The organism is Bifidobacterium sp. N4G05, assembly GCF_002742445.1.
Lineage (GTDB): Bacteria > Actinomycetota > Actinomycetes > Actinomycetales > Bifidobacteriaceae > Bifidobacterium > Bifidobacterium hominis.
In genome coordinates this window covers 1-57,671 of the sequence record NZ_NJNQ01000001.1, presented here as the reverse complement: position 1 = coordinate 57,671, position 57,671 = coordinate 1, and the positions used below count along the sequence as shown (strand labels likewise).

The window sequence follows — 57,671 nt, the reverse complement described above, 5'->3', positions numbered from 1 at the left end:
GAATCATCGCCTCCTGAGTCATGCAGGCAACAAGCTCGCCATCCTGCGTGTATACCTTCGCCTGCCCCAAGCCACGGCCGTGAGCCGCGGTAGGCGTATCCTGCACATACAAATGCCACTGATTGATGTCGATATCGCGATACCACCACATCGAATGATCGATCGAAGCGAACGAAATGCCAGGCGTGGCAATACTTAACCCGGCACGACGCAACACCGGCTCCAGCATCACCTGATCGCAACCCATAGCCAACATCGCACGATGCATGACCTGCGGAACGTCAACCGTGCCGTCGGCCTTCATCCACACCATCTGCTTGCCGGAATCGTTACTGGCGCTCTTCTTATCGGCACCCAGCATGATCGTGCGCGTCACATGACGAATGTCGAACGGCGACTTTTCCGCATAGTATTTGGCATACGAAGACTTTTCGGCAAACGGCTCCATCAGCTGCTTCGCACTGGTCAACGTTTCCGGCTCCGGCACGCCTTCCGGCATGGGGTCGGCGAACTCAATGCCATCCTGACCCTGCTCCTGGAAGCTGGCGATGGCCGTCAGAATCGAACCCTGAGCCTGCGTGACATTCACGCGACGAGCGGAGAACGAGCGGCCATCACGCAGATTCTCCACATCAAACAGCAAATCCTGACGAATATCACCGGCAGAAATGAAATAGCCATGAATCGAATTCGGCAGGCGAGACGGCGACACCGTTTTGGATGCGGCCATCATAGCCTGCGCAATCACCTGACCGCCATACACGCGGCCAGTGGGAAAATACAGGCTTTCACCATTCACATACATATGATTGCGGTACATGGACGGCGTGCCCAGTTGAAGCACCTTTGCTAACCGTTGCAATGGTGTGATTGCCGTTTCTGTCATGACACTCCTCGATTCTTCTGAGTCGCATAGGTAACGCTTCGTTCCGGATTCGAGTCTACGCAAGGGCGGTAAATTCCGCCGGATTGTTTTGTAACGAATGCGTGAGCAGCGTGAACGGCAGGTAATCGTCAAACGATTCACATACGGCAAAGCGCCGCACTTCGTAACGAAGCACGGCGCTTTACTGAAATATGGGGTTAACCGGCCCTGCAATTATGGACTTGCTTCGCAAAGCTCATTGTTACCCTCGTTCGGCTGTCGCCTCACTCAGGCTAAGCCTACAGACAGTCCACAGGACTGTCTGCTTAACGGCTAGCCTGTGGCCCTGCAATTATGGTCTTGCTTCGCAAGGCTCATTGTTGCCTTCCTTCGGCTGTCGCCTCACTCAGACTAAGCCTACAGACAGTCCACAGGACTGTCTGCTTAACGGCTTAGCGCGTCAGTTTGCGATGGAGACGGTGGGGGCGAGCCGCGTCTTCGCCGAGACGAGCGACACGGTTCTCCTGATAGGCCTGGAAGTTGCCTTCGAACCAGTACCACTTGGCTGGATTCTCGTCATCGCCTTCCCATGCGAGAATATGCGTGGCCACGCGGTCGAGGAACCAACGGTCGTGGGAAATCACCACAGCGCAGCCCGGGAAGCCAAGCAGCGCGTTTTCAAGCGATTCAAGAGTTTCGACATCAAGATCGTTGGTCGGTTCGTCGAGCAGCAGCAGGTTGCCGCCCTGCTTCAGAGTCAAAGCAAGATTCAGACGATTGCGTTCACCACCGGACAGCACGCCGGTGAGCTTCTGCTGGTCGGAACCCTTGAAACCGAAGGACGCCACATATGCGCGGGTCGGCACTTCCACGCCGGCCACTTCGATGAAGTCAAGACCGTCGGACACGGCCTCCCATAGGTTCTTGTTCGGGTCAAGGCCAGCACGATTCTGATCCACATAGCTGATCTGCACGGTCTCGCCGATCTTCAACGAACCGGACGTCAACGGTTCAAGGCCAACGATGGTCTTGAACAGGGTGGACTTACCCACACCATTCGGGCCGATCACACCAACAATGCCGTTACGCGGCAGCGTGAAGCTCAGATCGTCGATCAACACACGGTCGCCGAACGCCTTGTGAATATGCTCGGCTTCCAGCACGGTAGAGCCCAAGCGCGGGCCGGCCGGAATCTGAATCTCGGAGAAGTCAAGCTTCTTGTTGTTGCGTGCCTCCTGCTCCATCTGGTCGTAACGCTCCAGACGAGCCTTGTTCTTGGCCTGACGGGCCTTCGGCGAAGAGCGCACCCAATCAAGTTCGCTCTTCAGACGCTTGGCGAGCTTGGCATCCTTGGCGCCCTGGATCTCCATACGCTTGGCCTTGGTCTCCAAATACGTGGTGTAGTTGCCCTTATACGGGTACAGCTGACCACGGTCGACCTCGCAGATCCACTCGGCCACGTTATCCATGAAATAACGATCGTGGGTAACGGCGATGACGGCACCCTTGTACTGGTGCAGGAACTGCTCCAACCACAGAATCGACTCGGCGTCAAGATGGTTGGTAGGCTCGTCGAGCAGCAGCAGATCAGGAGCCTCAAGCAGCAGCTTGCACAATGCCACACGACGGCGTTCACCACCGGAGCATACCGTTACCGGAGTATCCGGATCCGGGCACTGCAAAGCATCCATAGCCTGCTCAAGCTGAGAATCAAGATCCCAACCATTCGCAGCGTCGATATCGTTCTGCAGCTTGCCCATCTCATCCATCAAAGCGTCGAAATCGGCATCCGGATTGGCCATTTCCTCGCCAATCTGGTTGAAACGAGCCACCTTTTCAGCGATCTCACCGAACGCCATCTTGATGTTCTCGCCAACAGTCTTGGTGTCATCCAGCGGCGGTTCCTGCTGCAGAATGCCGACGGTATAACCCGGAGTCAAAGAAGCCTCGCCATTAGACACGGTGTCGAGTCCGGCCATGATCTTCAGCAGCGTGGACTTACCCATGCCGTTCGGGCCAACAACGCCAATCTTCGCGCCCGGCAGGAAGCTCAAAGTCACGTCATCGAGAATCACACGGTCGCCGTAAGCCTTGCGGGCCTTGATCATCTGGTAAATAAACTCAGCCATATAAATCTACAATCCTGTCTTATCGTTGCAATTCCAACGTTTTGCTGGACCTGATTCCGTAATGACGCAAATGAAGAATGGCACAATCGTCCACGAGGTGTTCCGAACGGCCCGTTTTGTGTCATCCGCCGTTTGTTTTCCCGTGTCATCCCGGTGTCTGTCCACGCAAAAGCACCTTGTAGATTATCCCATATCCCATCGTCATGCCGCAACAGTGGAGTGGGGTCTGATTCAACGGCATGCGTATAAAACATGAGCCATGGTAGCCATGGTTTTAGCATCGTCTGTCCGCCAGACTGGGCCAATGCTAACTGGGTGGGTCAGTAGTCGAAGTGTTCGAGCTCGGAAGTCGGATATGCTTGTGTCCAGTGATGTGGTTGCAGGTCGTCCAGCCGAAGGAACAGGATGCGTCCGTCGTTTGTGTGATCGGTAATGGCGCATCGGACGTCGTTTCCCCAATATCTCAGTCGCTCTTGACAGATGCCGCATGGAGAAAGCACTATGAACGGGCTATTTTCGTTGTCTCTCACCAAGCAGATGGTGTGGGTGATCCGTTGATTGCGTTTCATCGCTTCGCACATCGCGCCCGTCTCGATGCACAGTGATGCCGAGGCGTTTGGCGTCTCGATCGCCACGCTGGTTACGATTTGTGCGGGAGTATCGTCTCTGCATTCCAGTCGCATTGCCGCTGCTCCGCCCCATCCGGAGGGAAAGCGTTGTTTGATAAGTTCCGCAGCGCTTCGATAGAGTTCGTCTTCGATGAGCCGTTCCGTTTCGTCCATGCGGGGATTCGTCCTTCTTTTCGTTATGTTCGGGGAGGTGCGTTCGAATTCGCCATACGAGTTTGGCGAACAAGTGGGCGGCGCTTTTCAGCCGGAAATCCGGCTGTGTGTTTGATCAGGTGAACAATTCGGGGTGCGGTCGCGTCAGTTCACGTGTGACCCTGATCGCGTCGCGCCTGCTCAGCATGCCGAATGGCTTGTCCTTAAGGAAACCGGCGCGTGGAATTCTGGCAATTTGCGAGCATCGCACGATGGACTCGCGGATCAGTCCCGCAGAGCTCCAGTCAAGTAGGGGGATGTCGCCGTCGTCGTCCCAGCCGTGGGAGTACAGTCCGACTCCGTCCCCGCGGTATGCGGCGGGCTTCACGATGCATGCGGTGTCGCGATTGACTTTGAACTCGGGATAGCCGTCCGCGTCGACCTTGATTCCGTCGTCCACTTTGGACAGCGGCACGGTGGCGGCATAATCGACCAGCGTCGCGTTGAGCAGGTCGTAGACGCTGCGTCCTTCGCGTGCCGCCGCCACTTCCGCGCGCTCAAAGGTCGCGTTGTCGAAAGTCAATGTAGCCATGTTAATCACCTCGCTTGCCTAGGAACTATGATACAAGCGCGATATATGGCAAATTAACGAGGGTGTTTGACGTCTTGCTGGGAGCGAATAGATTACTCGTTGAGAGTTTGGAAGGTCATTCATGTAAAATATCATGAACTTCCGAAATTGTCTTTTACTAAGTCTGTCTGTGAGGACACTGGGCGTTGCGGCAGTGGAGCACGGCAAAGTGAGCCGCATGACCAAGGAACGTCAAAGTCAGAGGATATATTATTGTGCCATGCATTTGATCGAGGTGTGGTCGGGGGAACCGGAACGGACTTATGCGCTGTTCGATAAGTTCCCCGCGGATGAAAACGGATTCGAGAATCCTGCGTCCGGCATGGACAAGGCCGCTTTCGGGAAATATGTGCGCGATCTTGAAAACGAGTCCGCGGGCATCGGACTCAAGCCCGGTTGGGTGCCGGCCACCAAATACATCCTTGTGAACGATCAAGGCGAATATGTCGGCATCTTCAACCTGCGTCATGAGCTCAACGATGCGTTGAAGGAAGGCGCGGGCCATATCGGATACGGAATCGCTCCCGAATGGCGTGGACGCGGATATGCCACCGAGGGATTAAGGCTATTGCTTATCAGGGCGCGTGACGAGTTCGGCATCACGGAGGCGTACCTTTCCGTACATAAGAACAATCCCGCTTCGTTGGCGGTGCAGCGTCATCTCGGCGCCTGTATCGATCACGAGTCGGACACTGAGTATTTCACGCGCATCGATACTTCGGCTACCGCCTAAGTTACAGGAAAAGATCTTTGCCACAGTGCATCTTGCCGAGGCGCTGCACGTTGTGCCTCAGATGACCACGCCGTCGCAATGATCGATCTCATGCTGGATGATCTGCGCGGTGAAACCAGTGAACGTGGCATGGCGCTCGCGGAACTTGCGATTCGCATACGTCACCTCAATGCGTTGGTATCGCAACGTATGACGCTCGCCATTGAGGGACAGGCAGCCTTCGGAAGCGTCGTAGGCGCCGTCCTGCGCGGTGATGTGAGGATTGAACATGACGGTGATACGGCCACCCAAATCCTCGTCCACAAACGCGATGATGCGTTTGGACACGCCGATCATATTGGCCGCCATGCCCACGCAGCCATTGCGATGCGCGTCAAGCGTGTCCTTCAAGTCCTGTGCCGCGACTAAATCCGCTTCGGTGTTTTCGGCCTCGACGGACGGTTGGCTCAGAAATGGGATAGACGTCATGATTTCACGCTGCATGTGATGTTTCCTCTCGCTGGTTCCTTTGCTGGTCTGCCAACATTGTATGGCGTTATTGTGCGACGCCGTACGGCGATGGAACGGATGACCGGTTCGCGCCTATCCATTTACGGAATGTCTCGTGGCGATTTTGAAATGTGGAACTGCAATCGACGCAATATGCTTGGAACCATGGATGACATGCCTCAATATCGGAAATACATGACGCAGGCGCTGGAACTGGCCCATAAGGGAGCCGGTTGGGTGAATCCGAATCCGTTGGTCGGCACGGTGGTGGTTCGCGACGGCGAGATTCTCGCAGCCGGATACCACGACCGCTACCGCGGACCGCATGCGGAACGCATGGCCTTCGACTACGCCGACAAGCATGGTATCGACATGCATGGAGCCACGGTCATCGACACTCTCGAACCTTGCTGCCATGTCGGATCGCAGCCGGCATGCACCGATCTAATTCTTTCGCACGGCATAACGCGCGTCGTGGTCGGTTCGATCGATCCGAATCCCATCGTGGCCGGCAAAGGACTTCGCATTCTTGAGGAAACCGGTGTGGAAGTGGTATATGACGTGATGCGGGCGGAATGCGACGCCATCAATCGCCATTTCTTCCACTACATCACCACAGGAATGCCGTACATTGTGGACGGCAGAAAACATGCGGAGGAATCTGATGCCGAATACGCTGTACGTCGACGCGGGCTATATGACACGTATGCGGCGGTGTTGGGCATATGTCCGACTGGTGGCCGTACGGGTGCTCCGGGTAATTCGAACGGTACGGAAGGATCGGTGGGAAGTGCCGCACGCCTTCCGGGTCGGAAGGATCGGCTGGATGTTTCGGATGGTGCCTTTGCCCATTTCGACGGGCCGGTCCAAGCTGTAGATGCTAACGAGGTGGTGGTCGGAAGGCACAAGCCGTTGCATCTCGACATCCGTGCGCTCGCCGATACGGAACCCGACGAATGGCTGCGCGAACTCGGCCGCCGCAAAATCGATAGCCTCGTCGTCGATGATGATGACGTTTTCGAAATGCTGTCTTCGATCTGACGAAAAAGGTGATATGTCTATGCCGTGTTTTCAGTTTGAAATGTCCTATATGTGGCAGTTTTTGGCATTTCAGAAAAATGATTTCCGTTATATGTGGCAGTCTCCCAAGGAAAATCTCGTCTAGGGGGTACTGATTGGGGTCTTTTGAAGCTTGAAACCAGTCTGGTCTGCCACATATAGCGGTTTTGGTTTGTCCGGGGATGGCAAATCTGCCACATATAGTGGCTTTCAGATGAGAATCTTTCTGCTTCCATTGGCGAGAGACGTTATGCGGATGTGTATCCTTCCCGAGGGCATTCTTTGACAGAGCATGATGGGCGTGCTTAATCGTTGGCTCATCCGGTCGGCCACGCGTTGCGCGAGTGCCCGTTCCTCGAAGTCGTTCATAAGGTTTTCGGCGGTCACTTGAATGTATGCCCAACCGTCATCTTCTAAGGCTTCACGTCTCTTGCTGTCGGCGAGCCATTGGCCGGCATGATGTCTTCCGTCGTATTCGATGGCCACTTTTATATCTGGATAGGCCATATCCAAAAGCGCGATTTTCCCATTGTTCAGTCGAACCTTCCAGTTGACTTTCGGGCATGGTAGCCCATTGCGAATCAGAGCAATCCTGCAACGGCTTTCCTGCGAGGAATCCGTGCCTTCGCGCATGAGCTGTAACGCATGTTGCATTTTTCTGATTCCTCGGATGGGACGTTGTCTATTCGCATTCGCGTAGTTGCTGAAATCTTTGAGCCGTTCCAGATATTCATGGAAGTCGTCAATGCAGACTTGGGAAAAACGTTGGTTCCTTCTTAGCATTGAATCGCCAAGCGTTATCAGTTCTTCTTGGGGAAGCCGATTCGCGTGCATTGCCCATGTGGTTACTGGATCCGTATGGCGAATCTTGCCATAATGCGTAGCGGTTTCGATGATTGGTCCTGTCCACAGTTCAAATTGGACGTTTCGAAGATGCGTGCGTGCGTTGTTATCTGTGGCAAGGGCATGCAGAGAAGACAGCATTTGCTGATCGGGATATCTTGGCATCTCGGTTCTTTGCAGGCATAATGCCGTGCTGTGTGTAAACACTAGCTGCTTACCGGTTCGTTGCTGCGCCGCAAGGCATTGTTCGATGGTACGCGCCCGCAGCTGCGCGAGACTCTCAGAATATTGTGCTCCATTGTCCATGGAGCAAGAATAAAGGGATTGGTCGGTCTCTGCCATCCGTATTCGAAAAACAGTGGATAAGTGGATAACCGAGGTTATGCGCAAAAAATGTGGATAAACAGTCGGCCGCCGGCATGCCTGATTGAGACGAACGTGCGTTACTGCGCTGCTGCGGGATACCATGGCACGGGTAGAACATCACGTTGAAATGAGGATGTATGGGCGAGCCGTGTGTGATTGAAAACGTGTGTTTCGTAGGTTCGGATAAGCCGGTCGACATTGCTGTCGGTCACGGGCGAATAGCTTCGGTGCGACCTTCGGAAGGGCCAACGGATGCTGCTTCGAAGATATGGGTGATTCCCGGATTGTGGGACTGCCACACACATTTCACGCAGTGGTCGTACACATTGGGACGGCTCGATCTGATTGATGCACGCAGTGCCGGCGAAGCGCTCGACATGTTGCGTCGGCACTTGGAGGAGCGTCGTGAAAGCGGCGCACTCGACCCGAACCAATATGTGGTCGGCATGCGCTTCCGGCATTCCCTGTGGTCCGATGACGCCCAGCCGACCCTGGCCGCGATCGATGCGGTGGCGGGAGACCAGCCGGTGGCGCTGTCAAGTGCCGATATGCATTGCGGTTGGGTGAACTCTGCCGCCGCGCGCAAGCTTGGCGTAGATGTGGACGAATCCGGACTCGTCGGCGAGCTTGAGTGGTTCGACGCCTACTGCAAGCTGGACAAAGGACCTGGTGCGGCCAATGAGCTGATGCATCTGTTGCGCAACGCCGAACACGACGCTGCGAGTAAAGGCGTGGTCGGCGTGCGCGACTATGAGATGGCGGAGAACATCGACACGTGGATTAACCGATTCTCGCAAGGGCTTGATGGTCTGCGTGTCGAGGTTGGCATATATCCCGAGAGACTCCGGCAAGCCATCGACGACGGCTGGCACACCGGAGACGAATTGCCCGGAAGTCATGGTTTGGGTCACGTCGGCGCGATGAAGATGATCTCCGATGGCTCGCTCAACACCCGTTCCGCCTACTGTTCCATGCCATATTCGGGCATCAGACCGGAAACCTACGGTACATTGAGCTATGTCCCTGAGCAAATCGAGTCGTACATGCGACTCGCCGTCGAACATGACTTCGACATCGCCTGTCATGCCATCGGCGATGAAGCGAACACCATTGTGCTTGATTGTGTCGAACGCACCCATGCGCATGGTTCCATTGAGCATGCCCAAATGCTCAAGGAGTGCGACATTCCGCGACTCGCGCAGCTGGGACTTGCCGCAAGCATCCAACCGCAGCACGCCATGGACGATCGTGACGTCATCGCGCGATTCTGGGGCACCCCCGCCGGAATCCCTTACGCATTCAATAGCCTGCATAAGGCGGGGACCAAACTGCTCATGGGTTCGGATGCGCCGGTCGCGCCGCTGGACCCATGGCTGGCCATCTCCGCGGCGGTATTCGGTACGGAAAGTTCCGACCGCGAGCCTTTCCAACCTGAGCAGTGCCTTGATTTTGAAACGGCGCTCGCTTCGTCCACCGCGGTCGGACGCGTGGCTTTGCGGGACGCAGATGCGGCCGATTTGGTACTTCTGGACTGTGATCCGAGCATAATCGATTCTCCGGAGGCCATGCGTGCCATGCCCGAGCATGTGCTTGGCACTATGCTTGCCGGTCGCTGGACGTACCAACAGGCTGAATGAAAACCGTTATGTGTGGCAGATTCCACGGTGCTGGAAAAGTCAAAATCGCTATATGTGGCAGACCTGAGATTTCTTAACGGGATTTTTCTATGGATTTATACCCTCGAATGTAGTGTGAATCTGCCACATATAGCGCAAATCGGATTTTGAAGATGCCTTAATCTGCCACATATAAGGGATTTCAGATGATTGGTGCGCCCGTGCAAGATGAGTATGGCGTGCGAGTCTACTCGGATAGGAGGAAGACCGCACCTCTGAGTGGGGGGGTACGGCCTTCCTGATGTGATTTTGAGTGAGAATCACTGCACAGCGGCGAGTGCCTGATCGAGATCAACGATGACGTCGTTGGTTGGGTTCTGCAGTCGGGTGTAGAAGTATCCGGATTCGGATAGGTCGAACAGTCGGCTCATCTGTTCGCTTGACTTGTATTTGAAGGTTGTCGCCTGAATGATCGGGGGCGTGCGGGATTCACCGTTTGCAGGTTGGTAGCCTCCATGCACGCAGATGGTGTCGACGTTTTCGCTCATGGATTTCTTCTTTCGATTGGGCGCTTCATTGCGTAGCGCTGCGGTGCAACAAACATGCTCACCTTATCACTGAGTTGATAATTGGCTATTCTTCAATAGAAACGCCGAATAGTTCACTGAATTGACAAATTTAGGAAATTGATTTTATTATGTACATCAAGACAGGCGGAAATCCGCTTGACGGGAAAAACAAGGTCTTACGAAAGTAAAAACCAATAGCAAAGGAGCAATCCATGGGTCTGTGGGATATCGAAAAGATTCCGTATGTCGGTCGTGAAAAGGGACCGCAGGAGGGTCTGGCTTTCCATTACTACGATGCCGACAAGGTTGTTGCCGGCAAGAAGATGAAGGACTGGCTGCGTTTCGGCGTCGCTTGGTGGCACACTTTCGATCAGGAGCTGGTCGATCCGTTCGGCACCGGCACCGCCCAGCGTCCGTGGTACGGCAAGTACTCCAATGCTGAGGATGAGGCCCTGGCCAAGGTCGACTACGCCTTCGAGTTCTTCCAGAAGCTTGGTGTCGAGTACTTCTGCTTCCACGATCGCGATATCGCTCCGGAAGGCGATACCCTGCGCGAGACCGACAAGAACCTGGACAAGGTCGTCGACAAGATCGAAGAGAACATGAAGTCCACCGGTATCAAGCTGCTGTGGAACACCTCCTCCCTGTTCACCAACCCACGCTTCGTTTCCGGCGCTTCCACCTCCCCGTTCGCCGACATCTACGCTTATGCCGGTGGCCAGCTGAAGCACTCCTTGGAGATCGCCAAGCGCCTGGGTGCTGAGAACTACGTGTTCTGGGGTGGACGTGAAGGCTACGAGAACCTGTGGAATACGCAGATGAAGCGCGAACAGGCGCACATGGCCAAGTTCTTCCACATGTGCCACGAGTATGCTCAGGAGATCGGCCTGGACGCTCAGTTCCTGATTGAGCCGAAGGCCAAGGAGCCGACGATGCACCAGTATGACTTCGATGCATCCACCGCCATCGCCTTCCTTAAGACCTACGACATCGACTTCATGAAGCTGAACCTTGAAGGCAACCATGCCAATCTGGCAGGCCACACCTACCAGCACGAGATTCGTACCGCTCGCGAGGCCGGTGTGCTCGGCTCCCTCGATGCCAACCAGGGCGACAAGCTCATCGGCTGGGATATGGATGAGTTCCCGACCGACCTGTACGAGACTTCCACCGTCATGTGGGAGGTCCTCGCCGAGGGTCAGATCGGCCCTCACGGCGGCCTGAACTTCGATGCCAAGCCGCGCCGCACCTCCTTCGCCGCCGAGGATCTGTTCCGCTCCCACATCGCAGGTATGGATGCATTCGCTGCAGGTCTCTTGGTCGCTGCCAAGATGCACGAGGACAAGGTCATCGAGAATCTGCAGGCCGAGCGCTACAGCTCCTTCGATTCCGGCATCGGCGCAACCATCGAGAACGGCACCGCAAGCCTGGCTTCCCTCGAAGAGTACGCTCTGGACATCCCGCAGTCCAAGCTCATCGAGGCCACTAAGTCCGATCACCTTGAGTCCGTCAAGGCCACGATCAACAACTACATTGTCGAAGCTCTGGCCGAGGCCTGATCTCGCGATGACAGCCTGACCCAGCTGCAAATCGGGTCATATTACGAGCCGGGGCGCACTCTGCTCCGGCTCGCCTTTCATCAGCTCTCTTTTCCTCCTTATCTTCCTTCCGATTCCTTGCGTGAGCCGTCCGTTGACTGCGGGTGGCTTTCGTATGCTCAAAAATATGGGATGGATAAGGAGGATTTTGCGTAGGACAAGATGTGAGCGTTCATGAAGAGACAATACTGAGTATAGGGGTCACGCCTGTTGATACCCTCCAACCGATATCTTCATCTCGCGGTTCGTAAATTAATAAGAAAGAAGGAATCGTGAGGTCAAATAAAGAGGATCGTGCGACAAAATGACTGAATTGTGAGGCTGGGTAACGTGGCTGTAGGGCTAACACAACAGAAATGTGCGATTATTGCTGAATGAGTGGCACATGATCATATGCAGAATACCCCCCCGAGTCTCTTGGTTTTTATCCATGATAGGATACAAAGGACAAATATGAAGGGGTATTGAATCATATGGGAGTTTTCGCTTCAAATATATTGAAATACGTATCGTGCGCAGTGTCGGTTGGGATGGTGGCGGTCTGCGCGGTGTTGTCGTTCGAGGCTCACGCGGATACCTATTCGGATTTGGTTGCAGCGCAGAATTCCCATGTGAATAGTGTGCAGCGGGAGCAGGCGCTTCGTGAGCAGTTGAAAGGTGTCCAGTCCGATCTGCTCGAACAGGTCGTCGAGCTCGACAAACTGACGAATACTCAGATTCCGGTAGCTCAAGAGAAAGCTGATGCAGCTAATGATGCTGCGGCTCAGGCTCAAAGCGAAGCCGATGCCGCTGCGGACAGACTTGATGCCGCGCGTAAGGATGAGCAGGATCTCAAAGAGAAAATAGCTCAAACTGGCGCGGATTATGACGATTCACATGCTGCCGTGGCATCAATGGCGCGTGAATCGTTGCATGGCTCGAATGCCGCGGACGCGATAGCTGTTGTTACGGGTGCGAAAAGCACGAAGGAATTTGTGTCCGCCATGCAGACGCGAGACGCTTTGGCGCGAACCGAGGCGAATGCCGCCGCTGCGGATGCTGATGATCTGAATGTGTCCATGAATCGTGGCGAGCGTCTGAAGGCCATCGAACAACGCATCGCCAAACTCAAGTCTGATGCCGATACTAAAGCTGCAGCTGCGCTGTCTGCCGCGTCGGAAGCGCAGGATGTTAGAGATTCCTTGGACGCATTGCGTGTGCAAGGCGAGAATCGTCGTGCGGAATTGGAAAGCAAGCAGGATCAGCTGCAATCCGATGCGGCGAAACAGGCCGTGCAAACGGTGCTTCTTCAATCAAAAATCGATGATGCCAACAGACAGTACGCACAGCAACAGGCGGATGCGGCTGGCAGTGCCAATCCCGGTCAGTCCGCTCCGCAGCCTGCAAAACCGGGTAATTCCGCTTCTTCGGGAAATATGACTCCGCAGCGGCCTTCGAATCCAGTTCAGCCGTCTCAGCCGTCCCAGCCAAGTGTGCCGTCCACTACTGGTCAGGGCACGCATAACGGAGATTACGGGAACATGTATCCGGCCGGCCAATGCACATGGTATGCGTACAACCGTCGTGCGGAAATGGGCATTGGCACGCCGTCTTATTTGCATAACGGAGGGGAATGGTATCTGACTGCGCCGGCATATGGTTTGAGAGTCGATCATAACCCTCAAGTCGGAGCGGCGATCTCTTTCCGCCCCGGCCAAGACGGTGCCGATGGCTCATGTGGTCATGTCGCCGTTGTCGAAGCAATGTATGGAGACGGTACGTTCCTGATTTCGGAAATGAATTGGGGGAGGTCCGTTTCTGATGCACTCGAGAGTATTGGTGAATAGGGGCCAGTACTGGTTTGTGCACTGAATAGTGTTTTTGGGGATTGTGATTTTAATGCAAATGGGTGCCGTCACGGTTTGGCTGTGACGGCACCCATTTTTTGTGTTGGATCATGCCGGATTCACGATGGCTGATTGATTAGCCGCGTGCTTTTACGTAGGCCTCGTACACGGCTTCGGTCGGCTCGCCGGTTTCCACGCCGTCGATGGTGAGCGGCCATGCTGGCGGTTCCGTTTCGCCGGACAGCACCCAGGCGGCCTGACGGGCGGCGCCGATGGCAACATACTCGTCGGTGGTCGGGCGGGTTACGTCCATGCCGAACACGCTCGGCGCGAGCGTGCGGATTGCCTTGGACTTCGCGCCGCCGCCGATAAGCAGAATGCGGGAAATCTCAGCGCCAAGCGAACGGATAAGCTCTAGACAGTCGCGCTGGGAGCACAGCAAGCCTTCGACGAACGCGCGGGCCATGTTCTCGCGTGTGGTGTTGGCCAGCGTCATGCCGGAAAGGGTTGCGGTCGCGTCCGGGCGGTTCGGCGTGCGTTCGCCGTCGAAATACGGCACCAGCGTAATGCCGCCGGCGCCCGGTTCGGAAGCGAATGCCAGGGATGCGAGTTCGTCGTAGTCGACGCCGAGGGCTGCACGGCCGGCGTCAAGAATGCGCGATCCGTTGATGGTGCAAGCCAGTGGCAGGTAGTGGCCGGTGCAGTCGGCGAAGCCGGAAACGGCACCGGTCAGATCGTAGGTCGGATTTTCGGAAATGGCTGCTGCCACGCCGGAAGTGCCCAATGAAACGGAAACGTCACCCACGCTCATGCCAAGTCCGAGGGACGCCATGGCGTTGTCGCCGCCGCCCGGTGCGATGATGCAACCACCCTCAACGTTCTTGCCGGCGATTTCCGGGCTTGCCTTGACTGCGGCGGCATCGTGCGGTCCAAGCACGGTCGGCAGCATGATTGCGTTGGCGTGCTCGCGTGCCGCTTCGGTACTTTCCGCTGGCTCAAGCACCATGGCGATCAGATCGCGGCGGTATTCGTTGGAAGCGGCATCGTAATAGATGGTGCCGGAAGCGTCGGAACGGTCGGTGAACAGCGCTTCCAAGTGTGCGTCCTCTCCTTCCGCGACCGGGCCGTAGCCGGCGATACGCCAGCTCAGCCAATCGTGCGGCAGGCAGATCGCGGCGATCTTCTTAGCGTTTTCCGGTTCGTTTTCAGCCACCCACGCCACCTTGGTCAGCGTGAAGGAAGCAACGGGGGAGGAGCCAACGGCTTTGACCCAACGCTGCTTGCCACGTGCAATCACATCTTCCGGTTCGCCTTCTTCGGCGGGAGCCTCGCCCATCTTTTCGATGAGGGCCGCGGCCTGTGGCGCCGAGCTTACGTCGTTCCATAGCATGGCGTCGCGAATCACGTTGCCTTGCTGGTCGAGAATCACCATGCCGTGCTGCTGACCGCCAACGGCCAGTGCTTCAACATCGTCAAGTCCGCCGGCCTGCTGGGCTGCCTCGAGGAACGCGTCCCACCAGAATTTCGGGTCGATAGACGTGCCATTGGGGTGTTTGGCCTGGCCGAATCGTACCATTTCACCGGTTTCGGCGTTGGTCACGCGCACTTTGCAGGACTGGGTCGAGGTGTCGACGCCGGCCACGAGAGTTCGAGTCATTGTGTCTCCTTGCGGTGAGCTGGCGCAACGAAGTGCAAGGAATTTGCACCGTTCGCCACCTCATTTAGTTAGATGAATGAACTATAATGTCTAGTGTACCATCATAAAGTGATTTAACTATTGAGACGGTGCGCTTTTTCGGCAAAAACGCGTCAAAGAGGAGGGAACTATGGCTTCACTGCGGAGTATCAATCAAGACGATTTGCGAAACCATAATCTTTCCGTGGTGCTCGACTCGCTGTTGCGTGCCACCGAACCAATGAGTCGCGCCGATCTTGCCAAGAAAACCGGATTGACCAAAGCGGCCATGTCGGTACTGGTGTCGTTGATGCTCGACAATGAGATTCTGGTGGAGGGTTCCCCCTCCGGCCAGACGTTGTATGGGCGTCCTAGCATTCCGCTTGAAATCAAGAGCGGTCGCATGTGCGGCATGGGATTGCAGGCCAACACAGACGGTTATGGCGTGGTGGTGCTCGATCTCGACGGTTCCGTTGTGGGGGAGCAGTGGGTTGACGCCGACATGTCCAATGCCGACGAGCGGGAGATTTTCGCCCGTCTCGATGAGCTTGCTTTGCAGCAGGAAGATGCTCTTGCGAGGAAAGGTTATGTGCTTGCCGGCGCCGGTTTGGCATTGCCGGGTCTCGTCACCGATGATTTGCGATTGTTGGGCGCGCGCAATCTCGGTTGGGAACGTTTGGATCTCAAACAGTTCAATGTGGTCAAACGACTCGATCCTGTTGCCTGCAATGAGGCCAATGCAGCTGCGTTGGCGCAGGTTCCCGGCTATGCCACGCGGCGTGAAGGTTCAGGGCAGATCAAACCGACCGATTCGTTCATCTACATGTCGACCGATGTGGGCATCGGCGGTGCGGTGATCCGTGAGGGACGTGTGGTGAGCGGCGATCATGGTTTCAGCGGCGAATTGGGTCATGTTTCCGTCGACATGCGTGGTCCCATCTGCCGTTGCGGCCGTCGCGGCTGCCTTGAAGTGTATGCGGGCAGGCGCTCCATGGTGAGTGCGGCCGGAATCGCCAGCAGCGATGCCGCCGCGACCAGCAGTGCCATTGACGAACTGATCGACCGTTGGCGCCAGCGCGACGTGCAAACCGTGGCCGTTGTGGAAAAAGCTTTGGAGGCCATATCCTCCGTAATCGCATCAACCATCAATGTCTGCGACGTCGACGTGGTGATGCTCGGTGGTCTGTGGGCGCGTTTCGAACCTGAACTGATCCGCAGGATCGAACGCATGGTACGTCCGCAAGTGCTGGCATATCCGGAAGTCGAAGCGAGCGTGCTCGTGGCTGACGTCGTCGACCGTCCAGCCTTGATGGGCGCGGCCGAAATCGGCTTGCGACGCTTCGTCGACAACCCGTTGCGTTTCATGGGGCAAAACTAGTCCACCCATTTGCTAAACTTACCGAGTTGGCATGTTCGCATGTTGCAACGTGGGGCGTTAGCTCAGTCGGTTAGAGCATCGGACTCATAATCCGCCGGTCCACGGTTCAAGCCCGTGACGCCCCACTCTTTCGTAAAGTCAAGGCTTCTGATACAATCTGAAAGGTTATCCGGTTCACGCGATGCCATAGGGGCGTTGCGACCCGGGTCCCCCGAATCTCTAGGAGACAAACTATGAAGCAGGGTATCCATCCTGATTATCACGCAGTGCAGGTTACCTGCTCTTGCGGCAACACCTTCGTCACCCGTTCCACCTACAACGGCGATCACATGACCGTCGACGTGTGCTCCAACTGCCACCCGTTCTACACCGGCAAGCAGAAGATCCTCGACACCGGTGGCCGCGTGGCACGCTTCGAGAAGCGTTACGGCAAGAAGGCCAAGTGAGTCTTATTGCTTAGGCAATGAAAAACGCCAGTCCGATTGTGGGCTGGCGTTTTTCATTATGCAACGGATGCGCATGCGCTGCGTGCATGCGATTGGGATATTCGTAAGATGCGTGGAATGCCTGCGAAATACCGCGCTTCGGCAGCGTTTCCAAGGCACCTTATATGATGGATAGGTTGAGTGGAGTTCAGCGAAGCGTTCACGCTGAAGCGCAGATTTATAAGCAGACAGAAAAGGCGTACATTGGCAGACGAGCAGTTCCCCGCGGCAGTTACCGCACTTGAGGAATATCACAATATCGAACAGCAGATGGCCGAGCCGGAAGTCGCGTCGGATCCGGATAAGATGCGTAAGCTGGGACGTCGTCACGCTGAGTTGGGCGTCATCGTTTCCGCATACACCGCATACAAGCAGGTGAAAGACGATCTGGAGGCAGCCAAGGAAATGGCTTCCGAAGATCCGGATTTCGCGGAAGAGGCGAAACGTTTGGAGAGCGAGCTTCCAGCGGCGGAGGAGAAGCTGCGTACCGCGTTGATTCCGCGCGATCCCGATGATGCGCGTGACACGATCATGGAAATCAAGGCGGGCACCGGCGGCGAGGAAGCGGCGCTTTTCGCGGGCGATTTGCTGCGCATGTACATGCGATATGCGGAAAAGCGTGGCTGGTCGGTCGCCGTGCAAAGCGAAAACACCACCGAGCTGGGTGGTGTCAAAGACGTGCAGCTTGCCATTCGCGCCAAGGGTACTCCTGCGCCGGAAGATGGCGTATGGGCGTCCCTCAAGTATGAGGGTGGCGTGCATCGCGTGCAGCGTATTCCCGTCACCGAATCGCAGGGTCGCATCCAAACTTCCGCGGCTGGTGTCATTGTGTTCCCGGAAGCTGACGAAGACGATGATGAGATTGAAATCGATCAGAAGGATCTGAAAATCGACATCTTCATGAGCTCCGGCCCGGGTGGCCAGTCCGTGAACACCACATATTCCGCCGTTCGTATGACCCACATTCCGACCGGCATCGTGGTGAGCATGCAGGATGAGAAGAGCCAGATCCAGAATCGTGCGGCCGCACTGCGCGTGTTGAAGAGCCGCCTGCTCGCCATGAAGCACGAGGAAGAAGCCGCACAGGCCGCAGACATGCGTCACTCTCAGGTGCGCTCGCTGGATCGTTCCGAACGAATCCGCACGTACAACTTCCCGGAGAACCGTATCGTCGATCATCGTACGAACTACAAGGCGTACAATCTTGACGCCGTGCTTGACGGCGATTTGCAGGCCGTCATCGATTCCGACATCCAGGCGGATGAGGCCGATCGTCTCGCCAACCAGAAGTAAGGCGTGGTTGTGGCTACGGTATTCGAAACGGTGCGTTCCTCCGCGGCCATATTGAGCGCGGCGGGTGTCGACACTCCGGAACATGACGTCAAACTGCTGCTCGCCGAAGCCTTCCACGTTGATTTGCGGGACGTGGACAAGGCCATGCTTATGGGAGATGACGTTGGACATCTGAACAGTGCTTTGGCGTCCGATTCACCAGAATCGGGCGCTTGGGCGAATGCGAAAACCACCGGGAATACCGTCGCGGCGGCCATGGAACGGTTCCATTCCATGGTGGATCGTCGAGCCAAACGTGAGCCATTGCAACACATCACCGGCCATGCGCCGTTCCGCTATCTCGATCTGAAAGTCGGACCGGGCGTGTTTATTCCGCGTCCTGAAACCGAGTTGGTGGTGCAGGAAGGCATCGAATGGGCCACCCGGCATGGCATGTACCGTGCCAAAGTGGTCGATTTATGCGCCGGTAGCGGTGCGATCGGCCTTGCTTTCGCCACGGAAGTGCCGGGCAGCGAAGTCTGGGCCGTCGAAAAAAGCGAACAGACCGCGCAGTGGACGCGTCGCAATCTTGACGAAACCACGAAACGGTATCCGGCGATCGCAGGTAATTATCATCTGGAAATCGCCGACGCCACGCAGATGCCGACACTGAACCAGCTTGACGGCACAATCGACATCGTGCTTACCAATCCTCCGTATGTGCCGCTTTTCGACATTCCCGTACAGCCAGAAGTACGCGATTACGATCCCGATCTGGCGCTGTACGGCGGTTCCGCGGATGGTACGCTCATTCCGGAGCGCATTATCTCACGTGCTTCGAAACTGCTCAAGCCAGGCGGGCTCATGGTAATGGAACACGATGTCACGCAGGGGGAGCGGCTTGCCGCTTTTGCACGTACTTGCGATTTCGTCGATGTTGTCGTGCACAACGATTACACCGGTCGTCCGCGTTATCTGACGGCAGAAAAGCAAGAAATCGGATAATACAAGACGTTTCACGGCATGCCGGTGAAGATATAGCCGGAAGTTGAGTCTCACTATAAGAACATTTTATGCATGGCGCTGTCCGTCGGGCTATAAAGAACAATCGGAATGCACATGAAGAACGGATGGCAGCCATAAGCGGCCATTGCGGTTCCGCGCACGGGATTGAGATGAACATGAATGGCTTTCATGGTGCGCGTTGAGAGGAATGTGCGGCATTTTCAAGAAAAGAGGAAGAACGGAATGAACGTCAAGTTCTCCGCCAAGTGCGTTGCCGTGATCGCGGCAGGCGCAATGTCAATGTCCCTCGCTGCCTGCTCTGGCGGCAGCATGGACGGTTCCAGCAGTTCCAATGGTAGTGCGGCCAACAGCGATACCATCACGCTGGGATCCATCACCACCAACTCCGGTACCGCCGCCGCATACGGCGAGGCCGAAGTCGCCGGCTTCAAGCTGGCTGTGGACGAGATCAACGCCAAGGGCGGCATCAACGGCAAGAAGGTCAAGCTCGAGTCCATGGACGATAAGGGCGACGCCACCGAAGCCTCCAACGCCTTCAACAAGCTCGCCGGTGACGCCAGCGTGCTCGGCGTGCTCGGTCCGACCATCTCCTCCACCACCGCAGCAGTGGCTCCGCTGGCCGACCAGGCCAAGCTGCCGGCCATCGCTCCGGCCGCCACCTCCGACTCCATCGAGACTGGTGGCTACATGTTCCGCACCTGCTTCAAGGATTCCTATCAGGGTGAGATCGCGGCCAAGTTCGCAGCCGAGACCCTGAAGGTCAAGAAGGTCGCCGTGCTATACGGTACCGGCGACCCGTACTCCTCCGGCGTGGGCAAGGCTTTCGCCGATGCCGCCAAGAAGGCCGGTCTTGAGGTCGTGGCAGAGGAGAATTCCTCCAGCGCCGACGACACTGAGTACTCCTCCCAGCTACAGAAGATTCAGGCCGCTGGCGCCGAGTTCCTGTACGCTCCGTACTATTACTCCGTTGCTGGCCCGTACATCATCCCGCAGGCCCGTTCCGTCGGCTACGATGGTTATGTGATGGGTCCTGACGGCTACGATGGCCTGAAGATGACCGACGATAAGTCGCTGTACAACAATGTGCTCTACACCACCCATTATTCTCCAGACGACGCCTCCAACGCCAAGGTGCAGGACTTCATCAAGTCTTACAAGAAGGCCAACAAGAACGCCGATCCAAACACCTTCACCGCACTGGCCTATGACTCCGTGTACATGATGGCTCAGGCGATCGAGAAGGCCGGTAAGAACGCTACCCGCGAGTCCGTGCGCAACGCCATCTCCGGTATGAGCTTCGAAGGCGTGACCGGTAACTTCACGCTCGACAAGAAGGGCTCCCCGAAGAAGTCCGTCATCGTCCTTGAGCTTAAGGACGGTAAGCCTCAGTACAAGACCACCATCCAGCCATCCAAGTGATTTCCATCTGCTTGAAGGCAAGGATTTTGAAAGCCTGAGCATATAAGAGGAGGGGACCGGGAAACCGGTTCTCTCCCTTTCGCGTATCAAGGTGTTTTTATCCATATTCGTCGGGTTCGAGAGCCTGACGGCATACAAATTTTTGAAAGGAGGAATGATGGGCGATCAGATCATCATGTTCGTCAGCCAGATCTTCAATGGTTTGAAGATCGGTAGCGTGTACTCGCTTGTGGCACTTGGCTACACCATGGTGTACGGCATCATTCGTTTGATCAACTTCGCGCACGGCGATTTCATCATGGTCGGCGCATATGTGCTGATGCTTACCATTCCGGCAATCGTCGCGTTCGGCCTGCCCGCATGGGTGGCCGTCATTCCTGCGATCCTCATGTGCGTGGCGGTGGGCGTCATCGTGGAGAGGGCCGCATACAAGCCGGTGCGTGAGAAGGGCAACAGCATGACGGCCCTCATCACCGCAATCGCCATGAGCCTGTTGCTGGAGAATGGCTCCCAGGCCATCTTCGGCGCCGATTACCAGACTGTGCCAACGATCATCCAGATTCCGACGCTGTCGCTCGGCAAGCTGAAGATTGACGGTGCGACCATCATCACCATCGTGCTCGGCGTCATCATCATGGTCGCGCTGCAGCTGTTCGTCTCCCACACCAAGCAGGGCAAGGCCATGCGTGCGGTTTCCGAAGATAAGGAAGCGTCGATTCTGATGGGCATCAACGTGAACTCCACCATCACGCTGACCTTCGCCATCGGTTCCGGTCTGGCTGCGGTGGCGGCACTTATGTACTGCATTTCCTATCCGCAGGTGTCCCCGATGATGGGCGCGATGCTGGGCCTGAAGGCATTCGTCGCGGCCGTGCTCGGTGGTATCGGCTCCATTCCGGGCGCCATGGTCGGCGGTCTGGTGATCGGCGTGGTCGAAAGCCTGACCAAGGCGTATATCGGCACTATCACCGGAGGTGTGATCACGTCCGCGTTCTCCGACGCCATCGTGTTCGGTATCCTCATCATCGTGCTCCTGGTCAAGCCATCCGGCCTGATGGGCGAACCGGAAACAGAGAAGGTGTGATCCCATGAAGAAATCAATGCTTTCCACCAAACAGTCCTATCTGATGTGCGCGATCGGCGTGGTCGTGCTGTTCGGCATCCTGATGGGCGTATGTGAATCCGGCATGGCCAGCGCCTATATCAAAGGCATCATGATGACCATCTGCATCGCCATCATCATGACCACTTCGCTGAACCTCACTATCGGCGTGCTCGGCCAGCTTACGTTGGGATGCTGCGGTTTTGAGGCGATCGGCGCGTATTCCGCTGCTTTGCTGAGCAAGCTGCTCGTCGCCAATGGCGTTGCGATGGATCCGACTTTGCGATTCCTGCTTACCACCCTCGTCGGTGGTGTAATCGCTTGCATTTTCGGTATTCTGGTCGGTATCCCTGCATTGCGTCTGCATGGTGATTACCTCGCCATCATCACGCTTGGCTTCGGTGAGATCATCCGCGTGATCATCCAGAACCTGAAGGTTGCCGGCGGTATGGGTCTCGACAAGGGTGCCGCAGGACAGGCGTTGATCGGCATCGACCGTCTCGCCAACCTGTATGTCGTGTTCTGGATTACCGTCGTCACCGTGGTGCTGCTGTTCATGTTCGCCCGCTCCCGTTACGGACGTGCCGTCAAGGCTATCCGCGACGACGAGATCGCGGCCAGCGCATCCGGCATCAACATCACTTACATGAAGGTGCTCGTATTTGCGATTTCCGCGTTCTTCGCAGGCATCGCCGGTGGCATCTTCGCGCAGTACATCGGTTCGTTGAATCCGTCCATGGCCGGATGGTTGCAGTCGATCAATTACGTGATCATGGTGGTGTTCGGCGGTATGGGATCGCTGACCGGTTCCATCGTCTCCGCCATCGGCCTGACGATTCTTCCGGAATTGCTGCGCGCCTTCTCCACCTACCGCATGCTCGTGTACTCGGTGGCACTGGTGCTCATCATGATCTTCCGACCGCAAGGCATCTTCGGCAACTGGGAATTCTCCCTGACCAAGACCCTCAACAAGCTGTTCTACCCGATGAAGTTCAAGGCACACGGCAAGCCGAAGCAGGCTGAAACCGTTGAAAAGGTCAAGGCGTCCAAGGAATCCGGCAAGAACGCTAAGAAGACGACTGAAAAAGTCGAAACCGCTGAAAAGGTTGCTGAGACGGTCACCACTACCAAGGAGGCGAAGGCATGAGTGAGCCCATCCTCAAGGCCGAGCATCTCGGCATCACCTTTGGAGGCTTGAAGGCCGTATCCGACTTCAACATGACCATCAACTCCGGTGAGCTCATCGGTCTGATTGGACCGAACGGCGCAGGCAAGACCACTGTGTTCAACCTACTGACCGGCGTGTACCAGCCTACGGAAGGCGAGTTCTTCCTGGACGGCGAACGCATGAACGGCAAGAAGACGTACCAGGTAGTGCGTGCCGGAATCGCCAGAACCTTCCAGAATATTCGTCTGTTCGGTCAGATGACGGTGGAAGAGAACGTGCTGGTCGCGTTCAACGAATCGTTCAGCTACCGCATGGGCGGCGCGATTTTCCGCACGCCGAAATTCTGGAAGCAGGAACGCGAAATGCACGCCAAAGCCATCGACCTGCTCAAGATCTTCGGATTGGAAGGTCTGGCGGAAACCGAAGCCGCGAATCTGCCGTACGGCGCCCAGCGCAAGCTGGAAATCGCACGCGCCCTTGCCACCGGCATGAAGCTGCTTCTGCTCGACGAACCGGCCGCAGGCATGAATCCGACAGAAACTGAGGATCTGCTTAACTGCATCAACACCATCCGCGACCGTTTCGGCATCGCCATCCTGCTAATCGAACATGACATGAGCTTGGTGATGAACGTCTGCCAGCGCATCCAGGTGCTCGACTACGGACGCACCATCGCAGCCGGCACGCCGGATGAGATTGCCAACAATCCGCAGGTCATTTCCGCATACCTTGGTTCCGATGACGAAGATGACGAAAGCGAGGAGGAAGCCTGATGCTGGAAGTCAAGAACCTTTCCGTTTCGTACGGTGCCATCGAAGCCGTCAAGGGCATCAGTTTCACCGTGAAGGATGGCGAGATCGTGTCCTTGATCGGTGCGAACGGCGCGGGCAAAACCACCACGCTGCACACCATCACCGGTCTGGTGCCGGCTAAATCCGGTTCCGTGATGTACAACGGCGTGGACTTGCTGAAAACCCACAGCAACAAAATCGTGACCCTCGGCATGGCTCACATTCCCGAAGGCCGTCACGTCTTTACGCGCATGAGCGTTGAGGAGAACCTCGAAATGGGCGCGTTCAGCCTGAAGGACCAGTCGAGCCTTAAGAGGGATCTTGATATGGTCTACGGTCTGTTCCCGCGTCTGAAGGAACGTCGCAACCAAAAAGCCGGCACACTGTCCGGCGGCGAGCAGCAAATGCTCGCGATGGGCCGCGCGCTGATGAGCCATCCGAATACGATCCTCATGGACGAACCGTCCATGGGTCTGTCCCCGAAGCTCGTCAAGGAGATCTTCTCCATCATCCGCAAACTGCACGAGCAGGGCATCACGATTCTGCTGGTTGAGCAGAATGCCAAGATGGCGCTGTCGATCGCAGACCGTGCATACGTGCTGGAAACCGGCCGTATCACGATGGAAGGCGACGCCAAAGAGCTGCTGAACAACGAGCAGGTGCGCAAGGCGTATCTGGGCGCCTGAGACAGTGTCCGTCTTGTTCCGTCGGCTGGAATCAGAAATAATTCCGGCCGACGGATTTTTTATGCCGTTTCCGGTCTTATTTGCGTTGCAATGGGCCGGTGAATCGTCGTTTTTTTCATTGCGCGTGATTGGTCCATTTTGCGACGTTTCGTGCCGAACACACGCGTCGATTCGCCTTATTCGACCGCATCCGCGTTCCATGCTTTACAATAGGTGAGTCGATTGGAAAGGGAGGTGTCATGAGCGAGATTTGCACAGTAAACGACGAATCCCTTGCCCGGGCCGTTGAAATCATCCATGATGGCGGATTGGTGGTCATTCCTACGGACACTGTGTATGGAGTAGCCTGTGATCCGCGCAATATCGAAGTGATTCGCAAGGTGTTCGCTGCCAAGAATCGTCCGAAATACAAATCGCTGCAGGTGTTGCTGCCGTCCATCGAAAGCTTGGAGAAACTGCATTTGACGCTGCCGGTGCCGCTTAATCGTTTGGCGGCCATGTTCATGCCGGGTGCGTTTTCGCCGATAGCGGAAGCGGAAAGCAATTGCTCACTTGCCACTTTGCGGCATGATCCGTCAACGGGCAAGGCCACGCAAGGCGTCCGTATTCCTAATTCCGCGGTCGCTTTGCGGATCCTTCGTGCCACAGGTCCGCTGGCTGCCACCAGCGCCAATCGTTCTGGCGAGGAAAGCGCGCAGACGGTTCAGGAAGCCGTCGCAGCGCTCGATGATGCTGTGGATCTGTACTTGGATGGGGGAGCGACTCCCGGTCATGTGGCTTCCACAGTTGTGGCGGCTGATCCTCATGGGCGTGACGGCATTGCGATTCTTCGGGAGGGAGTGATTCGCGAGCCGGTTATCCGAAAGGCCTTGACGTTGAATGGCGGTGCTTTGGGCGTATGAGAATTTACCTGTTCATTGCTGCGATTGCTGGTGGCGTCACCTATCTGATTACGCCGCTGATTCGCCATATCGCCATTGAAATCGGCGCGGTCGGCGAAGTGCGTGCGAGAGACGTGCACACCATTCCAACCCCGCGACTGGGCGGTTTGGGCATGTTGATCGGCTTCACCGTGTCGATGCTGTTCGCATCCCGCATTCCGTTCATTCAGGGATTGTTTGCGCAATCGCAGCAGGCGTGGGTGATTCTCGCCGGCGCAGTTATGATCAGTCTGCTGGGCATGGCCGATGATTTGTGGGATCTTGATTGGATGCTCAAACTTGCCGGCCAGTTGCTGATTTCCGTGTTTGTGGCATGGGGCGGCTTGCAGATCATTTCACTTCCGCTTGGTTCGTTGGTGACGGCATCGCCGAGCCTGTCGATGGCCATCACCGCGTTTTTGATCGTCGCGTCCATCAATGCGGTCAATTTCGTGGATGGTTTGGATGGCTTGTCGTCGGGCATTGTGGCGATCGGCGGCATTGCGTTCGCCATTTATTCGTACATCATCGCCCGCAATTCGCCCTCATACGCTTCGATGGCGACGCTGATCGACATTGCCATGGTCGGCATGTGCGTGGGCTTTCTGCTGCATAACTGGCATCCGGCGAAGCTGTTCATGGGGGACTCCGGTTCCATGCTGCTTGGCTATCTGATCACCTGCGCTTCGATTGTGATGACCGGTCGTCTTGATCCCGCCAGCATTCATGCCAGCATCTATCTGCCGGTGTTCATGCCGATTCTGCTGCCGATTCTGGTATTGTTCCTGCCGATCCTCGACATGTGTCTTGCGATTGTGCGCCGCTTGCGTAAGGGGCAGTCGCCAATGCATCCGGACCGTATGCACCTGCATCATCGCATGTTGCGTATCGGGCATTCTGTGCAGGGGGCCGTGTTGATTCTGTGGGGTTGGGCAGCGCTGATCGCTTTCGGTTCGATTATGACGTTGTTTTTCAAAGCACAGTATGTGCTTATCGGATTTCTGATTGCGGCTGTGGTATTGACCGTCGCCACCATGTATCCGTATTTAAAGCATAGGATTCCTGAAATGCTGGAAGAGGATGCTGCGGACGGCAGCAGGCATGCGTCAGTACGGTCGTAGAAGCACGGTAAAAACTGATTAAACGCTTTGCCTGACGGTATTGGTTGACTTTTGCGACACCCTTGTTTGACGTTGGTTTTGTCGTGTCGCAGTAAGTCAGCCCACGTTCATATAGTGGGTCTATGGCTACAATTCCTGATATGAATGCAGATTCCACGTACGCTCCACTTCCTCCGATTTTCGCACAGCTTGGCCTCGCCTATGATGATGTGCTGCTGCTGCCGAACGAGACGGATGTCATTCCGTCCGAAGTGGACACGACCACCCATCTGACCCGCAACATCACGATGAAGGTCCCGGCGATTTCCGCCGCAATGGACACCGTCACCGAGTCCGATATGGCCATCGCCATGGCTCGTAATGGCGGCATCGGCGTGCTGCACCGCAATCTTTCTATCGACGACCAGGCCGCTCAGGTCGACATCGTCAAGCGCTCCGAATCCGGTATGATTAACGATCCGTTGACTGTCAGCCCGGATGTGACGCTGGCTGATCTCGACAAGCTGTGCGGCCGTTTCCATATCTCCGGCCTGCCGGTCGTTGACAACGACAACAAGCTCGTCGGCATCATCACCAACCGTGACATGCGTTTCATCGCATCTGAGGATTACGACCGTCTCAAGGTTTCCGAGGTCATGACCCGCGAAAACCTCATCACTGGTCCGTCCAACATCTCCAAGGAAGATGCCCACGACCTGCTGGCCAAGTACAAGGTCGAAAAGCTGCCTCTGGTCGACGATGAAGGCCACCTCACCGGCTTGATTACCGTGAAGGACTTCGTGAAGACCGAGCAGTATCCGGACGCCACCAAGGACGAGCAGGGCCGTCTGCGCGTTGCCGCCGGCATCGGCTTCCTGGGCGATGCCTACAACCGTGCTTCCGCTCTGATGGAAGCCGGCGTGGACGTGCTCGTGGTCGACACCGCCAACGGTGAGGCCAAGCTGGCTCTCGACATGATCCGCCGCCTGAAGTCCGATTCCGCGTTCAAGGGCGTTGACATCATCGGTGGTAATGTGGCCACCCGTCAGGGCGCTCAGGCCATGATTGACGCCGGCGTCGACGCAGTCAAGGTTGGCGTGGGCCCAGGCTCCATCTGCACCACCCGCGTGGTGGCCGGTGTCGGCGTTCCGCAGCTCACCGCCGTGTACGAGGCCGCCCAGGCCTGCCGTGCCGCTGGCGTGCCTTGCATCGCCGACGGTGGCATTCACTATTCCGGCGACATCGCCAAGGCTCTGGTGGCCGGCGCATCCACCGTCATGCTCGGTGGCACCCTCGCAGGCTGCGAGGAAGCTCCGGGCGAGAAGGTGCTGCTGCATGGCAAGCAATACAAGCTGTACCGTGGCATGGGCTCCCTCGGCGCCATGGCTCCGCGCGGCAAGAAGTCCTACTCCAAGGATCGCTATTTCCAGGCCGATGTCACCTCCAACGACAAGGTCGTTCCGGAAGGTGTCGAAGGCGAAGTTCCGTACCGCGGACCGCTGAACGCAGTGCTGTACCAGATGATCGGCGGCCTGCATCAGTCCATGTTCTACATTGGCGCCCACAATATCGCCGAAATGCCGGAACGTGGCCGTTTCATCCGTATCACCGACGCTGGCTTGCGCGAATCCCATCCGCACGACATCGTCATGACCGCCGAAGCTCCGAACTACTCCGGTCGCCAGTGATTGCTGAATTCCGGTAATCAATAATCGGTAAAAGCCTCTTACTTCTCGGAAAAGACCGAAAGTAAGAGGCTTTATTCATATCTGCAACGCGAATATTTATATAAGAAAACCGCTTGACGAACCGTATTCCATCATGTTCACCTCACTTGTGCTGCGTGGTACCACCGAACGTCGCCTTATCGCCAAGTAGCGGCATTGATATACGAAGCAAATCGCGAAAAACAAGCATGACTTCCCAGTGCGTGGTTTTCCAATCTCCCTACCTCGCGGTATCTTCAAATGTTCAGCTGAAGCGTGCCAAGCGGCACGCGCACACGCAAAGGAAACGAGGCAAGATGGTTGACGCACATGACGGTGAAACATACACGGCGAAGGATTCACGCCTGATCTGGATCGACTGCGAAATGACTGGTCTTGACATCTTCCACGACGAACTGTGCGAGATTTCCGTAGTGCCGACGGACTTCGACCTCAACGTGCTCGACGAAGGCATCGATTTCGTGATCAAGCCTTCCGATGCGGCCGTGGCCAATATGAACGATTTCGTGCGTGCCATGCACACCCGTTCCGGACTCATCAACGAATGGGAGAACGGCCTGAGCGTCGAGGAGGCCGAACGGAAAGTCACCGAATACGTGGCCCGCTTCACCCCGGACGGCGTCAAGCCGCTGCTCGCAGGCAACTCCATCGGATCAGACAAAAAATTCCTCGACCGTTACATGCCGAACCTCATGGAACACCTGCACTACCGCGTAATCGACGTGAGCACGCTCAAAGAGCTTGCCCGTCGCTGGTATCCGGCCGTATACAGCAACCGTCCGCCGAAGAACGGTGGACATCGCGCGCTCGCCGACATCATCGAATCCTTGGATGAACTGCGTTACTACCGTAAGGCGTTCATGGCAGCGGCGCCCGGTCCTGACGCAGCCGAAGCCAAGGCGATCGCCGATCAGATCGTGGCAACCAGCATTTTGAACAACAACTGATTCCGCATATCGCACAATCGTTGGAAAACCTGATATTCCAACGAAAACATGGAAAGGACTCCAGTGAGCGCAGCCGATTGGACCAGCATCGAAATCCCGCAAGACATTCGCTTGGTGGTTGCCGATATGGACGGCACCCTGCTTGATGAGCATAGCGAGATTCCGCAAGGTTTCTGGCCGATGCTTGCCCGGCTGCGCTCACGAGGCGTTGAATTCGTGCCGGCGTCCGGACGCCAGTACGCTACCTTGCGTGCCATGTTCGCCGATAAGGCGGCGCGGGTGCTTGACGGCGGCGAACTTTCGTATATCGCGGAAAACGGCAATGTCGTGGCCATTGACGGTAATATCGCCGAAGTGCACGGCGTCGATACCGATGTGACCCGCTGGACCATCGATACGGTGAACGCTTCTGCCGCGGCTGGCGAATACGATATGGGATTGGTGCTTTGTGGCCTGCGCACAGCATATGTGCAGCGCACGGACAAGCCGTTCCTTGACGAAGTCGGCAAATATTATGCGGCACTGGAGATTGTGGACGATCTGCATAGCGTGCTTGAAGATGTGATCGCTTCAAACGGCGAAAGCGACACCATGCTCAAACTGGCGATTCTTGATTTCGACGGTGCCGAAGCGATGGCCGCGGAAAAGCTGACGCCACTGAAAAACGATTATCAGGTGGTGGTTTCCGGCAAACTGTGGGTCGACATCATGAATGCTACAACCAATAAGAAGCAGGGCGTCGAAGCGTTGCAGCGCGTGCTTGGCATCACTGCGGCCCAAACGGCGGTATTCGGCGATTATCTCAACGATCTGCAGATGCTTTCGGCAGGGGAGTGGTCGTTCGCCATGGGCAATGCGCACCCCGCGTTGAAGCAAGCAGCGCATTTTGTGGCTCCATCCAATGCCGATCACGGGGTGCTTCAGGTTGTCGACAAGCTGATTGCGTAAGGAAGCCGTTTTTTCGGAATTGATGGTCGATTGAACAGGAAAGGCGGTGCGGCATGCGGCAGGCTGAGGCATTGGCGATTCTGCAAAGTGGCGCGAGCGTCTTTCTGACGGGTGCGCCGGGTGCTGGCAAGACTTACGTGCTCAATGAGTTCGTGCGTCAGGCCCGTGCCGAAGGTGCTGCGGTGTCGGTGACGGCGTCCACCGGTATCGCAGCCACGCATATCAACGGGCAGACCATTCATTCATGGAGCGGTGTCGGACTTGCCAACGCGCTCACCGACAATCTGATCAAAACCATACGTACCCGACGCAAACGTAAGCTGCAGGGCGCTGACATTCTCATCATCGATGAGGTTTCCATGCTGCATGCGTGGCTGTTCGACATGGTCGATCAGGTGTGCCGCATCATTCGACGTGACCAACGCCCGTTCGGCGGGCTTCAAGTGGTGCTGTCCGGCGATTTCTTCCAGCTTCCTCCAGTGAGTGTGGGTGGACGCAACCACGATCTGGTCACGCCAAGCCCGGAATTCGTGGCTTCCCGCGAACGATATGCGAAAGCGGGACTCAATCCAGATGGTTTCGTCACCGAATCATTGGTATGGCGGGAATTGAATCCCGCAATCTGTTACCTGACCGAACAGCATCGTCAGGATGACGGCAGTCTGCTCACCGTATTGACCGATATTCGCAACGGTTGCGTGAACGATGACGATCGCAATGTGCTCCTCACCAGACTGGGCGCAATCCCCGAACCTGGTCAGCAGGCCGTCAATCTGTTTCCCGTCAACAAGCAGGCGGACACGCTCAACGACATGCGCCTGTTCGAAATCAACGAGGAACCGCACGAATATTTCGCCGAAGCCGCAGGACCAGTCAATCTGGTGGAACGTTTGAAGAAAAACATGCTTGCCCCCGAACGCTTGCAGCTCAAAACCGGGGCTGCGGTGATGGCCGTACGCAACGACACTGACCACCAATTCGTGAACGGATCATTGGGCACCGTGCGCGGATTTGCCGCCGAAAACAAGGGCGGATGGCCGATCGTTGAATTTGAAAACGGCAATGTCGTTACCATGAAGCCGAATTGCTGGGAAATGATGGACGGCGACACAGTGCTCGCCAGCGTCAACCAAGTGCCGTTGCGCTGCGCGTGGGCGATCACCATCCACAAATCGCAAGGTATGACGCTCGACCGTGCGGTGATGGATTTGCGGCGCACCTTCGCGCCCGGCATGGGGTATGTGGCGCTGTCTCGTGTGGAAGGCCTGCAGGGCCTGTATTTGAACGGTGTGAACGAACGCATGTTTTTGGTTTCGCCCGATGCGGTGCGCCTGGACGGCGAGTTGCGTCTCTCCTCGGCACAGGCGTCCGATACATTGGCTCACGATGGCATCGCCGCGTTCCAGCAGATGACTGCAGTCTCCGACGATGACGAGTTCGCGCAGGATGCGCTGTTCTAGTGCGGCGATTGCCTTGTTCGGCATTTACGATGATTTTTGGGATTCGACGGATATGACTGTTGTGTTCCGTCCGTGCATCGCCATACATCGGTGAACGGGTGTCTGGATTGGGCTTACGTCCCCTTGCCTGAGTAGTTTTGGGCATATGACTAAAGCACTTCGTATGTCCACCATGTTCCTGCGCACTCTGCGTGAGGATCCCGCCGATGCAGATGTCGTATCGGATAAGCTTCTGCAGCGCGCCTGCTACCTGCGCAAGGCCGCTCCGGGTATTTGGACCTGGCTGCCGCTGGGCCTGAATGTTCTGAACAAGATCGAAAACATCATCCGTGAGGAAATGGCTTCGATCGACGCCCAGGAAGTTCACTTCTCCGGTCTGCTGCCGCGTGAGCCGTATGAGGCCACCCATCGTTGGGAAGAGTATGGCGACAACATCTTCCGTTTGAAGGATCGTCATGAGGCCGACTACCTGCTGGCACCGACCCATGAGGAAATGTTCACCTTGCTGGTCAAGGACCTGTACTCCTCCTACAAGGATCTGCCGGTTACCCTCTACCAGATTCAGACCAAGTATCGTGACGAATTCCGTCCGCGTGCAGGCCTGATCCGTGGCCGTGAATTCATCATGAAGGACGCCTACTCCTTCACGCTCGACAAGGAAGGTCTTGTCAAGGCGTATATGGACGAGCGTGGCGCCTATGAGCGTATTTTCAACCGTCTCGATTTGAAGTATGTGCCGGTGCACGCCATGGCCGGCCCGATGGGCGGTTTCGAATCCGAAGAGTTCCTTGCTCCGATGGAAATCGGCGAAGACACCTTCGCCCAGTCTCCGAGCGGCAAGGCTTGGAATGTTGAGGCGCTGACCACTCCGGAACCGGAAGCCATCGACTTCAGCAACACTCCGACCGCTGAAAAGCGTCCGACGCCGAATGCTGAAACCATCGATCAGATGGTTGAATTCGCCAACGCCAACCATCCGCGTTCCGACGGCCGCGCGTGGGAGGCTTCCGATATTCTGAAGAATGTGGTAATCGCCGTGATGCATCCGCAGGATGACGATCATGACGAGCCGTGGCGCGAACTGGTGGTTGTCGGCGTGCCTGGCGATCGTACCGTCGACATGAAGCGTCTTGAAGCGCAGTTCACTCCGGCTGAAATCGAAGAGGCCACCGACGAGGATCTGAAGAAGCATCCGGAACTCGTCAAGGGCTATATTGGCCCGATGGCGTTTGGCCCGCAGGCTCGCGGCGGTGAAAAGGCCGAAAACGCCAACGAAACCGGCGAAGCGTTGCGTTACCTTATCGACGCGCATATCGCCCGCGGCTCCGCATGGTTCACCGGCGCTGATGAAGCCGGTGTTGACTACTACGATCTCGTGTATGGCCGTGACTTTGAGGCCGACGGCGTGGTGGAGGCTGTGCAGGTTCGCCACGGCGACATGAGCCCGGACGGTTCCGGCCCGCTGAGCTTCGAACGCGGTGTGGAAATCGGTCAGGTGTTCCAGCTCGGTCTGAAGTATTCCAACGCGCTCGGCCTGAAGGTGCTTGACCAGAACGGCAAGACCGTGCCGGTGTGGATGGGCTCCTACGGCATTGGCGTGTCTCGTGTGATGGCTTGCATCGCCGAAACCCACCATGACGAGAAGGGCTTGGCATGGCCGGCCATCATCGCTCCCGCCCAGGTGCATGTGGTGGCCACCGGCAAGGATGCGGCCGCATTCGAAGCCGCCGAGCAACTGATCGCCGAGCTGGAAGCCAAGGGCATCGAAGTGATCTTCGATGACCGCAAGAAGGTTTCCCCGGGCGTCAAATTCAAGGATGCCGAGCTTATCGGTGTGCCGCTGGTCGCCGTCGCAGGCCGTGACACTGTCAACAATGGCACCATCGAAGTGCGTGACCGCAATGGCGAGAACGCCGAAGCCGTGCCTGTTGCCGACGCCGCTCAGGTGATCGCCGACCGTGTCGCCGCACTGCTGAGGTAATAATCTTTTTTCCGATTATTTCAGCATATATAAACGGGAGATTATGGATGTTCCATAGTCTTCCGTTTTTTTATCTAGAAAACAGATAGACGGAAGCATGATTTTGCGGAAAACATGCACATATCGACAGTACATTGCTGTGGATAAGTGAAATTTATCCACCGACTATCCACGACTCGCCCGAAACGGCGTCCTTTATCCACATTTGTCGGTTGCGCTTGTGTCAGTATGGTCGAATCAGTGATAGTGGTTCTACCGCGGAAACGCAAGGAAGCGGAAAGGCGTGCAGAGCCCCTCTCTCGCAACCCATTTCTCCGACTGCACGTTGCTTTCGCACCTTCATCGGTGCTTTCCGCGGCCCCTTTATTTACCAAAGCGACAGAAAGGGCCGATCATGGCACAACAGCAAGCTCTCATCACCATCACCGGATATGTGGGCGCCAATCCCACGCAATTCAACAAGGATGGCATGCCTCATGCCAGCTCGTTCAGAATGGCAAGCACCAGACGGTATTTCGACAATCGCACACAGCAATGGAAAGATCTTCCCACCACGTGGATCACGGTGAAAGCGTACCGGAATCTATCCGAAAACATCTGCCAATCGTTGAAGAAAGGCGAACCGGTTATTGTAATGGGTTCGCTTGCCACGGAAACATGGACCGATATGAATGGTAAACCGCAGTCGCGCATTGTGCTGGAAGCCAGCGCGGCAGGACATGACCTCAACCGTGGCGTCACTACGTTGCGTAAGTTCGTCAAGCCAAACGACCAAGCCCAACCGGAAACGAAGGGCATGGAACCTCAAGTAGGAGTCGACCCGTTCGCAAGACATGGCAGCGTGGCTCCGGTTGAGATAGTGGTTCCCGAAGATGACGAAGCCGCCGAATTCTCGGGAGATCCCGAAGAATTCGGCGGCGACATACATTAGGAGGCATCAATGCCTTGTACGATTGGCGACGATTGCCTACTGATGATGCGGCTCGCTACCAGATGCGCACGCGCTGATCGGGATCAAGCCACATGCCGTCCTCAGGCTTCACATCGAACGCCTTGTAGAACAGGTCAACGTTGCGTGCGATGCCGTTCGTGCGGCATTCAGCGGGGGAATGCGGGTCGATCTGCAGATACTGCTCCGCCAGCTCGTCACGATTCTTGGTGCGCCAGATGGATGCATAGCTGAGGAAGAAACGCTGCAATCCGGTGAAACCGTCGATTTGCGGCGCTTCAGCCAGCGAATCCTCAATTGCGTCCATGGATCCGTTCTTCTCACGGCCGGCTGCCTCGTCAAGGGCGAACGAGTACGCCTTGAGTGCGATGTTCACGCCACTTAAGTCGCCGATGTTCTCGCCGATGGTCAGCGCGCCGTTCACATGCGGAGCCTGGGTGGGATCATCGGCGTACTTTTCGGCGAGCTGAGTCGGTACGAATGCGTTGTACTGGTCGATGAGCTTCTGCGTGAGCTGTTTGAAATTGGCTTTGTCTTCTTCGGTCCACCAATCGTTGAGCTTGCCGTCGCCGTCATACTGGGCGCCCTGATCGTCGAAACCGTGGCCGATCTCATGACCGATCACTGCGCCGATACCACCGTAATTTGCGGCGTCTTCGGCGTTCGGATCGAAGAACGGCGGCTGCAGAATGGCGGCCGGGAACACGATCACGTTCATGGTCGGCTCATAGTAGGCGTTCACCGTCTGCGGATTCATCAGCCATTCGTCCTTGTCAACGCTCTTGCCGACCTTGGCTAACTGGTAGCCGGTCTCATACAGGTTGGCGGCACGCATGTTCTCGGCGAAACCGGCATCCTCATGTACGTCAAGCGCGGAATAGTCACGCCAATGGTTCGTGTAACCGATCTTCGGCACGAACTTGGAGAGCTTCTCCAACGCCTTCTGCTTGGTTTCCTCGCCAAGCCAGGCAGAACTGGAGATGGACATGCGGTAGGCGTCGATCAGATTGCCGACCAGCTGTTCCATGCGTTGCTTCGACGACTCGGGGAAGTGCCTCTTCACATATTCGCGGCCCACATCCTCGCCGCAAATGCCGTTGACCAGCGAAACGCCACGCTTCCAGCGCACACGCTGCTGCTTCTGGCCAGACAACGTCTTGCCATAGAATTCGAAATTCGTCTCATCGAATTCGTGCGGCAGCTCCAATGTGGATCCGATGATCACATGCACGCGAGCCCACAGCTTGAGATCATCAAGGTCCGCGGTCTTCCAGAACGCGTTAAGACCGGTGAGGAAGCTCGGCTCATGCACCACCACACGGTTGAAAACACCGCGGAAATCAAGCGGTTGCACCTGCGCTGCGGAAGTCTGATCATATGCGGACTGCCAAGATTCGATCCATGCGTCGAAATCATAATCGGCAAGCATGCCGCTCAATTCCGCATAATCAGTGGGATTATAGGTCTTCACCGAATCACGGGTGGCTACATTGTCCCAATGGTTCGCGGCGATACGCGTCTCAACATCGAGGAAACGCTTGGCATCGGCTTCGGCTTGCTCGCTATCGGCGGCAAGCTTCGCGTTCTTGAGCTGCTTGGCCACCATATCGACGTACGCTTCGCGAATCGGCGCATAGTGGTCTTCACGGTAATACGCTTCATCGGGCAGACCCAAACCGGCCTGCTCAACATGGATGATGTTGGTTTCGGGAGCGCCGGGATCGCCATATACGGCAATGCCAATCAAGTCAGGGCCGCCAGCCGGATTCATCGCGCCCAAAGCGCGGGTGAGTTCGGTTTTGCTGGCAGCGGCATCAATGGCCTCAAGCTGGCGTTCGATGGCGGCGAGCCCGGAAGCGTTGATGGTATCGACATCAAGGAAGCTTGCATACAGGGCGTGGGACTTCTCGGCAGGGCAGTCATCGTCCTCGAGAATCTCACGAATCTGGTTTTCGGCGTCTTCGGCGAGCTTGTCGAACGAACCATAACGGGAACGGTCGTCAGGAAGGCGATACATGTCGATCCACGGGCCGTTGACATAGCGGAACAGATCTTGCGCAGGGCCGGTCACGGCGGAGAACGATGCCGGATCAATACCCGAATTCAAAGTGGTACTCATGACTTCACACTATCCATCTTTGATGACAAAACAGTGTATCCGAAACGAATAATCGTCATTATGCAATTCCATATGCAAGACGCGATTGCCTGATCGCAAGAAACACATGCACTGTAGGGCGTACGAAGTAGGGTTATAAGCATGATTGAACTGAAGACACCGAAAGAGATCGAAGAGATGAAGCCGGCCGGCCGTTTCGTCGGCGGTATTCTGCGTGATCTCAAGGAATTCACCAAAGTTGGTACCAATCTGCTGGAAATCGACGAATTCGTGCACAAGCGCATCGTCGACCGCAAGGGAGCCGAATCCTGCTACGTCGACTACGCTCCGGATTTTGGCACCGGCCCGTTCGCACACTACATTTGCATTTCCGTGAACGATGCGGTGCTGCATGGCGTTCCGTTCGACTACAACCTGAAAGACGGAGATTTGGTCAGCCTCGATCTGGCGATTAACGTCGACGGTTGGGTTGCCGATTCCGCCATCAGTTTTGTGGTAGGCGAGCATAAGGATCCTGAGGATCTACGTCTGATCAAGTGCACCGAAGAGGCTTTGGAAGCCGGTATCGCCGCCGCACAGCCGGGCAACCGTCTGGGTGATGTTTCCGCGGCCGTCGGCGATGTGGCCCGCGAATACGGTTATCCGATTAACCTTGAATTCGGCGGTCACGGCGTCGGCCGTATCATGCACGGCGATCCGCACGTGCCGAACGATGGCCGCGCCCACCACGGCTACAAGCTGCGTTCGGGCCTGGTCATCGCTATCGAACCGTGGTTCCTCAAGACCACCGACGAGATTTACCAGGATCCGAAGGATGGTTGGACGCTGAAGAGCTCCGATGGTTCCCGTGGCGCGCACAGCGAGCACACCATTGCCATTACCGATAATGGCCCGGTGATTCTCACCGTTCGTGACAAGTGATCAGTGGTTGGCGAAAACGTTGTGATTTCGTAGTGGACTAACGAAATTTATCAGGCGAAGCCGATGTCTGGAATTCTTTTGCAATTCTAGACATCGGCTTTTTATATGCGTAATTTCGCACGGGAAAACTGATTATTCGTTATACGGGAATGAGGGATCGAATGTCAATCGATTGATTTTGAGACGAAACCATGCTTGGAAACGCGGATGCCATATAGTGTTCGATACTTCCGAACGATTGTGACGGTTAAGGAGCGTGCAAGCATGGCCACAGCCAATCTGAGTGTGGAATCCAAAGACTTCACCCTGCCGGTGGTCGAAGCCACGGCAGGCGCGGACGGCATCGTGGTATCAACGCTGCGTAATGATGGCTGGGTCACGCTTGACCCCGGATTTCTGACGACCGCGCAATGCGAATCGAAAATCACCTACATCGACGGCAAGAACTCGATTCTGCGCTACCGTGGATACCCGATCGAGCAACTGTGCGAGCAATCCGACTTCCTTGAGGTCGCATGGCTGTTGCGCCACGGCGAACTGCCGAATCGGGAGCAGTACGACCGTTTCATTTCCGACATCAACCATCGTACGATGGTGGGGGAGGATTTCCGCACCTTCATGGGCTCCTTCCCGCGTACTGCGCATCCGATGAGCGTGATGGCGTCCGCGGTCAACGCGCTTGCCACCTTCTACCCGGATACTACGGATATCAACGATTCCGACCAGCTTGATGAAGCTGCGACCATTATCATGGCGAAGGCGCGAACCATCGTCAGCTACATTTTCCGCCGTCGTCGTGATGAGCCGATGCTTTACCCGGATTATTCGCGCGGTTACGTGGACGATTTTCTGCGCATGTGCTTCGCGGTGCCGTACGAGCCGTTCGACTCCGATCCGCTGTACGTGCACGCGCTCGGCCGACTGCTGATCATCCATGCCGATCATGAGCAGAACTGCTCCACGTCCGTGGTGCGTATCGCCGGTTCCGCCCACGCCAACCTGTATTCCGCGGTCGCCGCAGGCATCAACGCGCTTTCGGGCCCATTGCATGGCGGTGCGAATGAGGCGGTGCTGCGTCAGCTCAAAGCCATTCGCGATTCGGGTAAAACCGTCAAGGAATTCGTGGAAGACGCCAAAACCAGTGGTCAGCGCATTTCCGGCCTTGGCCACCGAGTGTACAAATCGTATGATCCTCGTGCGGCGATCGCCAAGACGTATCTGCAGAAGATCATGGAACGTGCGGATACGTTGAAACTGCCTGCCGATGAGCGTGCATTGTTCGATGTCGCCACGGAATTGGAGAAGATCGCGCTGAATGACGAGTATTTCGTGTCTCGTCACCTGTATCCGAATGTCGACTTCTACACGGGATTGATCTACCGTGCGATCGGGTTCGATCCGTCGATGTTCACCACATTGTTCGCATTGGGACGCATTCCCGGTTGGATTGCGCAATATCGTGAGATGCTTGCCGATCCGAACACCAAGATCGGTCGCCCCCGTCAGGTGTACACCGGTTACACCGAACGCGATTATGTTCCGATCGACCGTCGATAGTTGCTTTTTCGCTGTTTCATGGAATCGTGATGCCTTTCGCCAAGCCCTGCGGCTAAAGTATTGCACGGAAACGTGCAAGTAATGCAATCACTATTGTGAAGGAGCGAAGAATGACCGATCAGCGCACTGCGTGGGGTTGGGGTCTGGCCAGCGTGGACGCGGCCGGCAATACCTTGGATGTTTGGTATCCGGAATTGAAGCTTGGCGAGGCACCGAAGGAAGTGGCCCGCCCGAACCACAATTTCGACAACCTCGCCCATGAGGGAGTGGACGCGCGTGGCGTACGCCGCATTCCGGTGTTCACCGTGTCGAAGCTTGAGGAGCCGATCGAAGACGCCGCCGACGCCTACCTGCGTCTGCACTTGCTGAGCATGCGTCTGGCCAAGCCGAACACACTGAACCTGGACGGCATTTTCGCGGCCCTCAACAATGTGGTGTGGACCAACTATGGACCGTTCGCGGTCGAGGATTTCGCTCTGCGCAAGCTCGATGTGATGGCCGCTGCCAACCAGAGCGCTCCGGGCTTGCCGAAGGCCGACGTGAACGTGCTGTCGATCGACAAGTTCCCGCGCATGGTCGACTATGTGGTGCCGACCGGCGTGCGTATCGGCGATGCCGACCGCGTGCGTTTGGGCGCCCACCTTTCCGAAGGTACCACCGTCATGCATGCCGGCTTCGTGAACTTTAACGCTGGCACGCTCGGCGTTTCCATGGTGGAAGGCCGAGTCTCCCAAGGCGTTGTGGTCGGCAACGGTTCCGACATCGGCGGCGGCGCATCCATCATGGGCACCCTGTCCGGTGGCGGCAAGCTCAAGAACTCCATCGGCGAGCATTCGCTGCTCGGCGCGAACGCGGGCATCGGCATCTCCCTCGGCGACAACTGCGTGGTTGAAGCCGGCCTGTATGTGACCGCCGGTACCAAGGTAACCATCTACGACAAGGCCAAGGTCGCAGCGGGAGAACCGCTCGAGACCGTCAAGGGTGCCGACCTTTCCGGCAAAGACAACATTCTGTTCATCCGCAACTCGGTGTCCGGCCGTATCGAAGCGCGCTATCGCAAGACCGGTATCGAACTGAACGAAAAACTGCACAAGAACTAAAAAACAAGCCATGAAAATCTCCCTTATCACCGTCGGTAAAGTCAAGGAAAAATATCTGCGCGACGCCATCGCCGAATATTCGAAACGACTCAGCCGATACTGCAAGCTTGACATCGTCGAAGTGGCCGACGAGAAAACGCCCGAGCATGCCAGTGAGGGAGTTGAACGGCAAATCAAAGCCAAGGAAGGCGAACGCATCGCCAAGCATATACGTGACGATGCGTTCGTCATCGCGCTCGCCATCGAAGGCCATCAGCTGACCAGCGAGGAACTTGCGCGGAAAATCGATGGTCTCGGGCTGCACGGCACAAGTCATATCCAACTCATCATCGGCGGCTCGCTCGGACTCGATCCAACGATTTTGAAACGGGCGAACTACCTGCTGAGCTTCTCCAAAATGACGTTCCCGCATCAGTTAATGCGCGTTATTTTGTTGGAACAGATCTATCGTGCGTACAAAATCAATGCCGGAGAGCCCTACCATAAATGATTCGTTCACGTTTTCGAATGATTAGTGCATGATTTCCGCGCATGAAATACGAGACTGCGTCAAAAATGCCGTAAGTCGATAAGTAGAAGGTGTTGCCTATACTGGTGCCCCATGAGTGACTACAGAAGCGAACGCGAGCAGCGAGAGCGCCGCCGCCGCACTTTGGTGCGAGCGGTGTGCATCGTCATTGCCGCGGCGATGCTGCTGAGTCTGGTGATTCCTGCTATCTACGCAGGTCTTTGACGCCCTTGGTCTGGTACGATCCTCCCCGGGTCTGCATTCCCATACGTAACGAGACTGGTTCGCGGTTCGGCAGGGTGGGAGCGAGCATGTGGGCATGCGGAAAAATTGAGGATTGTGCGAAAGCCGTATGAGGCTCCATGACAGAATATAAAGAACGCATAAAGAAATGTATGGTGTAAACGATGGCAGAATTTGATTTTTCCCAAGCAATCGGCGAAGCACGCGCCAAATACGAATCGATTTCCAAGGCGCTTGACGTCGACCGACTGACCGCACAGGCCAAGGATCTTGAAGTGCAGGCGGCCGAACCGGGACTGTGGGATGACCCTGAAAACGCGCAGAAGGTGACCAGCAAGCTTTCCGCGGTGCAGTCCCAGCTGAAGCGTCTCGCCTCCGCAATCCAGCGTATCGACGACGTCGAGACGCTCGTGGAATTGGGACAGGAAGAAGACGACGCCGACACGTTGGCGGAAGCGCGGTCTGAAGTTGAAAGCATTCAGAACGATCTGGCTGACATGGAAATCCAGACCCTGCTTGACGGCGAATACGACGAACGTTCCGCAGTGGTGACCATTCGCTCCGGTGCCGGCGGCGTGGATGCGGCCGACTTCGCACAGATGCTGTTGCGCATGTACCTGCGTTGGGCGGAACGCAACGGCTACAAGGCCAAGGTCATGGATACATCTTATGCGGAAGAGGCGGGCATCAAGTCCGCCACCTTCCAGGTGGATGCCCCCTATGCGTATGGTCGCATGAGCGTGGAAGGCGGCACCCACCGTCTGGTGCGCATCTCCCCATTCGACAACCAGGGCCGCCGTCAGACCAGCTTCGCAGCTGTGGAAGTGGTGCCGCTTGTCGAAGCGACCGATCATATCGACGTTCCTGATTCCGAAATCCGTGTTGATACCTACTGTTCTTCCGGTCCTGGCGGTCAGGGCGTGAACACCACGTATTCCGCGGTGCGCATCACCCACATTCCGACCGGCATCGTGGTGACCATGCAGGATGAGCGCTCGCAGATTCAGAATCGTGCCGCGGCCATGGCCGTGCTGCAGTCCCGACTGTTGGTGCTGCGCCACGAAGAGGAAGCCAAGAAGAAGAAGGAACTCGCCGGCGATATCAAGGCCAGCTGGGGTGATCAGATGCGCTCCTACGTGCTGCATCCGTATCAGATGGTCAAGGATCTGCGCACTGGCTATGAGACCTCGCAGACCCAGGCCGTGTTCGACGGTGACATCGACGCGTTCATCGAAGCTGGTATCCGCTGGCGTCATGAACAGCGTCGCGAGGCTGCGGAAGAAGCGGAAGCCTAAAAGCTGCGATTACCGTAATCAGAACAGCACATAGTGGAGGGGTACGACGATGGCGCTGATTTCGCTTGAACATGTGAGCAAGGTGTATCCAAAAGGCACCAGGCCTGCGTTGGATGATATCAATCTCGACATCAATCGAGGGGATTTCGTGTTCCTCGTAGGCGCATCGGGTTCTGGCAAAACCACATTGCTGAGCCTGTTGCTGCGTGAAGAGGAGGCCACGGACGGCGAAATCCGCATCGCAGGCAACGATTTGCGACGCCTGTCCGCACGGCAGGTGCCTCATTATCGTCGTTCCATCGGTTTCATCTTCCAGGATTACAAGCTGTTGAACAACAAAACGGTGTGGGAGAATGTGGCATTTGCACTTGAAGTGATCGGCACAAGCCGTTCTACCATCAAATCGTTGGTGCCAAAAGTGCTGCAGACGGTTGGACTCACCGGCAAGGAGGACAGCTACCCGCATGAGCTTTCCGGCGGTGAGGCGCAGCGTGTGGCCATCGCGCGAGCGTATGTGAACCATCCGCAGATTCTGCTGGCCGATGAGCCTACCGGAAACCTTGATCCGACCACATCGTTAGGCATTATGGAAGTGCTTGACGCCATCAACCGCACCGGCACTACCGTCGTCATGGCCACGCATAATGAGGAAATCGTCAACTCCATGCGCAAACGCGTGGTCGAACTGCATACCGGCAAAATCGTGCGTGACGAGCAGCAGGGATCCTACGATTCCGCACTGTACTTCCCGGATGCCGAAGTGGAATCCAAATCGCATCAGGCGCTGAATGGTGGCGATGCCGACGCGAAATACCGTGCGCCAAGCGGTTTGGTCGTGTCCGATGCTTCCGATGGGACGGTGGATGTGGAAGGTGCGACGCGAGCCGAAACCGCGGCGAATGCGGTCGATGCAGTAGCCGCTGCCATCCACAGTGGCAATGGAGATGCGGGCATTGCGCGACTTGCCAATTCCGTGCATTCCGGTCGCACCGGCCGTTACGGAGAGGCGTTCGCCCCGGTGGAGACCACGCTGACCTGGGGCAAGGGGCTGAAGATCGAGGAACTTGCCGAACAGGAACAAGCTGATTCGTCTGCACTTTCCCAGAGCGAATCCAATGCCGATGCCACTATCGTTTCGTCTGAAACAAGTGTCGAAGCAGGAAACGCGGATGAAAACGAGCAGCCGGCGGAGCCAACGGTTCCTGCGCCTCCGGCACCGCCTATGCCTCCCGTGCCGCCAGCGCCTCCGGCCCCTCCTGCCGTTCCCGCGGCAACTGACGATGACGAAGCGAACTGCGCAGAACAATCCGCCGAACAGCATGAAACGTCCGAAAACAAGGAGAACGACTGATGCGTTTGCGTTTCATTCTTTCCGAAACCTGGAGCAGCCTCAAGCGTAACGTGCCCATGCTGCTTTCGGTGATGCTCGTTACCTTCATCTCATTCCTTTTCATCGGAGCGTCGGTGCTTACCCAGGCGCAGATCACCAAAGCCAAAGGCGATTGGTATTCCAAGGTCGAAGTGGTGGTGTGGATGTGCCCCGACGGCACCAGCCAATCCGTGAACTGCACTGCGGGAACCGCCGCGACGCAGGCACAGATCAACGACTTGCAGCAAACCATCCGCAATGAGCTTGCCGATGATGTTTCGCAGATCACCTTCGTCAGCAAGGAAGATTTCTATAACGACACCTTCCTCAAGCAATATCCGAACGGCGAATATCAGGGGCGTACGCTTACTGCCGATGACATGCAGGATTCATTGTGGCTCAAACTCAAGAATCCTGAAAAATACCAGGTGGTTTCCGAAGTGCTTTCCGGCAAGGAAGGCGTCGATACCGTCAGTGACCAACGGCAGATTTTCGAGCCGGTTTTTGCCGTGCTGAACCGCGCTACCATTGCGACCGCCGCATTGGCCACGGTGATGGTGGTTGTTGCCATTATGCTGACCGGCACCACGATTCGCATGTCTGCGGCGTCTCGCAAAACCGAAACGGAAATCATGCGTTTGGTGGGTGCTTCGAACTGGACGATTAGATTGCCGTTCGTTCTGGAAGGTGTGGTCGCGTCGTTGGTGGGTTCGCTGCTGTCTTGCGCCACGCTTTCGGTATTGGTGAAGGTGTTCGTCACTGATTGGCTTGCGACTTCCGTGAAATGGATTCCGTATGTGAATCAGATGACAGTACTTTGGATTTCGCCGATTCTGGTTCTTGGAGCGGTATTGCTGTCTGTGGTTGCATCCACGGTATCGCTGCATAGATATCTGAAGGCCTGATAGGTATTGCTTAATGGCAGGTGGCGGTACGTGTCGCGGATTTTAAGCATGAGATGCTATGGTGTGGAACAATGATGGGAGGCAAGTGACCGAATGATAAGCAAAAAAGCTCTCAAGCCGGCCGCTGCGGTGTTTGCAACGGGGGCTATGTGCGCCACGATGGCGATCGCCCCGTTCGCGCCTGTTGTTCCGCAGGCGCATGCAAATACGTATAGCAATCTGGTGAACGCGCAGAATCAGAAGTCCAATAGCGCACAGCGGGAAGCGCGGTTGCGTTCGCAGCTTTCTGGCGTGAAGTCCGATCTGGCAGACAAGATCGTCGAGCTGGACGAATTGACGAATACGAAGATTCCGGCGGCCCAAGCTGAGGTCGATGAGGCCAATGCCGCTGCCGCTTCGGCGCAAAGCGAGGCGGAGGCTGCCGCTTCCCGTTTGGAAGCGGCGCAGAAAGACAAGGAAAACCTCGAAGCGCAGATTGAGCAGACGGGCAAGGACTACGACGACGCGCATGCGGCCGTGGCACAGATGGCTCGTGAAGATATGCATGGTTCCGACACATCCACCGTGATGAGTGTGGTGACCGGTGCCACAAGTACGCAGGAGTTCATCAACTCCATGCAGTCGCGTGATGCGTTGAGCCGTACCGAGGCCAATGCGGCCAGCGATGCGGCGAATACGTTGAACACGTCGATGAACCGTAGCGAACGTCTTGCCGCAATCGAAAAGCAGATCGCCAATCTGAAAACCACAGCTGATGAAAAGGCTGCATCCGCACAGCAGGCTGCCGCCTCCGCACAGACCCAGCGCGACTCGCTTGACCAGTTGCGCGCAGAAGGCGAGACCCGCCGTGCCGAATTGGAAAGCAAGCAGTCGCAGCTGAATAGTGACGTGGCCAAGCAGGCGGCGCAAACGGTTATGTTGCAGTCGCAGGTCGATTCCTTCAATCGCCAGTATGCAGCCGAGCAGGCCGCCGCAGCCAATCAAAACAATGGCGGCAATCAAGGGCAGACCCAGCCAGGCAACAGCAATACCAATAATGGCAGCAACAATGTGACGCCTACTCCTGCGCCTACTCCCACTCCTGCTCCCGCGCCGAGCACCAATAACAATTCCGGTCAGGGAACCTCCAATGGCGATTACGGCAATGCCTACGTGGCCGGCCAGTGCACGTGGTGGGCGTACGACCGTCGTAGACAGATGGGCATCGGAACCCCTTCATATTTGGGCAACGGTGGTCAGTGGTATAGTACAGCTCCCTCATATGGTCTGCGAGTGGACCATAATCCGCAGGTGGGTGCGGCTCTCTCCTTCCTTCCCGGACAGGCTGGAGCAGATGGTTTCTACGGTCATGTGGCCGTTGTGGAAGCGGTGAACGGAAGCACTATCACCATTTCCGAGATGAACGCGTCCGGTGGTCCCTTCAATGTGTCGTACCGCACGCTATACAACGCATCTCAGTTCTGGTATGTGCACTGATTCATCAAGGAGCGTTTGAGTTTTTCCTTGAACGTTGTGTCACGGGAGCGCGCCGCCTGAATCGTTGGGCGGCGCGCTTCCGTGATATTGTCGATTGTTGCGTTGCAAAACACTTCTTCGAAGAACCGGAAAGGAGGTCCGACATGGCCAAGGAGCAAGGTGTGAAGCCGATTGCGCAGAACAAGAAGGCACGCCATGATTACGCCATCGAAGACAAGTATGAAGCCGGTCTGGTGTTGACCGGCACTGAAGTGAAGTCGCTTCGTGAGGGACGCGCATCGCTGGCCGAATCGTTCATCACCATCGACCGTCGCGGTGAAATGTGGCTTGAGGGAGCCAACATTCCTGAATATCTCAATGGTACGTGGAACAATCATGCCCCTAAGCGCAAGCGTAAGCTGCTGCTTCATGCGGCGCAGATCGACAAGCTGGCACGTCAAAGCCAAGCTAAAGGTTTCACCATCATTCCGCTGAGCCTGTATTTCAAGGATGGCCGCGTCAAGGCGGAAATCGCGTTGGCCCGAGGCAAGAAGGAATTCGACAAGCGTCAGGCGTTGCGCGAGGAACAAGACAAGCGTGAGGCGTTGCGTGCCATGCGCTATGCCAACAAGCAAGTGCGATAAGTCGAAACCGGAAAATTTCCGGTTTCACATACTGACATAAAGCGGTGGTCGTAATATTTTTGTAGCTTGACTTCTCTAGTGTATGGTTCGGATTCGGTCGAATAGGCCGAGCGAGACATAGGAGAAGGATATGGAAGCGAAGAAAAGTCTGAAGGCGGCTGCCGCGTGTGTGCTGAGCGTTGCGATGCTGTTTGCTGGAGCGGCATGCGGCACCAGTGATGGAAGCGACGATGCGGCTTCGTCCAATAGCGGTTCGAAATCGAACGAACTGACGGGGTACGATGTTTCGTCGGTGCAGAAAGACGATGACATCGCCAAACTGTTGCCCGACTATGTGACGAAGGACGGCAAGCTCACCATCGGCATGGACACGTCGTATGCTCCCGCGGAATTCCTTGCGGAGGACGGCAAGACCCCGGTCGGCTTCGATGTCGATATCGCCAAGGCTTTGGCACAGGTGTTCGGTCTTGAAGCGGATCCTGAAACCGCGAATTTCGATTCGATCATTCCGTCGGTCGGATCCAAGTACGATATCGGCATTTCGTCGTTCACCGTGACCAAGGAACGTTTGGATGCGGTTGATTTCGTAAGCCATTTCGATGCCGGATCGGCATGGGCCGTGAAGAAGGGCAATCCGAACAAGATCGACACGTCCGATTTGTGCGGCAAGAAGGTGGCCGTGCAGACCGCCACCATGCAGGAGACCGAAGCCAACAAGATGGCCAAGCAATGCGAGGCCGACGGCAAGGATAAGCTTGAAGTGATCTCCAGCAAGCTGCAGACCGATGTGACCACGAACGTTGTCACCGGCAAGGCTGACGTGTTCTATGCCGATTCGCCGGTCGCGGGCTATGCCATCGCGCAAACCGATGGACAGCTGGAAACGCTTGGCAAGGTCGAGGGCGTTGCTCCGGAAGGCATCGTCATCAAGAAAGGCGACAGCCAGATGGATGAGGCCGTGCAGAAGGCCGTGCAGAAGCTCATTGACGACGGTACGTATCTGAAGATCCTCAAGTATTGGGGCGTCGAGGACGGTGCCATCAAAACGCCGGAAATCAATACGCCGGGCGCCGAATGATTCCATGATTGAACCGTCTGCGGATCAGACGGTTTCAAGAATCGCATAGCTTGCGACATGCCGGAAACAAAGCGGGTTTTGATCATATTGTTATATGACAAAACCCGCTTTTTCGTAGGGAAAAACGGCATATCAAATAGAGTTTGCGTACTATTAACGCGGCCGTAGCAATCGTTTTTAGGGTGCGTGCAGAACTTCGGTTCGGCCGTTTTTATACGGTCGGGAATGAAGAGATGATTCGCGATGGCTTTCAATAATCTAAGGAAACTCACTGTTTTTGCGCTAAGCGCCGCCATGATCGTTTCGTTGGGTGCGTGCGGCACATCGGAAAAGTCCGATTCCACGGCTTCCGGTGATTCCAAGTCGTCGTCGAACGTCACCGGTTATGACGTTTCCGGTGTGACGAAGTATGCTGATATAGCCGCAATGCTGCCGGAATCAGTCACCAAGGACGGCAAGCTCACCATCGGCATGGACACGCCGTATGCTCCCGCGGAATTCCTTGCGGAGGACGGCAAGACCCCGGTCGGCTTCGATGTCGATATCGCCAAGGCGCTCGCCAATATGTTCGGTCTTGAGGCCGTGCCGCAAACCGAAGGCACGTTGGAAGCCCTTGGCGAGGATGTCGGCGTGACCAAGGAGGCAGTGGCCATCAAGAAGGGCGATTCCGATATAGCCAAGGCGGTGCAGGCCGCACTGCAGAAGCTCATGGATGACGACACGTATATGAAGATCCTCAAGCATTGGGGCGTGGAGACCGGAGCGGTCGACAAAGCCGAAATCAATCCGACCGACCTCGGCTGAACGATCAAACGTAAGGCAGGTATCGTACGCGGTGATACTGTGATGCCGATATGACGGAAGGCATGCGGACCGAATCCGCGTGTCTTCCGTTTTTCGTATATGAATTTTCCGTGATTCTTGGCTGGTGCGTAGGTTTTGCGCAACGTAACGTACATGTAGCATTGCGCTCTTATCGTGCCTATTTGAGATACTGAGGTTCTCTGCAATCGAATGGCGTTGAGATCTCGGTATGGCAATGAAGAGATAAGAAGAAGGATATGCGTATCATGTCTTTGAAGATCAAGTCCGTTGTGGCGCTTGTGCTGAGCGCGGCGATGTTGTTTTCCGCTGCCGCTTGCGGCACCTCCGATGCTTCCAAGTCCGGCGATTCGTCGGATTCGTCGAACACTACCACCGGTTACGATGTCAGCACCATTGAAAAAGATGACGAGCTGGCCAAGCTGGTTTCGTCCAGCGATCTGGTGAAGGACGGCGAGCTTTCCGCCGGTATGGAGCTTTCGTACGCTCCGGCTGAATTCTATGCCGAAGACGGTAAGACTCCGGTCGGCTATGATATCGACATGACCAAGGCCATCGCCAAGACGCTTGGTTTGAAGCCGAACATCGTGTCTTCCATGTTCGACACCATCATTCCTTCCATTGGCTCCAAGTATGATCTGGGCATCACCGCCATGACCATCACCGAAGAGCGTATGCAGTCCGTGGATTTCGTGAGCTACTACCGTGCGGGTTCCACGTGGGCCGTGCAGAAGGGCAATCCGAAGAAGCTCGACACTTCCGACATGTGTGGCGCGAAGATCGCGGTGCAGACCGGCACCGTGCAGGAAGAGGAGGCCAACACCATCGCCAAAGGCTGCGAGGCCGACAACAAGGCCGAAGTGATGTCGTACAAGCGTCAGGCCGAAGCGGCCACTGCAGTGGCTACGGGCAAGGCCGATGCGTTCTATGCCGATTCGCCGGTCGCCGGTTATGCCATCTCCCAGACCGACGGACAGCTTGAGGCCTTGGGTGACGTCGAAGGCGTGGCCAAGCAGGGCATCGCTGTCAAGAAGGGCAACACCCAGCTTGCTGAAGCCGTGCAGAAGGCCGTACAGAAGCTGATGGACGATGGCACGTATATGAAGATCCTCAAGCATTGGGGTGTGGAATCCGGTGCTCTGGACAAGGCTGAGATCAACCCGACCGATCTCAACTGATCTCATCTCCACTATTTTCATCAACAACGAAGGAACTGAAGCATCATGGCGAAAAAACAGATCGACGGCGACGGCCTCGATATTCCGAATCGCATCAAAGCGCTGCCGGTTAAGCGTACGGGCCCGATTGTGGCGGCGGTCATCGTTGCTCTGCTCGCCGCCATGCTGCTGCAGGGCCTGATCACCAATCCGCGTTTCGAATGGAATGTGGTTGGGAAGTACCTGTTCAACGAGAATGTGCTTGAAGGCATCAAATACACGCTGCTGCTGACGGTCATCTCCATGGTCATCGCGATTGTTCTGGCAGTGATTCTGGCCGTGATGCGCAAGTCCATCAATCCGGTGCTGCGTGGCGTGAGCTGGTTCTACATTTGGTTCTTCCGTGGCACCCCTGTGTATACGCAGCTGGTGTTCTGGGGTCTGTTCGCCGTATTGGTGCCCCGCATCGGTGTGGGCATTCCTTTCACGTCCATTGAATTCTGGAGCATTGACTCGCAGTCCGTCATTACCGCGTTCAACGCGGCATGGCTGGGTCTCGCGCTGAACGAAGCGGCATATCTGGCCGAAATCGTGCGTGCGGGTCTTGAAGCCGTCGATCCAGGTCAGACCGAAGCGGCCAAGGCGCTGGGTATGAAGCGTTCCATGATCATGCGTCGCGTGGTGCTTCCTCAGGCCATGCGCATCATCATTCCGCCGACCGGCAATGAGTTCATCGGCATGTTGAAGACCACCTCGCTGGTCAACGCCGTGCCGTTCACGCTGGAACTGCAGTTCGCCACCACCGCAATCGCAACCCGACTGTACAAGCCGATTCCGCTGCTGATCGTGGCCTGCATCTGGTATTTGGTGATCACCTCCATCCTGATGGTGCTGCAGTCTCGTCTGGAGAAGCATTTCGGCAAGGGCTTCGATGCACGACCGGCCGGCGCGCGCGGCAAGCAGCCGCCGCTGCCGGGTAAAACCGAAGGCGAACCGAAAGACGATATCACCAAGCAGAACGAGGCAACGTTCGCGGGCATGACCGCGTGAGGGGAGTGAGCAATGACTGAACCAACCACCAACGGTGTTGTTCCCGCAGTGAAGGCCACGCAGGTGCATAAGGCTTTCGGTAGCCTGCACGTGCTCAAGGGCGTCGATATGACGGTTATGCCCGGCTCGGTGACGGTGATTCTGGGACCTTCCGGTTCCGGAAAATCCACATTCCTGCGCCTGATCAACCAGTTGGAAACGCTGACCGGCGGCGAAATCGACGTCGACGGCGAAATGATCGGCTATAAATATGTCGATGAGGGTGGCAAGCAGGTGCTGCAGACCTTGAACGACAAGGAAGTGGCCGAACAGCGTTCCAAGCTGGGCATGGTGTTCCAGAGGTTCAACCTGTTCCCGCACATGACGGCTCTCGAAAATGTGATGGAAGCGCCGGTCCACGTCAAGCACATGGATAAAAAGGAAGCCCGCAAGCTTGCCATCGAAGAGCTGAACCGAGTGGGCATGGGCGATCGCCTTGACCACTATCCGGCACAGCTTTCCGGAGGCCAGCAGCAGCGTGTGGCCATTGCCCGCGCACTCGCCATGAAGCCGGAAATCATGCTGTTCGACGAGCCAACCTCCGCACTCGATCCGGAATTGGTGGGCGAAGTGCTGAACGTCATGCTGTCTTTGGCGAAAGAAGGCATGACCATGGTGGTTGTCACCCACGAAATAGGCTTTGCACGCGAAGTCGCCGATCAGATCGTATTCATGGACGGCGGTGTTGTTGTGGAACAGGGCGGTCCTGAAATCATCGACAATCCGCAGGAACCACGATTCAAGGACTTCCTGCAGCACGTGCTGTAAATCGTCGTAAGTGTAATCGTAAGAGTCAGACATCTCTTCATCGCAAGAATTGCGATTAAGGGAATGGCTGAAGAAAATCCCCATGTTGAAAACTGTCGGCATGGGGATTTTTGTGTCCATATATCAAAGGTTCGGCGCGATGGAGCGGTTTCGTTTCGAAAATGACACCATTACCCGATAAGCTGGGATGTTATGTGTGGAATCGTAGGATATGCAGGAAATGTGGAAACCGCGTGCGGCAAGCCGTTGGAAGTGTGCCTCCAAGGCCTCCAGCGTTTGGAATACCGCGGATATGATTCGGCTGGTGTGGCGCTGACCGCGCCCGGCATGGACCATGTGGAAGTGCGTAAGAAGGCGGGGCGTCTCGCCAATCTGATCGAAGACGTGGAACGCAATCCAATGCCGATGGCCACCGTGGGCATCGGACACACCCGTTGGGCCACCAACGGCGTGCCGAACGATATCAACGCGCATCCGCATACCTCGCGAGACGGCAAGGTCGCCATCATTCATAATGGCATCATCGAAAACGCCTCCCAACTTCGTCTTGATCTGCAGACGGAAGGTTACCGTTTCTCATCGGAAACCGATACGGAGGTCGCGGCGAAACTGCTGGGCAAAATCAGCGAGAAAATCGTTGAGGAAACCGGCAAACCCGACCTGTTCAAGGCCGTGCGACGCTTGGCTCGCATGCTGGAAGGCGCGTTCACGATTCTCGCCACTGACTGCCGTCAGCCGGGTATCGTGGTCGGCGCCCGCCATGATTCGCCGCTGGTGGTTGGTCTTGGCGAAGGTGAGAATTTCCTTGGTTCCGATGTGGCCGCGTTCGTGGCCTACACGAAACGTGCCATGGAAATCGACCAGGATCAGGCCGTGATGGTGTCCGCCGATAAGGTCGTGGTGTCTGATTTCATGGGCAACATCGTGGCCGATCCGAAGACCTACACCGTGGATTGGGATGCTTCCGCGGCCGAAAAGGGCGGTTGGGACTCCTTCATGGACAAGGAGATCCACGAAGGGCCGGCGGCGGTGCAGCGCACGCTGTTGGGACGTCTTGGCAAGGACGGCAATCTCAATCTTGACGAGGTTCGCATCGACGAGCATGATTTCAAGGCGATCGACAAGATTATCGTCATCGCCTGCGGTACCGCTGCCTACGCGGGCATGGTGGCCAAGTACGCCATCGAGCATTGGGTGCGTATTCCGGTGGAAGTGGAGCTTGCCCACGAATTCCGCTATCGTGATCCGATTCTCACCCCGCGCACGTTGGTGGTGGCCATTTCGCAGTCCGGTGAAACCATGGACACGCTGATGGCATTGCGCCACGCGCGCGAGCAGGGTTCGAAGGTGCTGGCCATCTGCAACACGCAGGGCGCGTCCATTCCACGTGAATCCGACGCGGTGCTGTACACGCACGCTGGTCCGGAAGTGGCGGTCGCCTCCACCAAGGCGTTCGTGGCGCAGATTACTGCCGCCTACGTGCTTGGCTTGTATTTGGCGCAGGTCAAGGGTGCAATGTTCCGTGACGAGATCGCGCAGGCGTTGGATTCCCTCAAAGACATGCCTCGCAAGATCCAGTGGGTTCTTGACACGCAGGCCAAGACCGTGCATGATGCTGCCGCACAGATGGTCGATGCGAAGTCCTTCCTGTTCCTGGGTCGTCATGTCGGCTACCCGGTTGCGATGGAAGGCGCGTTGAAATTGAAGGAAATCGCCTACACCTTCACCGAAGGCTTCGCGGCCGGCGAGCTCAAGCACGGTCCGATCGCATTGGTGGATGAAGGCGAACCGGTAGTGTTCATCGTGCCGCCGGCACGTGGCCGCAATGTGCTGCACGCCAAGGTTATTTCCGGTATCGAAGAGGTCAAGGCCCGTGGTGCGTACATTATCGCCGTGGCCGAAGAGAACGATCCCGATGTTGAACGCTATGCGGACGTGGTGTTCTGGCGTCCGGCTTGCCCGACGCTGATGAGTCCGCTGGTGGATGTGGTGCCGCTTCAGCTATTCGCCATGGACATGGCCAAGCTGAAGAATTACGACGTTGACAAGCCTCGTAATCTCGCCAAGTCCGTCACCGTGGAGTAATCGTTCATACGATGCGTCAACAGCGTCAGCAGAAGAGGCATCGTTACGTTCTTGAAGAGCCTCATATTCCGTTCGAATGTGAGGTTCTTTACGAGAACGATGCGATTATCGTGGTTGACAAGCCGCATTTTCTCGCCACCACACCGCGCGGCATGTGGTATCGCGAAACCGCGTTGATCCGACTTCGGGAACAGTATGGCGAACCCGATATTGTTCCCGCACACCGTTTGGACCGACTTACCGCAGGTATCGTCGTATTTGTGCGCAAACCGGAATTGCGTGGCGCTTACCAAATGCTGTTCCAAAATCGCAAAACCATAAAAACCTATGAATGTTTGGCGCCACTTGCCCCCGATCGGCATCCGCAATATGGAACAATCGTAAGAATCGACAGGCATCAACCATTTCCGGCAATCCGAGCATCGCATATTTGCAAGGATCGCGGGCGACTTCAGGCGTACGAAATTCCGGAAACCGTCAATGCGCAAACGTTGATTGAGCGGGGGAGCGCGGTACGTTGCGTCGACGGCAAAGCATATGTGAATTATGTGCTGCACCCGAAAACCGGCAAAACGCACCAGTTGCGTGTGCATATGAATTCGTTGGGCTTGCCGATTTTGGGCGATGATTTCTATCCGAATATTGTGCAGCATTCTTACGATGATTTCTCGCAGCCGTTGGAATTAGTGGCTCGTGAGTTACGTTTCGACGATCCGGTGACGGGAGAGCCTCGTACATTCGTTTCGAAAGTGCCGCTTGGCTGATTAACGGTCTGATTAGCGGATATTGCTCGATGAATAAAGACATATAAAAACCGTTCATCGATATACTGATATTTGATCGCATCGCTATGGCGTGTTGAAGTTGCGTGTCCCTATAATTGGACATTTCACATTTCGTGTTACCGAGCGTGATTAGGATGTGCTCTTGTTATGTTGGCTGGTAAAGGCAAGCTGGCTGGAAAGAACGAGAGAGAATATGAACCATATTTCGAAAGCGCTTCGTGGCGTTGCCGACAAGTACAACGGCGTGTCACTGATTATCCGCATTATCGTCGGTCTTATCGCGGGTACCGCACTGGCATTGGTCGTGCCGCATATGGCGTGGATCGGCGAATTCGGCACCCTGTTCGTAAGCGCATTGAAGGCCGTCGCTCCGATTCTGGTGTTTGTACTGGTTGCAAGCGCTCTGGCTCAGGGTAATTCCAAGCTTGATAGCCGTTTCGGTACGGTGCTTTTCCTGTATCTGTTCACCACGTTCCTGTCCGCCGTAGTGGCGGTGCTGACGTCTCGCATGTTCCCGCAGACCATATCGTTGGGCGATGCCGCTGACGCCGATGTGGTGCCGCAGGGCTTGAGCGAGGTTGTGCAGACGTTGCTGACCAATATTGTGGCCAATCCGATTCAGGCCATGATCGACGGCAACTACATCTGCATTCTGATGTGGGCTTGCCTGTTCGGTCTTGCCATGAAGGGTATTGCCAATGAAAGCTCCAAGGCGTTCCTTGCCAATGTGGCCGATGGCGTGTCTCAGGTGATTCGTTGGGTCATCAATCTCGCCCCGTTCGGCATTATGGGCTTGGTGTTCACCAGCGTTTCCGAAAACGGCTTGGCGGCCTTCACCGAGTACGGTAGCCTTCTGCTCCTGCTCGTCGGCACCATGCTGCTGATGGTGCTCGTGTTCGGTCCGCTGGTCATTTTCCTGTACCTGCATCGCAACCCGTATCCGCTGGTGTACCGCTGCTTCAAGGAATCCGGCCTGACCGCATTCTTCACTCGTTCCTCCGCGGCGAACATTCCGGTCAACATGCAGCTGTGCGAGAAGCTTGGCCTTGACAAAGACATGTATTCCGTGTCTATTCCGCTGGGCGCAACCATCAACATGAACGGTGCCGCCGTCACCATCACCATCATGGCCATGGCTGCCGCCAATACGATGGGCATTCAGATTTCGCTGCCGGCCGCCATTCTGCTGTCTGTGGTGTCGGCGCTCGGCGCATGCGGCGCTTCCGGTGTGGCTGGCGGTTCTCTGCTGCTTATTCCGATGGCCTGCTCTCTGTTCGGCATCAGCAACGACATCGCTATGCAGGTGGTGGGTGTCGGCTTCATCATCGGTGTTATTCAGGATTCCGTGGAGACCTGCCTGAACTCCGCTTCCGACGTGGAGTTTGCGGCAACCGCCGAATATCATGCTTGGCTCAAGCAGGGCCGTCAGCTTCCTGCGTTCATGTATTCCAAGAAGGAACGCCAGCAGCTCGGCATCGAAGCCTGATTTCAACAGATTTTCAATCTAGAAGGCGTCTCTCCCACGCGGTTCACCCACGCTGGAGAGACGCCTTTTTCGTATTGGCTGATTTGATTGATTGCGTTGATTAAAGTCGCGAGATATTGCGATTAGTCGAGTTTTGCCACGGATCCGCGGTCGATGAATTCGGGGGTGATAAGTTTCTTGATTCCAGAAGGCACTTTTTTGCCATTGCATTGTTGCTCGATCATGGAAAAAGCCTCTTTTCCCACAGTTCTGAGCTTGAGACGTACGGTGGTCAGTTCAAGACGGGGCACAACGCCGCGGAGTGAATCGTCCACACCGATAATGCTGACATCTTCGGGAACGCGCTTTCCGGCTGTCCTCAGGCCAAGCATGGCACCGTATGCCATTTGATCGTTGCCTGCGAAAATTGCGGTGCAATCCTTTTCGTGGGCCAAGGCCAATCCGGCTTGGTAGCCGCTATCTGCTTCCCAGTCGCCGTAATACATGGGTGGTGTGGGAATGCCGACTTGCGCTAATGCGTCGCGCCACCCTCTGATGCGGCTCTGTGCTGCGCGTGAAACGGTGGGGCCTGCGATGTGGTACACAGTTTTATGCCCCTTCGACAGGAAAAAGTCCACGGCTGCAGTGGCGCAACCATACGAGTCCGAATCGATGGTAGGGCAGTGGTTTGCCGGTTCCTCGCAAATAAGCACTACCGGTAGGTTGTCGGATGGCTTGAACTGGTTGAAGTCGGTGAAATCGCGTTCCATAATCACGATTGCACCATCGAGGGGGAGACCTTCCACAAGTTTCAGTGCGCCGGTGAGTGACTGATCCTGCAGGTTATCCAAGGGGCGAATGGTGATGGAATAGCCGCTATTCGCGGCCGCTGTAGTGATGCCTTCGAGGATACGTGAGTTCCCGTAGGCCGACATATGCGAAAGCAGTACACCAACATTGTTGAAATGTCCGCTTTTCAAAGCACGTGCCGCATAATTCGGCCTGTATCCGAGATGCTCCATGGCTGCCTCGACCTTAAGTTTCGTCGCTGGGCGTACGGCATCGCTCCCATTAGCCACTCGGGAAACGGTCTGCGGTGAAACCCCTGCTTCCCTAGCGACGTCTTGCAGCGAGACTGAGTTGCGTGCCATGTGTATCTACCTTCCGAACGAAAATGCGTACTGTGCTTAACTTTACATGCTTACTTCTGTATTGTTTTCGTCACCATGCAATTTGTTCGATGCAGTGAATATGTGGTCTAGAATGTGCGAAAAGTAGACACTTTTGGAATATAGTGTTATTATGATAACGCAAACATTTGGAAGGAGCTGTTTTACGGGGGTGTAAATTGCCCTGTGAAATGGTATTGCCTCGAAGGAGAGGAATGATGTCAGCAACGGAAGTTGTTGCCAATATGCCACTGCATTCGGCAACCGTGCGTGTCAATAAACACAAGGCGGATTGGCGTGGTTGGAAGTTTATGTGGCCGTTCGCGTTGGTGTTCGTGTTCGTGTTCGTGATCCCGATCCTGTACGCGGTCTACATCAGTTTCTTCCAGAAGCAGATGATCGGCGGCACGAAGTTCGTGGGAATCAGCAACTACATTCGTCTGTTCCACGACCAGCAGTTCTGGAGCTCAGTCGGCAGGGTCGCGCTGTTCACCTGCGTGCAGGTGCCGATCATGCTGTTCCTGTCGGCGGCGATGGCTTTGGCTTTGGATTCCATGAAGCTGCACGGCGCGAAGTTCTTCCGCATCAGCACGTTCCTGCCGTACGCGGTGCCGGCCG

General features: G+C 56.1%; 49 protein-coding genes, 1 tRNA gene and 2 pseudogenes (1 of these 52 running past the window's edge). 42 read left to right on the top strand and 10 right to left on the bottom strand.

Annotation, left to right across the window (positions count from 1 at the left end; genetic code table 11):
* The 4 genes from CE153_RS00255 to CE153_RS00240 all read right to left on the bottom strand — a co-directional run.
* Nucleotides 1-886, bottom strand: partial view of an acyl-CoA thioesterase gene (locus CE153_RS00255; protein ID WP_099594768.1) — the 5' portion only. The gene continues 29 nt to the left of window position 1, outside the view; only the first 886 of its 915 coding nucleotides appear in the window; its start codon is at nucleotides 884-886; its stop codon lies beyond the left edge, outside the window.
* 431 nt (nucleotides 887-1,317) lie between these two features.
* Nucleotides 1,318-2,994, bottom strand: a complete 1,677-nt coding sequence (gene ettA / locus CE153_RS00250; protein WP_003835634.1) for an energy-dependent translational throttle protein EttA — start codon at nucleotides 2,992-2,994, stop codon at nucleotides 1,318-1,320.
* A 320-nt stretch (nucleotides 2,995-3,314) separates the two neighbouring features.
* Nucleotides 3,315-3,776, bottom strand: coding sequence for a cytidine deaminase (locus CE153_RS00245; protein WP_099594767.1), 462 nt, complete (start codon nucleotides 3,774-3,776; stop codon nucleotides 3,315-3,317).
* Nucleotides 3,777-3,891: 115 nt separating this feature from the next.
* Nucleotides 3,892-4,347 (bottom strand): hypothetical protein, encoded by a 456-nt coding sequence (locus tag CE153_RS00240; RefSeq protein WP_099594766.1) that lies wholly within the window; start codon nucleotides 4,345-4,347, stop codon nucleotides 3,892-3,894.
* A gap of 259 nt (nucleotides 4,348-4,606) precedes the next feature.
* Here CE153_RS00240 and CE153_RS00235 point away from each other — a divergent pair, with 259 nt between their 5' ends.
* Nucleotides 4,607-5,119, top strand: a complete 513-nt coding sequence (locus tag CE153_RS00235) for a GNAT family N-acetyltransferase (RefSeq protein WP_099594765.1) — start codon at nucleotides 4,607-4,609, stop codon at nucleotides 5,117-5,119.
* Nucleotides 5,120-5,176: 57 nt separating this feature from the next.
* Here CE153_RS00235 and CE153_RS00230 read toward each other — a convergent pair whose 3' ends face one another.
* The gene (locus tag CE153_RS00230; protein WP_099594764.1) at nucleotides 5,177-5,602 is read right to left on the bottom strand and encodes a peptide deformylase; all 426 of its coding nucleotides are present in this window, start codon (nucleotides 5,600-5,602) and stop codon (nucleotides 5,177-5,179) included.
* Between the two features lie 3 nt (nucleotides 5,603-5,605).
* Between CE153_RS00230 and CE153_RS00225 the strand changes: the two genes are divergently transcribed.
* Nucleotides 5,606-6,649 carry a bifunctional diaminohydroxyphosphoribosylaminopyrimidine deaminase/5-amino-6-(5-phosphoribosylamino)uracil reductase RibD gene (locus CE153_RS00225; RefSeq protein WP_236824414.1) on the top strand — a complete coding sequence of 348 codons (1,044 nt, stop codon included), beginning with the start codon at nucleotides 5,606-5,608 and terminating at the stop codon, nucleotides 6,647-6,649.
* Nucleotides 6,650-6,877: 228 nt separating this feature from the next.
* Here the strand turns inward: CE153_RS00225 and CE153_RS00220 are convergent, their stop codons facing one another.
* Nucleotides 6,878-7,816, bottom strand: coding sequence for a DUF559 domain-containing protein (locus tag CE153_RS00220; protein ID WP_099594937.1), 939 nt, complete (start codon nucleotides 7,814-7,816; stop codon nucleotides 6,878-6,880).
* 197 nt (nucleotides 7,817-8,013) lie between these two features.
* Here CE153_RS00220 and CE153_RS00215 point away from each other — a divergent pair, with 197 nt between their 5' ends.
* A complete protein-coding gene (locus CE153_RS00215) occupies nucleotides 8,014-9,513 on the top strand; it encodes an amidohydrolase (protein ID WP_099594763.1) in 1,500 nt (499 codons plus the stop codon).
* A gap of 335 nt (nucleotides 9,514-9,848) precedes the next feature.
* Here the strand turns inward: CE153_RS00215 and CE153_RS00210 are convergent.
* Nucleotides 9,849-10,040, bottom strand: a pseudogene (locus CE153_RS00210) (PLP-dependent transferase); the annotation flags it as partial.
* Nucleotides 10,041-10,273: 233 nt separating this feature from the next.
* On the opposite strand from CE153_RS00210, the gene xylA reads away from it, so the two are divergent.
* Together xylA and CE153_RS00200 are read left to right on the top strand one after the other, a co-directional pair.
* Nucleotides 10,274-11,620: a xylose isomerase gene (xylA, locus tag CE153_RS00205; protein WP_099594762.1), complete on the top strand. Its 1,347-nt coding sequence runs from the start codon at nucleotides 10,274-10,276 to the stop codon at nucleotides 11,618-11,620.
* Nucleotides 11,621-12,123: 503 nt separating this feature from the next.
* Nucleotides 12,124-13,510, top strand: a pseudogene (locus CE153_RS00200) (CHAP domain-containing protein).
* 111 nt (nucleotides 13,511-13,621) lie between these two features.
* On the opposite strand, the gene CE153_RS00195 reads toward CE153_RS00200, so the two are convergent.
* Nucleotides 13,622-15,142 carry a xylulokinase gene (locus tag CE153_RS00195; protein WP_099594761.1) on the bottom strand — a complete coding sequence of 507 codons (1,521 nt, stop codon included), beginning with the start codon at nucleotides 15,140-15,142 and terminating at the stop codon, nucleotides 13,622-13,624.
* Between the two features lie 169 nt (nucleotides 15,143-15,311).
* Between CE153_RS00195 and CE153_RS00190 the strand changes: the two genes are divergently transcribed.
* From CE153_RS00190 to CE153_RS00105, 18 genes are all read left to right on the top strand, one after another.
* Nucleotides 15,312-16,538: an ROK family protein gene (locus CE153_RS00190; protein WP_099594760.1), complete on the top strand. Its 1,227-nt coding sequence runs from the start codon at nucleotides 15,312-15,314 to the stop codon at nucleotides 16,536-16,538.
* Nucleotides 16,539-16,589: 51 nt separating this feature from the next.
* A tRNA-Ile gene (locus tag CE153_RS00185) sits at nucleotides 16,590-16,663 on the top strand.
* A 108-nt stretch (nucleotides 16,664-16,771) separates the two neighbouring features.
* Complete coding sequence (rpmE, locus tag CE153_RS00180) at nucleotides 16,772-16,984, top strand: 50S ribosomal protein L31 (protein WP_003808371.1); 213 nt, start codon at nucleotides 16,772-16,774, stop codon at nucleotides 16,982-16,984.
* A 243-nt stretch (nucleotides 16,985-17,227) separates the two neighbouring features.
* Nucleotides 17,228-18,316, top strand: a complete 1,089-nt coding sequence (gene prfA / locus CE153_RS00175) for a peptide chain release factor 1 (protein ID WP_033500916.1) — start codon at nucleotides 17,228-17,230, stop codon at nucleotides 18,314-18,316.
* 9 nt (nucleotides 18,317-18,325) lie between these two features.
* On the top strand, nucleotides 18,326-19,300 hold the full coding sequence (gene prmC, locus CE153_RS00170; RefSeq protein WP_099594759.1) for a peptide chain release factor N(5)-glutamine methyltransferase: 975 nt from the start codon (nucleotides 18,326-18,328) through the stop codon (nucleotides 19,298-19,300).
* Between the two features lie 243 nt (nucleotides 19,301-19,543).
* On the top strand, nucleotides 19,544-20,740 hold the full coding sequence (locus CE153_RS00165; RefSeq protein WP_099570880.1) for an ABC transporter substrate-binding protein: 1,197 nt from the start codon (nucleotides 19,544-19,546) through the stop codon (nucleotides 20,738-20,740).
* A 157-nt stretch (nucleotides 20,741-20,897) separates the two neighbouring features.
* Nucleotides 20,898-21,824, top strand: a complete 927-nt coding sequence (locus CE153_RS00160; protein WP_099594758.1) for a branched-chain amino acid ABC transporter permease — start codon at nucleotides 20,898-20,900, stop codon at nucleotides 21,822-21,824.
* A gap of 4 nt (nucleotides 21,825-21,828) precedes the next feature.
* Entirely contained in the window at nucleotides 21,829-22,989 is a 1,161-nt protein-coding gene (locus tag CE153_RS00155) for a branched-chain amino acid ABC transporter permease (protein ID WP_099594757.1), read from the top strand.
* Nucleotides 22,986-23,783 carry an ABC transporter ATP-binding protein gene (locus CE153_RS00150; protein ID WP_033500921.1) on the top strand — a complete coding sequence of 266 codons (798 nt, stop codon included), beginning with the start codon at nucleotides 22,986-22,988 and terminating at the stop codon, nucleotides 23,781-23,783. Before CE153_RS00155 ends, CE153_RS00150 begins: the two co-directional genes overlap by 4 nt.
* Nucleotides 23,783-24,487 (top strand): ABC transporter ATP-binding protein, encoded by a 705-nt coding sequence (locus CE153_RS00145; protein ID WP_099594756.1) that lies wholly within the window; start codon nucleotides 23,783-23,785, stop codon nucleotides 24,485-24,487. Before CE153_RS00150 ends, CE153_RS00145 begins: the two co-directional genes overlap by 1 nt.
* A 239-nt stretch (nucleotides 24,488-24,726) precedes the next feature.
* Nucleotides 24,727-25,389 (top strand): L-threonylcarbamoyladenylate synthase, encoded by a 663-nt coding sequence (locus CE153_RS00140; RefSeq protein ID WP_099594755.1) that lies wholly within the window; start codon nucleotides 24,727-24,729, stop codon nucleotides 25,387-25,389.
* A complete protein-coding gene (locus CE153_RS00135) occupies nucleotides 25,386-26,528 on the top strand; it encodes an MraY family glycosyltransferase (RefSeq protein ID WP_099570876.1) in 1,143 nt (380 codons plus the stop codon). Before CE153_RS00140 ends, CE153_RS00135 begins: the two co-directional genes overlap by 4 nt.
* A gap of 122 nt (nucleotides 26,529-26,650) precedes the next feature.
* Entirely contained in the window at nucleotides 26,651-28,195 is a 1,545-nt protein-coding gene (guaB, locus tag CE153_RS00130; RefSeq protein WP_003835694.1) for an IMP dehydrogenase, read from the top strand.
* 335 nt (nucleotides 28,196-28,530) lie between these two features.
* On the top strand, nucleotides 28,531-29,181 hold the full coding sequence (orn, locus tag CE153_RS00125) for an oligoribonuclease (protein ID WP_099570875.1): 651 nt from the start codon (nucleotides 28,531-28,533) through the stop codon (nucleotides 29,179-29,181).
* 63 nt (nucleotides 29,182-29,244) lie between these two features.
* A complete protein-coding gene (locus CE153_RS00120) occupies nucleotides 29,245-30,129 on the top strand; it encodes a Cof-type HAD-IIB family hydrolase (RefSeq protein ID WP_236824413.1) in 885 nt (294 codons plus the stop codon).
* Between the two features lie 53 nt (nucleotides 30,130-30,182).
* Nucleotides 30,183-31,589, top strand: a complete 1,407-nt coding sequence (locus CE153_RS00115) for a PIF1 family DEAD/DEAH box helicase (protein ID WP_099594753.1) — start codon at nucleotides 30,183-30,185, stop codon at nucleotides 31,587-31,589.
* A gap of 145 nt (nucleotides 31,590-31,734) precedes the next feature.
* Nucleotides 31,735-33,570, top strand: a complete 1,836-nt coding sequence (locus CE153_RS00110; protein WP_099570872.1) for a proline--tRNA ligase — start codon at nucleotides 31,735-31,737, stop codon at nucleotides 33,568-33,570.
* A gap of 394 nt (nucleotides 33,571-33,964) precedes the next feature.
* Nucleotides 33,965-34,501, top strand: coding sequence for a single-stranded DNA-binding protein (locus CE153_RS00105; RefSeq protein ID WP_099570871.1), 537 nt, complete (start codon nucleotides 33,965-33,967; stop codon nucleotides 34,499-34,501).
* 55 nt (nucleotides 34,502-34,556) lie between these two features.
* Here the strand turns inward: CE153_RS00105 and CE153_RS00100 are convergent, their stop codons facing one another.
* A complete protein-coding gene (locus CE153_RS00100; RefSeq protein ID WP_099594752.1) occupies nucleotides 34,557-36,638 on the bottom strand; it encodes a M13 family metallopeptidase in 2,082 nt (693 codons plus the stop codon).
* Nucleotides 36,639-36,779: 141 nt separating this feature from the next.
* Here CE153_RS00100 and map point away from each other — a divergent pair, with 141 nt between their 5' ends.
* The 18 genes from map to sstT all read left to right on the top strand — a co-directional run bounded on the left by map (nucleotide 36,780) and on the right by sstT (nucleotide 55,905).
* The gene (map, locus tag CE153_RS00095) at nucleotides 36,780-37,559 is read left to right on the top strand and encodes a type I methionyl aminopeptidase (protein WP_099570869.1); all 780 of its coding nucleotides are present in this window, start codon (nucleotides 36,780-36,782) and stop codon (nucleotides 37,557-37,559) included.
* 264 nt (nucleotides 37,560-37,823) lie between these two features.
* The gene (locus CE153_RS00090) at nucleotides 37,824-39,116 is read left to right on the top strand and encodes a citrate synthase (protein WP_099570868.1); all 1,293 of its coding nucleotides are present in this window, start codon (nucleotides 37,824-37,826) and stop codon (nucleotides 39,114-39,116) included.
* Between the two features lie 110 nt (nucleotides 39,117-39,226).
* Nucleotides 39,227-40,216: a 2,3,4,5-tetrahydropyridine-2,6-dicarboxylate N-succinyltransferase gene (dapD, locus tag CE153_RS00085; protein WP_099594751.1), complete on the top strand. Its 990-nt coding sequence runs from the start codon at nucleotides 39,227-39,229 to the stop codon at nucleotides 40,214-40,216.
* Between the two features lie 10 nt (nucleotides 40,217-40,226).
* Entirely contained in the window at nucleotides 40,227-40,706 is a 480-nt protein-coding gene (gene rlmH, locus CE153_RS00080; RefSeq protein ID WP_099594750.1) for a 23S rRNA (pseudouridine(1915)-N(3))-methyltransferase RlmH, read from the top strand.
* Between the two features lie 111 nt (nucleotides 40,707-40,817).
* Nucleotides 40,818-40,949 (top strand): hypothetical protein, encoded by a 132-nt coding sequence (locus CE153_RS09070; RefSeq protein ID WP_003835721.1) that lies wholly within the window; start codon nucleotides 40,818-40,820, stop codon nucleotides 40,947-40,949.
* 182 nt (nucleotides 40,950-41,131) lie between these two features.
* Nucleotides 41,132-42,262, top strand: a complete 1,131-nt coding sequence (gene prfB, locus CE153_RS00075; RefSeq protein ID WP_099570865.1) for a peptide chain release factor 2 — start codon at nucleotides 41,132-41,134, stop codon at nucleotides 42,260-42,262.
* A gap of 49 nt (nucleotides 42,263-42,311) precedes the next feature.
* Nucleotides 42,312-43,613, top strand: coding sequence for a cell division ATP-binding protein FtsE (gene ftsE, locus CE153_RS00070; protein ID WP_099570864.1), 1,302 nt, complete (start codon nucleotides 42,312-42,314; stop codon nucleotides 43,611-43,613).
* Nucleotides 43,613-44,536 carry a permease-like cell division protein FtsX gene (gene ftsX / locus CE153_RS00065; RefSeq protein WP_099594749.1) on the top strand — a complete coding sequence of 308 codons (924 nt, stop codon included), beginning with the start codon at nucleotides 43,613-43,615 and terminating at the stop codon, nucleotides 44,534-44,536. The genes ftsE and ftsX overlap by 1 nt, the downstream gene beginning before the upstream one ends.
* Nucleotides 44,537-44,629: 93 nt before the next feature.
* Nucleotides 44,630-46,012, top strand: coding sequence for a CHAP domain-containing protein (locus CE153_RS00060; RefSeq protein ID WP_099594748.1), 1,383 nt, complete (start codon nucleotides 44,630-44,632; stop codon nucleotides 46,010-46,012).
* Between the two features lie 143 nt (nucleotides 46,013-46,155).
* The gene (smpB, locus tag CE153_RS00055; protein WP_004219704.1) at nucleotides 46,156-46,635 is read left to right on the top strand and encodes an SsrA-binding protein SmpB; all 480 of its coding nucleotides are present in this window, start codon (nucleotides 46,156-46,158) and stop codon (nucleotides 46,633-46,635) included.
* A 130-nt stretch (nucleotides 46,636-46,765) separates the two neighbouring features.
* Nucleotides 46,766-47,713 carry an ABC transporter substrate-binding protein gene (locus CE153_RS00050; RefSeq protein WP_099570861.1) on the top strand — a complete coding sequence of 316 codons (948 nt, stop codon included), beginning with the start codon at nucleotides 46,766-46,768 and terminating at the stop codon, nucleotides 47,711-47,713.
* Between the two features lie 243 nt (nucleotides 47,714-47,956).
* Nucleotides 47,957-48,517, top strand: coding sequence for a transporter substrate-binding domain-containing protein (locus tag CE153_RS00045; RefSeq protein WP_099594747.1), 561 nt, complete (start codon nucleotides 47,957-47,959; stop codon nucleotides 48,515-48,517).
* Nucleotides 48,518-48,783: 266 nt separating this feature from the next.
* Nucleotides 48,784-49,713: an ABC transporter substrate-binding protein gene (locus CE153_RS00040; protein ID WP_099594936.1), complete on the top strand. Its 930-nt coding sequence runs from the start codon at nucleotides 48,784-48,786 to the stop codon at nucleotides 49,711-49,713.
* Nucleotides 49,714-49,758: 45 nt separating this feature from the next.
* Nucleotides 49,759-50,742: an amino acid ABC transporter permease gene (locus CE153_RS00035; protein ID WP_099594746.1), complete on the top strand. Its 984-nt coding sequence runs from the start codon at nucleotides 49,759-49,761 to the stop codon at nucleotides 50,740-50,742.
* Between the two features lie 12 nt (nucleotides 50,743-50,754).
* Nucleotides 50,755-51,549: an amino acid ABC transporter ATP-binding protein gene (locus CE153_RS00030; protein ID WP_099594745.1), complete on the top strand. Its 795-nt coding sequence runs from the start codon at nucleotides 50,755-50,757 to the stop codon at nucleotides 51,547-51,549.
* Between the two features lie 192 nt (nucleotides 51,550-51,741).
* Nucleotides 51,742-53,634 carry a glutamine--fructose-6-phosphate transaminase (isomerizing) gene (gene glmS / locus CE153_RS00025; protein ID WP_099570858.1) on the top strand — a complete coding sequence of 631 codons (1,893 nt, stop codon included), beginning with the start codon at nucleotides 51,742-51,744 and terminating at the stop codon, nucleotides 53,632-53,634.
* An 11-nt stretch (nucleotides 53,635-53,645) separates the two neighbouring features.
* On the top strand, nucleotides 53,646-54,398 hold the full coding sequence (locus CE153_RS00020; RefSeq protein ID WP_099594744.1) for a pseudouridine synthase: 753 nt from the start codon (nucleotides 53,646-53,648) through the stop codon (nucleotides 54,396-54,398).
* A gap of 214 nt (nucleotides 54,399-54,612) precedes the next feature.
* On the top strand, nucleotides 54,613-55,905 hold the full coding sequence (gene sstT, locus CE153_RS00015; protein ID WP_099594743.1) for a serine/threonine transporter SstT: 1,293 nt from the start codon (nucleotides 54,613-54,615) through the stop codon (nucleotides 55,903-55,905).
* A gap of 122 nt (nucleotides 55,906-56,027) precedes the next feature.
* Here the strand turns inward: sstT and CE153_RS00010 are convergent, their stop codons facing one another.
* Nucleotides 56,028-57,035, bottom strand: coding sequence for a LacI family DNA-binding transcriptional regulator (locus CE153_RS00010; protein WP_099594742.1), 1,008 nt, complete (start codon nucleotides 57,033-57,035; stop codon nucleotides 56,028-56,030).
* A gap of 236 nt (nucleotides 57,036-57,271) precedes the next feature.
* Here CE153_RS00010 and CE153_RS00005 point away from each other — a divergent pair.
* On the top strand, nucleotides 57,272-57,671 hold a 400-nt coding region (locus tag CE153_RS00005), incomplete at its 3' end, for a carbohydrate ABC transporter permease (RefSeq protein WP_442861956.1).

Bases quoted from the DNA above. Each gene is read 5' to 3' on its own strand.
- dapD (WP_099594751.1), top strand. From the start codon at position 39,227: ATGACCGATCAGCGCACTGCGTGGGGTTGGGGTCTGGCCAGCGTGGAC.
- CE153_RS00145 (WP_099594756.1), top strand. From the start codon at position 23,783: ATGCTGGAAGTCAAGAACCTTTCCGTTTCGTACGGTGCCATCGAAGCC.
- ftsE (WP_099570864.1), top strand. From the start codon at position 42,312: ATGGCGCTGATTTCGCTTGAACATGTGAGCAAGGTGTATCCAAAAGGC.
- CE153_RS00020 (WP_099594744.1), top strand. From the start codon at position 53,646: ATGCGTCAACAGCGTCAGCAGAAGAGGCATCGTTACGTTCTTGAAGAG.
- CE153_RS00010 (WP_099594742.1), bottom strand. From the start codon at position 57,035: ATGGCACGCAACTCAGTCTCGCTGCAAGACGTCGCTAGGGAAGCAGGG.
- prfB (WP_099570865.1), top strand. From the start codon at position 41,132: ATGGCAGAATTTGATTTTTCCCAAGCAATCGGCGAAGCACGCGCCAAA.
- CE153_RS00160 (WP_099594758.1), top strand. From the start codon at position 20,898: ATGGGCGATCAGATCATCATGTTCGTCAGCCAGATCTTCAATGGTTTG.
- CE153_RS00140 (WP_099594755.1), top strand. From the start codon at position 24,727: ATGAGCGAGATTTGCACAGTAAACGACGAATCCCTTGCCCGGGCCGTT.
- CE153_RS00135 (WP_099570876.1), top strand. From the start codon at position 25,386: ATGAGAATTTACCTGTTCATTGCTGCGATTGCTGGTGGCGTCACCTAT.
- CE153_RS00220 (WP_099594937.1), bottom strand. From the start codon at position 7,816: ATGGACAATGGAGCACAATATTCTGAGAGTCTCGCGCAGCTGCGGGCG.
- CE153_RS00115 (WP_099594753.1), top strand. From the start codon at position 30,183: ATGCGGCAGGCTGAGGCATTGGCGATTCTGCAAAGTGGCGCGAGCGTC.
- rlmH (WP_099594750.1), top strand. From the start codon at position 40,227: ATGAAAATCTCCCTTATCACCGTCGGTAAAGTCAAGGAAAAATATCTG.
- CE153_RS00215 (WP_099594763.1), top strand. From the start codon at position 8,014: ATGGGCGAGCCGTGTGTGATTGAAAACGTGTGTTTCGTAGGTTCGGAT.
- smpB (WP_004219704.1), top strand. From the start codon at position 46,156: ATGGCCAAGGAGCAAGGTGTGAAGCCGATTGCGCAGAACAAGAAGGCA.
- CE153_RS00035 (WP_099594746.1), top strand. From the start codon at position 49,759: ATGGCGAAAAAACAGATCGACGGCGACGGCCTCGATATTCCGAATCGC.
- rpmE (WP_003808371.1), top strand. From the start codon at position 16,772: ATGAAGCAGGGTATCCATCCTGATTATCACGCAGTGCAGGTTACCTGC.
- sstT (WP_099594743.1), top strand. From the start codon at position 54,613: ATGAACCATATTTCGAAAGCGCTTCGTGGCGTTGCCGACAAGTACAAC.
- CE153_RS00230 (WP_099594764.1), bottom strand. From the start codon at position 5,602: ATGCAGCGTGAAATCATGACGTCTATCCCATTTCTGAGCCAACCGTCC.
- CE153_RS00225 (WP_236824414.1), top strand. From the start codon at position 5,606: ATGTTTCCTCTCGCTGGTTCCTTTGCTGGTCTGCCAACATTGTATGGC.
- CE153_RS00060 (WP_099594748.1), top strand. From the start codon at position 44,630: ATGATAAGCAAAAAAGCTCTCAAGCCGGCCGCTGCGGTGTTTGCAACG.
- orn (WP_099570875.1), top strand. From the start codon at position 28,531: ATGGTTGACGCACATGACGGTGAAACATACACGGCGAAGGATTCACGC.
- ettA (WP_003835634.1), bottom strand. From the start codon at position 2,994: ATGGCTGAGTTTATTTACCAGATGATCAAGGCCCGCAAGGCTTACGGC.
- CE153_RS09070 (WP_003835721.1), top strand. From the start codon at position 40,818: ATGAGTGACTACAGAAGCGAACGCGAGCAGCGAGAGCGCCGCCGCCGC.
- ftsX (WP_099594749.1), top strand. From the start codon at position 43,613: ATGCGTTTGCGTTTCATTCTTTCCGAAACCTGGAGCAGCCTCAAGCGT.
- guaB (WP_003835694.1), top strand. From the start codon at position 26,651: ATGGCTACAATTCCTGATATGAATGCAGATTCCACGTACGCTCCACTT.
- CE153_RS00245 (WP_099594767.1), bottom strand. From the start codon at position 3,776: ATGGACGAAACGGAACGGCTCATCGAAGACGAACTCTATCGAAGCGCT.
- CE153_RS00090 (WP_099570868.1), top strand. From the start codon at position 37,824: ATGGCCACAGCCAATCTGAGTGTGGAATCCAAAGACTTCACCCTGCCG.
- CE153_RS00195 (WP_099594761.1), bottom strand. From the start codon at position 15,142: ATGACTCGAACTCTCGTGGCCGGCGTCGACACCTCGACCCAGTCCTGC.
- map (WP_099570869.1), top strand. From the start codon at position 36,780: ATGATTGAACTGAAGACACCGAAAGAGATCGAAGAGATGAAGCCGGCC.
- CE153_RS00155 (WP_099594757.1), top strand. From the start codon at position 21,829: ATGAAGAAATCAATGCTTTCCACCAAACAGTCCTATCTGATGTGCGCG.
- CE153_RS00165 (WP_099570880.1), top strand. From the start codon at position 19,544: ATGAACGTCAAGTTCTCCGCCAAGTGCGTTGCCGTGATCGCGGCAGGC.
- glmS (WP_099570858.1), top strand. From the start codon at position 51,742: ATGTGTGGAATCGTAGGATATGCAGGAAATGTGGAAACCGCGTGCGGC.
- CE153_RS00045 (WP_099594747.1), top strand. From the start codon at position 47,957: ATGGCTTTCAATAATCTAAGGAAACTCACTGTTTTTGCGCTAAGCGCC.
- CE153_RS00110 (WP_099570872.1), top strand. From the start codon at position 31,735: ATGACTAAAGCACTTCGTATGTCCACCATGTTCCTGCGCACTCTGCGT.
- CE153_RS00190 (WP_099594760.1), top strand. From the start codon at position 15,312: ATGGCTTCACTGCGGAGTATCAATCAAGACGATTTGCGAAACCATAAT.
- CE153_RS00150 (WP_033500921.1), top strand. From the start codon at position 22,986: ATGAGTGAGCCCATCCTCAAGGCCGAGCATCTCGGCATCACCTTTGGA.
- CE153_RS00030 (WP_099594745.1), top strand. From the start codon at position 50,755: ATGACTGAACCAACCACCAACGGTGTTGTTCCCGCAGTGAAGGCCACG.
- CE153_RS00050 (WP_099570861.1), top strand. From the start codon at position 46,766: ATGGAAGCGAAGAAAAGTCTGAAGGCGGCTGCCGCGTGTGTGCTGAGC.
- CE153_RS00100 (WP_099594752.1), bottom strand. From the start codon at position 36,638: ATGAGTACCACTTTGAATTCGGGTATTGATCCGGCATCGTTCTCCGCC.
- CE153_RS00240 (WP_099594766.1), bottom strand. From the start codon at position 4,347: ATGGCTACATTGACTTTCGACAACGCGACCTTTGAGCGCGCGGAAGTG.
- xylA (WP_099594762.1), top strand. From the start codon at position 10,274: ATGGGTCTGTGGGATATCGAAAAGATTCCGTATGTCGGTCGTGAAAAG.
- CE153_RS00105 (WP_099570871.1), top strand. From the start codon at position 33,965: ATGGCACAACAGCAAGCTCTCATCACCATCACCGGATATGTGGGCGCC.
- CE153_RS00040 (WP_099594936.1), top strand. From the start codon at position 48,784: ATGTCTTTGAAGATCAAGTCCGTTGTGGCGCTTGTGCTGAGCGCGGCG.
- CE153_RS00235 (WP_099594765.1), top strand. From the start codon at position 4,607: ATGCATTTGATCGAGGTGTGGTCGGGGGAACCGGAACGGACTTATGCG.